The organism is Microbacterium sp. STRO-2N, assembly GCF_057747775.1.
On the sequence record NZ_CM173223.1, the window covers coordinates 1,018,229 to 1,075,899 of the forward strand.

45 protein-coding genes, 2 tRNA genes, 1 other RNA gene and 1 pseudogene (2 of these 49 running past the window's edge) are annotated in these 57,671 nt (G+C 70.1%); 33 read left to right on the forward strand and 16 right to left on the reverse strand.

The features are described 5' to 3' along the window. From AC3ANN_RS04580 to AC3ANN_RS04600, 5 genes are all read left to right on the forward strand, one after another. Nucleotides 1–286, forward strand: partial view of a carbohydrate ABC transporter permease gene (locus AC3ANN_RS04580; protein WP_488339821.1) — the final stretch only. Its footprint begins 530 nt before the window's first position; the window shows 286 of its 816 coding nt (coding positions 531–816); its start codon lies off the left edge, out of view; it ends in the stop codon at nt 284–286. Nucleotides 287–354: 68 nt separating this feature from the next. Next, a complete protein-coding gene (locus tag AC3ANN_RS04585) occupies nt 355–1,602 on the forward strand; it encodes an ABC transporter substrate-binding protein (RefSeq protein WP_488339822.1) in 1,248 nt (415 codons plus the stop codon). A gap of 64 nt (nt 1,603–1,666) precedes the next feature. Then, entirely contained in the window at nt 1,667–2,881 is a 1,215-nt protein-coding gene (locus AC3ANN_RS04590) for a glycoside hydrolase family 15 protein (RefSeq protein ID WP_488339823.1), read from the forward strand. Beyond that, nucleotides 2,878–5,115: a glycoside hydrolase family 31 protein gene (locus tag AC3ANN_RS04595; RefSeq protein WP_488339824.1), complete on the forward strand. Its 2,238-nt coding sequence runs from the start codon at nt 2,878–2,880 to the stop codon at nt 5,113–5,115. Before AC3ANN_RS04590 ends, AC3ANN_RS04595 begins: the two co-directional genes overlap by 4 nt. Nucleotides 5,116–5,185: 70 nt before the next feature. Then, nucleotides 5,186–6,880, forward strand: a complete 1,695-nt coding sequence (locus AC3ANN_RS04600) for a Na+/H+ antiporter (protein ID WP_488339825.1) — start codon at nt 5,186–5,188, stop codon at nt 6,878–6,880. 10 nt (nt 6,881–6,890) lie between these two features. Here the strand turns inward: AC3ANN_RS04600 and AC3ANN_RS04605 are convergent, their stop codons facing one another. Then, nucleotides 6,891–7,919 (reverse strand): LLM class flavin-dependent oxidoreductase, encoded by a 1,029-nt coding sequence (locus tag AC3ANN_RS04605; RefSeq protein WP_488339826.1) that lies wholly within the window; start codon nt 7,917–7,919, stop codon nt 6,891–6,893. A gap of 83 nt (nt 7,920–8,002) precedes the next feature. Here AC3ANN_RS04605 and AC3ANN_RS04610 point away from each other — a divergent pair, with 83 nt between their 5' ends. Further along, nucleotides 8,003–8,482, forward strand: coding sequence for a GNAT family N-acetyltransferase (locus AC3ANN_RS04610; protein WP_488339827.1), 480 nt, complete (start codon nt 8,003–8,005; stop codon nt 8,480–8,482). A gap of 85 nt (nt 8,483–8,567) precedes the next feature. After that, nucleotides 8,568–9,059, forward strand: coding sequence for a bifunctional nuclease family protein (locus AC3ANN_RS04615; RefSeq protein ID WP_488339828.1), 492 nt, complete (start codon nt 8,568–8,570; stop codon nt 9,057–9,059). Between the two features lie 15 nt (nt 9,060–9,074). On the opposite strand, the gene AC3ANN_RS04620 is transcribed toward AC3ANN_RS04615, so the two are convergent. Further along, nucleotides 9,075–9,788 carry an MBL fold metallo-hydrolase gene (locus AC3ANN_RS04620; protein WP_488339829.1) on the reverse strand — a complete coding sequence of 238 codons (714 nt, stop codon included), beginning with the start codon at nt 9,786–9,788 and terminating at the stop codon, nt 9,075–9,077. 85 nt (nt 9,789–9,873) lie between these two features. Here AC3ANN_RS04620 and AC3ANN_RS04625 point away from each other — a divergent pair, with 85 nt between their 5' ends. Continuing rightward, a complete protein-coding gene (locus tag AC3ANN_RS04625; RefSeq protein ID WP_488339830.1) occupies nt 9,874–10,401 on the forward strand; it encodes a TetR/AcrR family transcriptional regulator in 528 nt (175 codons plus the stop codon). A 46-nt stretch (nt 10,402–10,447) separates the two neighbouring features. On the opposite strand, the gene AC3ANN_RS04630 is transcribed toward AC3ANN_RS04625, so the two are convergent. Beyond that, nucleotides 10,448–12,982 (reverse strand): winged helix-turn-helix domain-containing protein, encoded by a 2,535-nt coding sequence (locus tag AC3ANN_RS04630; protein WP_488339831.1) that lies wholly within the window; start codon nt 12,980–12,982, stop codon nt 10,448–10,450. Between the two features lie 201 nt (nt 12,983–13,183). Between AC3ANN_RS04630 and AC3ANN_RS04635 the strand changes: the two genes are divergently transcribed. Further along, the gene (locus AC3ANN_RS04635; RefSeq protein ID WP_488339832.1) at nt 13,184–13,384 is read left to right on the forward strand and encodes a hypothetical protein; all 201 of its coding nucleotides are present in this window, start codon (nt 13,184–13,186) and stop codon (nt 13,382–13,384) included. A 17-nt stretch (nt 13,385–13,401) separates the two neighbouring features. On the opposite strand, the gene AC3ANN_RS04640 is transcribed toward AC3ANN_RS04635, so the two are convergent. Continuing rightward, nucleotides 13,402–14,982 (reverse strand): MFS transporter, encoded by a 1,581-nt coding sequence (locus AC3ANN_RS04640; RefSeq protein ID WP_488339833.1) that lies wholly within the window; start codon nt 14,980–14,982, stop codon nt 13,402–13,404. Between the two features lie 92 nt (nt 14,983–15,074). Here AC3ANN_RS04640 and AC3ANN_RS04645 point away from each other — a divergent pair, with 92 nt between their 5' ends. The 6 genes and pseudogenes from AC3ANN_RS04645 (at nt 15,075) to AC3ANN_RS04670 (ending at nt 22,974) form a co-directional block, all read left to right on the forward strand. After that, nucleotides 15,075–16,181: a DUF998 domain-containing protein gene (locus AC3ANN_RS04645; protein WP_488339834.1), complete on the forward strand. Its 1,107-nt coding sequence runs from the start codon at nt 15,075–15,077 to the stop codon at nt 16,179–16,181. Nucleotides 16,182–16,297: 116 nt separating this feature from the next. After that, nucleotides 16,298–19,009, forward strand: a complete 2,712-nt coding sequence (locus tag AC3ANN_RS04650; protein WP_488339835.1) for a cation-translocating P-type ATPase — start codon at nt 16,298–16,300, stop codon at nt 19,007–19,009. Nucleotides 19,010–19,139: 130 nt separating this feature from the next. Next, nucleotides 19,140–19,277, forward strand: a pseudogene (locus tag AC3ANN_RS04655) (peptidase M24 family protein); the annotation flags it as partial. A gap of 68 nt (nt 19,278–19,345) precedes the next feature. Continuing rightward, the gene (locus AC3ANN_RS04660; RefSeq protein WP_488339836.1) at nt 19,346–20,215 is read left to right on the forward strand and encodes a M24 family metallopeptidase; all 870 of its coding nucleotides are present in this window, start codon (nt 19,346–19,348) and stop codon (nt 20,213–20,215) included. 242 nt (nt 20,216–20,457) lie between these two features. Next, nucleotides 20,458–22,338 carry a glycoside hydrolase family 15 protein gene (locus AC3ANN_RS04665; protein WP_488339837.1) on the forward strand — a complete coding sequence of 627 codons (1,881 nt, stop codon included), beginning with the start codon at nt 20,458–20,460 and terminating at the stop codon, nt 22,336–22,338. Nucleotides 22,339–22,446: 108 nt separating this feature from the next. Next, nucleotides 22,447–22,974: a DUF1269 domain-containing protein gene (locus AC3ANN_RS04670; protein ID WP_488339838.1), complete on the forward strand. Its 528-nt coding sequence runs from the start codon at nt 22,447–22,449 to the stop codon at nt 22,972–22,974. A gap of 55 nt (nt 22,975–23,029) precedes the next feature. Here AC3ANN_RS04670 and AC3ANN_RS04675 read toward each other — a convergent pair. The 4 genes from AC3ANN_RS04675 to AC3ANN_RS04690 form a co-directional block, all read right to left on the reverse strand. Then, a tRNA-Ser gene (locus AC3ANN_RS04675) sits at nt 23,030–23,117 on the reverse strand. Between the two features lie 41 nt (nt 23,118–23,158). Beyond that, nucleotides 23,159–25,429 (reverse strand): transglutaminase TgpA family protein, encoded by a 2,271-nt coding sequence (locus AC3ANN_RS04680; RefSeq protein WP_488339839.1) that lies wholly within the window; start codon nt 25,427–25,429, stop codon nt 23,159–23,161. Beyond that, entirely contained in the window at nt 25,416–26,681 is a 1,266-nt protein-coding gene (locus tag AC3ANN_RS04685; RefSeq protein ID WP_488339840.1) for a DUF58 domain-containing protein, read from the reverse strand. The genes AC3ANN_RS04680 and AC3ANN_RS04685 overlap by 14 nt, the downstream gene beginning before the upstream one ends. Before the next feature lie 18 nt (nt 26,682–26,699). Beyond that, nucleotides 26,700–27,719 (reverse strand): AAA family ATPase, encoded by a 1,020-nt coding sequence (locus AC3ANN_RS04690; RefSeq protein ID WP_488339841.1) that lies wholly within the window; start codon nt 27,717–27,719, stop codon nt 26,700–26,702. A 160-nt stretch (nt 27,720–27,879) separates the two neighbouring features. On the opposite strand from AC3ANN_RS04690, the gene ffs reads away from it, so the two are divergent. Further along, nucleotides 27,880–27,976: signal recognition particle sRNA small type (ffs, locus tag AC3ANN_RS04695), an RNA gene on the forward strand. Here the strand turns inward: ffs and AC3ANN_RS04700 are convergent. Then, nucleotides 27,971–28,642: an NUDIX domain-containing protein gene (locus AC3ANN_RS04700; RefSeq protein WP_488339842.1), complete on the reverse strand. Its 672-nt coding sequence runs from the start codon at nt 28,640–28,642 to the stop codon at nt 27,971–27,973. The two genes, ffs and AC3ANN_RS04700, sit on opposite strands and share 6 nt — an antisense overlap. Before the next feature lie 68 nt (nt 28,643–28,710). Here AC3ANN_RS04700 and pta point away from each other — a divergent pair, with 68 nt between their 5' ends. From pta to AC3ANN_RS04735, 7 genes are all read left to right on the forward strand, one after another. Then, nucleotides 28,711–30,978 carry a phosphate acetyltransferase gene (gene pta / locus AC3ANN_RS04705; RefSeq protein ID WP_488339843.1) on the forward strand — a complete coding sequence of 756 codons (2,268 nt, stop codon included), beginning with the start codon at nt 28,711–28,713 and terminating at the stop codon, nt 30,976–30,978. 5 nt (nt 30,979–30,983) lie between these two features. Further along, nucleotides 30,984–32,225 (forward strand): acetate/propionate family kinase, encoded by a 1,242-nt coding sequence (locus AC3ANN_RS04710; protein WP_488340776.1) that lies wholly within the window; start codon nt 30,984–30,986, stop codon nt 32,223–32,225. A 29-nt stretch (nt 32,226–32,254) separates the two neighbouring features. Beyond that, nucleotides 32,255–32,980 (forward strand): HAD family hydrolase, encoded by a 726-nt coding sequence (locus AC3ANN_RS04715; protein ID WP_488340777.1) that lies wholly within the window; start codon nt 32,255–32,257, stop codon nt 32,978–32,980. After that, on the forward strand, nt 32,977–35,514 hold the full coding sequence (locus AC3ANN_RS04720) for a glycoside hydrolase family 65 protein (protein ID WP_488339844.1): 2,538 nt from the start codon (nt 32,977–32,979) through the stop codon (nt 35,512–35,514). The genes AC3ANN_RS04715 and AC3ANN_RS04720 overlap by 4 nt, the downstream gene beginning before the upstream one ends. Before the next feature lie 103 nt (nt 35,515–35,617). Then, nucleotides 35,618–37,876 (forward strand): DNA polymerase III subunit gamma and tau, encoded by a 2,259-nt coding sequence (locus AC3ANN_RS04725; RefSeq protein ID WP_488339845.1) that lies wholly within the window; start codon nt 35,618–35,620, stop codon nt 37,874–37,876. Between the two features lie 3 nt (nt 37,877–37,879). Further along, on the forward strand, nt 37,880–38,473 hold the full coding sequence (gene recR, locus AC3ANN_RS04730) for a recombination mediator RecR (RefSeq protein ID WP_194410883.1): 594 nt from the start codon (nt 37,880–37,882) through the stop codon (nt 38,471–38,473). Beyond that, nucleotides 38,470–39,423: a DMT family transporter gene (locus AC3ANN_RS04735; protein ID WP_488339846.1), complete on the forward strand. Its 954-nt coding sequence runs from the start codon at nt 38,470–38,472 to the stop codon at nt 39,421–39,423. Before recR ends, AC3ANN_RS04735 begins: the two co-directional genes overlap by 4 nt. Nucleotides 39,424–39,483: 60 nt before the next feature. Here the strand turns inward: AC3ANN_RS04735 and AC3ANN_RS04740 are convergent, their stop codons facing one another. Further along, on the reverse strand, nt 39,484–39,972 hold the full coding sequence (locus tag AC3ANN_RS04740) for a hypothetical protein (protein ID WP_488339847.1): 489 nt from the start codon (nt 39,970–39,972) through the stop codon (nt 39,484–39,486). 117 nt (nt 39,973–40,089) lie between these two features. Between AC3ANN_RS04740 and AC3ANN_RS04745 the strand changes: the two genes are divergently transcribed. From AC3ANN_RS04745 to AC3ANN_RS04770, 6 genes are all read left to right on the forward strand, one after another. Next, entirely contained in the window at nt 40,090–41,376 is a 1,287-nt protein-coding gene (locus tag AC3ANN_RS04745; protein ID WP_488339848.1) for an aspartate kinase, read from the forward strand. A 132-nt stretch (nt 41,377–41,508) separates the two neighbouring features. After that, the gene (locus AC3ANN_RS04750) at nt 41,509–42,579 is read left to right on the forward strand and encodes an aspartate-semialdehyde dehydrogenase (protein ID WP_488339849.1); all 1,071 of its coding nucleotides are present in this window, start codon (nt 41,509–41,511) and stop codon (nt 42,577–42,579) included. Between the two features lie 169 nt (nt 42,580–42,748). Continuing rightward, nucleotides 42,749–44,248 (forward strand): malate:quinone oxidoreductase, encoded by a 1,500-nt coding sequence (locus AC3ANN_RS04755; RefSeq protein ID WP_488340778.1) that lies wholly within the window; start codon nt 42,749–42,751, stop codon nt 44,246–44,248. 19 nt (nt 44,249–44,267) lie between these two features. Continuing rightward, nucleotides 44,268–44,705, forward strand: a complete 438-nt coding sequence (locus tag AC3ANN_RS04760; RefSeq protein WP_488339850.1) for a pyrimidine dimer DNA glycosylase/endonuclease V — start codon at nt 44,268–44,270, stop codon at nt 44,703–44,705. Nucleotides 44,706–44,714: 9 nt separating this feature from the next. Then, nucleotides 44,715–46,742 carry a DUF2207 domain-containing protein gene (locus tag AC3ANN_RS04765; protein ID WP_488339851.1) on the forward strand — a complete coding sequence of 676 codons (2,028 nt, stop codon included), beginning with the start codon at nt 44,715–44,717 and terminating at the stop codon, nt 46,740–46,742. A gap of 43 nt (nt 46,743–46,785) precedes the next feature. After that, nucleotides 46,786–47,433 (forward strand): thymidine kinase, encoded by a 648-nt coding sequence (locus AC3ANN_RS04770; protein ID WP_488339852.1) that lies wholly within the window; start codon nt 46,786–46,788, stop codon nt 47,431–47,433. Between the two features lie 6 nt (nt 47,434–47,439). Here the strand turns inward: AC3ANN_RS04770 and AC3ANN_RS04775 are convergent, their stop codons facing one another. Beyond that, entirely contained in the window at nt 47,440–48,273 is an 834-nt protein-coding gene (locus tag AC3ANN_RS04775; protein WP_488339853.1) for a DUF1295 domain-containing protein, read from the reverse strand. A 118-nt stretch (nt 48,274–48,391) separates the two neighbouring features. Here AC3ANN_RS04775 and AC3ANN_RS04780 point away from each other — a divergent pair, with 118 nt between their 5' ends. Next, complete coding sequence (locus AC3ANN_RS04780; RefSeq protein WP_488339854.1) at nt 48,392–49,135, forward strand: FadR/GntR family transcriptional regulator; 744 nt, start codon at nt 48,392–48,394, stop codon at nt 49,133–49,135. Nucleotides 49,136–49,151: 16 nt separating this feature from the next. After that, complete coding sequence (locus AC3ANN_RS04785) at nt 49,152–50,555, forward strand: alpha-hydroxy acid oxidase (protein ID WP_488339855.1); 1,404 nt, start codon at nt 49,152–49,154, stop codon at nt 50,553–50,555. Between the two features lie 24 nt (nt 50,556–50,579). On the opposite strand, the gene AC3ANN_RS04790 is transcribed toward AC3ANN_RS04785, so the two are convergent. The 5 genes from AC3ANN_RS04790 to AC3ANN_RS04810 form a co-directional block, all read right to left on the reverse strand. Further along, entirely contained in the window at nt 50,580–51,356 is a 777-nt protein-coding gene (locus AC3ANN_RS04790) for an HAD-IIB family hydrolase (RefSeq protein WP_488339856.1), read from the reverse strand. Nucleotides 51,357–51,409: 53 nt separating this feature from the next. Continuing rightward, nucleotides 51,410–51,486 (reverse strand) — tRNA-Pro (locus AC3ANN_RS04795). A gap of 17 nt (nt 51,487–51,503) precedes the next feature. Beyond that, nucleotides 51,504–53,273, reverse strand: a complete 1,770-nt coding sequence (locus tag AC3ANN_RS04800) for a hypothetical protein (RefSeq protein ID WP_488339857.1) — start codon at nt 53,271–53,273, stop codon at nt 51,504–51,506. Nucleotides 53,274–53,523: 250 nt separating this feature from the next. Beyond that, on the reverse strand, nt 53,524–54,468 hold the full coding sequence (locus AC3ANN_RS04805) for a metallophosphoesterase (protein WP_488339858.1): 945 nt from the start codon (nt 54,466–54,468) through the stop codon (nt 53,524–53,526). Further along, a complete protein-coding gene (locus tag AC3ANN_RS04810; protein ID WP_488339859.1) occupies nt 54,468–57,290 on the reverse strand; it encodes a transglycosylase domain-containing protein in 2,823 nt (940 codons plus the stop codon). Before AC3ANN_RS04810 ends, AC3ANN_RS04805 begins: the two co-directional genes overlap by 1 nt. Before the next feature lie 110 nt (nt 57,291–57,400). Here AC3ANN_RS04810 and sp36 point away from each other — a divergent pair, with 110 nt between their 5' ends. Both sp36 and AC3ANN_RS04820 read left to right on the forward strand, forming a co-directional pair. Beyond that, nucleotides 57,401–57,613 carry a Sp36 family protein gene (gene sp36, locus AC3ANN_RS04815; RefSeq protein WP_488339860.1) on the forward strand — a complete coding sequence of 71 codons (213 nt, stop codon included), beginning with the start codon at nt 57,401–57,403 and terminating at the stop codon, nt 57,611–57,613. Between the two features lie 5 nt (nt 57,614–57,618). Then, nucleotides 57,619–57,671: the start of a RidA family protein gene (locus AC3ANN_RS04820; RefSeq protein ID WP_488339861.1), read on the forward strand. It continues 415 nt past the right edge of the window; 53 of the gene's 468 nt are visible here — the first part of the coding sequence; its start codon is at nt 57,619–57,621; its stop codon lies off the right edge, out of view.

Consider the following 57,671-nt stretch of genomic DNA (forward strand, 5'->3'; position numbering starts at 1 on the left):
CATCTTCACGCGCATCGTGCTGCCGCTCGTCCGGCCCGCACTCGCGACGCTCGCGGTCTTCGCGTTCCTCAACACCTGGAACAGCTTCCTGTGGCCGCTCATCATCCTGCGCGACCCGCTCATGCAGACGCTCCCGGTGGCGCTCTCGAGCCTGCAGGGGCAGTACTCCACCCAGTGGGACGTGCTCATGGCCGGCTCGGTCATCAGCATCATCCCGATGTTCGCCCTCTACGTGTTCGCGCAGAAGTACATCGTCCAGGGCGTCGCCGGCACCGGCCTCAAGTAGGTCCGCCGCGCCCGCAGACCCCAGCCCCACACCAACACCACACACAGATCGAAGGAGATTGCACTCACATGAAGAAGAAGCTCATCGCGACGACGACCGTCGCGACCCTCGCAGCGATCGGCCTCGCCGGCTGCACGTCCTCGGGCGGTGACGCCGGAGACGGCGACGCCGTCACCATCACATACTCCAACTTCATCGCCAACGGCGGGAACGAGGAGAACCTTCAGGCGATCGTCGATGCGTTCGAGGCCGAGAACCCCGACATCACGGTCGATGTCACGACGTCGGCGTACGCGGACTACTTCACGAAGCTGCAGACCGACCTCGCGGCCGGAACCGCCGCCGACGTCTTCGACGTCGACGCGGGCAGTTTCGCGAACATCCAGGCCAGCGGCGTGCTCGCCGAGCTGACGGACGTCGATTCCTCCGCCTACCGCACGTCGGTGCTCGATGCGTACAACGTCGACGGCGCGCAGTACGGCCTGCCCACGTCGTTCTCCAACGTCGTGCTGTTCTACAACCAGGAGCTGTTCGACGCCGCCGGCGTCGACTACCCGACGGCCGACTGGACGTGGGCCGACGAGCAGGCGGCGGCCGAGCAGCTGACGGATGTCGCGGCCGGTGTGTGGGGCGACTATCAGCCGATCTCGTACCACGAGTACTACAAGGCGGTGCAGCAGGCAGGCGGCGACTTCCTCTCGGAGGACGGCACCGAGGCCGCGTTCGACTCCGCGGCGGGGATCGCCGCGGCCGATTGGCTCGCTGGCAAGTCGGGCACCGTGATGCCGTCCGCCGCGGATGGGGCCGGCACGCCGGACTTCGACCTGAACCTCTTCAAGGAGGGGAAGCTCGCGATGTGGCACACCGGCATCTGGATGATCGGGCTCGTCGGAGACCTCCCGTTCGAGTGGGACATCGCGGTCGAGCCCGGCGACACGCAGAAGGCGAGCGCGACGTTCTCCAACGCTGTCGTGGTCTCGGCCGACTCGGAGCACCAGGAGGCCGCGCAGAAGTGGGCGGAGTACCTCAGCAGCTCGAAGGAGATGGTCGACGTGCGTCTCGAGGCCGGGTGGGAGCTTCCGGCCGTCAGTGACGAAGCGCTGCTCGCGCCGTACCTCGAGAAGACGCCGCCGGCGAACCGGCAGGCGGTGTTCGACTCGCTCGAGGCCGTCGCCGTGGCCCCCGAGCTCGGGGCGAACGCCCAGCAGATCCAGGACGCCGTCACGAACGCGCTCGGCGAGATCGCGGCAGGCCGCGCCTCCACGGAGGACGCGATCGCCGCCCTGGCCGACGAGGTCGACTCGCTCCTGCAGTAGCACGATCAGTCGCGTCCGCGGCGGCACGCCCGCCGCGGACGCGACGCACTCCCGAAGGACTCCCGTGACCGACGCCCTCCCCGCTCCCGAAGCACCCACCTCGACCCTCTCCACGCACGATGACCTCACCGCTGCCCCGGCGCGCTCCGACGTGATCGGCGAGCTCGCCCGCGGCAGCATCCGTCTCATCGCGGACCTGCAGGCACCGCAGGGGGCGTACCCCGCCAGTCCGACCTTCTCCGCCTACGTGGGGTACAGCTGGCTGCGCGACGGGTCGTTCATCGCCGACGCGGCGTCCGTCGGGGGGCTGGTCGACTCCGCCGACCGCTTCTACGCGTGGTGCGCCGAGGTCATGGTGCGCCGGAGCGAGAAGATCCGCTGGATCGTGCGCGAGACGCGGGAAGGCCGGCCGCCGGCCGCGTCGCATATGCTGCCGGCACGGTTCACCTTCGACGGCGAGGACGGCGCCGACGAGTGGTGGGACTTCCAGCTCGACGGCTACGGCACGTGGCTGTGGGCGCTCGTCGAGCACCTCGACCGTCATGGACTCGACGGGGCGGCGTACCGCGAGGGTGTCGAGCTGACCGTCGACTACCTCGTCGTGTCGTGGGACCGCCCCTGCTACGACTGGTGGGAGGAGCACGCCCAGCATGTGCACGTGTCGACGCTCGCGTGCATCGCGGCGGGCCTCGACGCCGTCGTGCGGGCCGGGCTCGTCGACCGCGACCGTGCAGACCGGGCGCGCGCGGCGGCGGAGTCCATCCGCGGGCTCGTGGCCGAGCGCGGAACCGCGGACGGGCACCTCATCAAGTGGCTCGGAAGCACCGCCGTCGACGGCAGCCTCGCCGCAGCGATCGCGCCACTCGGGTTCGTCGACCCCCGCTCGGACGTCGCGCGCGCGACGATCGAGGTGCTCGAGTCGCACCTCACCGTCGACGGCGGCGTCCACCGGTACCTGGGCGACACGTTCTTCGGCGGCGGCCAGTGGCCGCTGCTCACCTGCTTCCTCGGGCTCGCACACCTGGCCGCAGGCGATCGCGTGCGAGCGGACGAGTGCTTCGAATGGGCGGCCGCGACGGCGACAGCCGACCTCCACCTGCCCGAGCAGGTGACGCACCATCTCATCGCTCCGCGGATGGAGCAGCCGTGGATCGACCGGTGGGGCACGGTTGCGACTCCGCTGCTGTGGAGCCACGCCATGTTCCTGCGGCTCGGCATCGCCCTCGGCCGCATCGACCCGTCCGATCTCACCTCCGCTCCGGAAGGAGACCTCCGATGATCCGTCACCGGCCCGCCGGCTCGGGGCACCCGTACTCGGTCGACACCGAGCAGCGGTGGCCGGTCGTCCCGTCGGCAGAGAGCACCGCCACGCTCGGCATCCGCGCGGACGCCGACGTCGCGGCGGTCACGTGCACGCTGGAATGGCGAGCGGATGCCGAGACCGGCGTGACCGATACCGTCGAGCTCCCGCTGGCTCGCGTGGCGACGACGTCGCGCGGCCGCGTCACCGACGGCGGTCACCTCGCCTCGGCGGCGAGCCGGCTGGCGCGCGCGGTCGGCGGATGGCAGGCGACGACCCCCGAGCTGCGGTTCGGCGGCACCTACCGCTATCGGTTCCACGCGACCCACGGCGACGGACGGGTCGAGCGGACGCGCTGGTTCGAGTTCCGGGCGGCGCGGTGGATGCCCGCACCCGATTCCGTGGTCGAGCACGGCCGCGCGAGGGTGCTCCCGGGCTCGGTCGAGCAGCTGCACGACGGCGTCCGCGCGTGGCGCGTGCGCTTCGCGCTGCCGCTGGACGAGCGCGAGCACGTCACCGGCTTCGGCGAGCGCTTCGACTCGGTCGAGCAGACCGGGGCGGCTCTCGACTCCGTCGTGTTCGAGCAGTACAAGAGCCAGGGGGCCGAGCGGAAGACCTACCTGCCGATGCCCTTCGCCCATGTCGTCGGCGGCGACGGGTGGGGCTTCCACGTCGACACCTCCCGGCGCGTGTGGTTCGACGTCGGCCACTCGGATCCGACGCGGCTCGTGGTCGAAGCCGAGACCGGAGAGGACGGCGTCCTGCCGCTGCGTCTCTTCGACGGCACGCCTGCCGATGTCCTCGGCGCCTTCCTCGACCGTGCCGGGCGCGCGACCGAGCTGCCCTCGTGGGTGTTCCGGCTGTGGGCGAGCGGCAACGAGTGGAACACGCAGGCGGAGGTCATGCGCCAGATGGACCTGCACCGCGAGCACGACATCCCGGTCGGGTCGGTCGTGATCGAGGCGTGGAGCGACGAATCCTCGTTCACCGCCTTCCGTGATGCGCAGTACAGCGTGACCGACGACGGTGCACCGCACCGGCTCGCCGACTTCACATTCCCGGCGGAGGGCGCGTGGCCCGACCCCAAGGGGATGACCGACGAGCTCCACGATCGAGGCATCCGTCTTCATCTGTGGCAGATCCCGCTCATCAAGATGCGCCCGCACCCCTCCGGTCAGGTCGCTGCCGATGCGAAGGCGGCGATCCGCGAGGACGTGCTCATCCGCGAGCCCGATCCCCGCGGCGGGACGCGTCCGTACCGCAACCGCGGGTGGTGGTTCCCGCTCGGGCTCATGCCCGACCTGACCGACGAGCGCGCCGCCCGCTGGTGGACCGACAAGCGCCGGTACCTCGTGGAGGAGATCGGCATCGACGGGTTCAAGACCGACGGCGGCGAGCACGCGTGGGGTGCGGAGCTCGTGTACCTCGACGGCCGACGGGGCGACGAGAAGAACAACACCTTCCCCGTCGCCTATGCCGCCGCGTACGGCCGCCTGCTCGAGTCGGCAGGCAAGGCGCCGGTGACGTTCAGCCGCGCCGGGTTCACGGGATCGCAGGCGCACGGCGCCTTCTGGGCCGGCGACGAGAACTCGACGTGGGAGGCGTTCCGCTGGTCGATGAACGCGGGACTCACCGCGGCCGCATCCGGCATCGTGTACTGGGGATGGGACATCGCCGGCTTCTCGGGTGAGATCCCGACGTCGGAGCTGTACCTCCGGGCGACGCAGGCATCGGTGTTCGTGCCGATCATGCAGTACCACTCCGAGTTCAACCACCACCGCTCGCCGTCGCGCGACCGCACGCCGTGGAACATCGCGGAGCGCACCGGCGACGAGCGGGTGATTCCGCTGGTGCGCCGGTACACGAAGCTGCGCGAGCGGCTCATCCCGTACCTGGAGCGTTCGGCGGCCGCCGCGATCGCGACGGATGCCCCGCTCATGCGGCCGCTGTTCTTCGAATGGCCCGACGACCCGGCGGTCTGGACGGCCGGCACCCAGTGGCTGCTCGGCGACGACCTGCTGGTGGCGCCGGTGCTCGAGCCCGGCGCCGTCGAATGGCCCGTGTACCTGCCCGCCGGCGAGTGGACGGACGCTTGGACGGGTGAGCGGCACACCGGCGGCCGCACGGTCTCGGTGCCGGCACCCATCGACCGCATCCCGGTGTTCGTGCGTGGGCGCGAGGAGGAGCTGCGGGAGCTGTTCCACGAGGTCTGAGACCCGAACGCCGGGAATCGCTTCGCGGTCCGCACGGTTTGGTGCATCATCGCACCGAAGGGAGCCGTGCATGACCGGACTCGAAGTCACCGTCCTCGTGGGCATCACCGTGCTCGTCGGCGCGATCCTCGCGCCGCGGCTGCGCGTGGCTGTACCCCTGCTGCTCGTCGTCGCCGGACTCGCGCTGGGATTCGTCCCCGAGGTGCGTGAGATCGAGCTGCCGCCCGAGACCGTCCTGCTGCTGTTCCTCCCCGTGCTGCTGTTCTGGGAGAGCATGACCACCTCGCTGCGGTCGATACGTCGCGACTTCCGGGGCATCGTCCTCATGAGCACGCTGCTCGTCGTCGCCAGCGCATTCGCGGTGGCAGGCATCGCCTCTGCCTGGGGGCTGCCGTGGGAGGCCGCACTCATCCTCGGTGCGGCGGTCGCGCCGACCGACGCGACCGCCGTCGCCGCGCTCGGTCGGCTGCTTCCGCGACGCAATTTCATGAACCTCAAGGCCGAGAGCCTGACGAACGACGGCACTGCACTCGTCATCTACGGCGTCGCCGTGGGTGTGGCCGTGGGAGGCCGGTACACGCCGCTCGACGTCACCGGACTGGTGCTCGTCGCATACGCCGGCGGTATCGCGGCGGGACTGGCGGTGGCAGGTCTCGCCTACCTGGTGATGCGACGCCTCCGCAACACCCTGAACCTCAACATCGCGCTGCTCCTCGTGCCGTTCACGGCGTTCCTGCTCGCCGAGCTCATCCACGCGTCGGGGGTGCTCGCCGTCGTGGTCGCGGGCCTCATCGTCGCGTACATCAGCCCGCGCATCAGCACGGCCGCATCCCGTCGCCAGGCCGCGTGGACGTGGCCCCTCGGCGCCTTCCTGCTCAACGGCTCGCTCTTCGTGCTCATCGGGTTCGAGGTTCAGGCGGTGGCGCACGAGATCCCCGCGCGCGAGATCGGCTGGCTGGTGCTCGTCACCGTCGCGGTGTGGCTCGTCCTCCTGGTGACGCGCTTCGTCTTCCAGACGGCGGCTGTCATGACGATACGCATGCTCGACCGCCGGCCTTCGCAGCGGCTGCGGCGCACCACGTGGCGGTCGCGCGTGGTGAGTGCGTTCGCAGGCTTCCGCGGGGCCGTGTCTCTCGCGATCGCCCTGTCGGTGCCGTTCACGACGACCGCCGGTGACCTACTGCCGGGGCGGGACGAGATCATCTTCGTGACAGCGGGCGTCATTCTCCTGACGCTCCTCGTGCAGGGACCGCTGCTCCCCGCCCTCGTGCGCTGGGCGCGGTTCCCAGACGACCAGGCGATGCAGCAGGAGCTCGAGCTCGCCGAGCGCGCAATCACGGGCGCAGCGCTCACGGCGGTCGCGGATCTGGCGCGCGACCACGGCATCAGCGCGGAGATCCGCGACCGCCTGACACGCGACTACTACGAGTACCTCGAGCGCAACAACGAGCGCGTACTGGCACGCGAGCGCGCCCGGGCCGACGACGAGATCGCCGATCTCGAGACGACGTTCGAGGGCGCGGATGCCTCGGCCTCGGCATCCGCGACCGCCACCGCGACGCTCGAGAGCCCGGCTCCACTGCCCTCGCCGCGCGAGCGGGACGAGGAATACTCGCGGCTGCGCATCGCCGTCCTGGACCGCAAGCGCGAGGTGCTCTATCGCCTGCGGCGCGAGGGCGTCGTCGACGATGCGGTAGTGACCCAGATCCAGACGCGGCTCGATGTCGAAGAGCTGCGCATCACGGGAGTCGAAGTGCTCGACTGATCGCCGGGCTTCAGCCGCGTGTGCCCTTCCAGCCGAGGCTCGGGGCGACGTGCTTCGCGAACGACTCGACCACGCGGAGGTTGAACGCCACGCCGAGCTGGCTCGGGATCGTGAGCATGAGCGTGTCGGCGCTCGCGATCGCGGCGTCCTCCTTGAGCTGCTCGACCAGCACGTCGGGCTCGGCGGCGTACGTCTTGCCGAACGTGGAGCGCATGCCGTCGATCACGCCGATCTGGTCGCCGTCCTGGCGGCCGCCGAAGTACATCGCGTCCTCGGCGGTGGTGATGGGGAAGATCGAGCGGCTCACCGATACGCGGGGCTCCCCGGCGTGACCGGCGCCGCGCCAGGCCGCGCGGAACGCGTCGATCTGCTGCGCTTGGAGCAGGTCGAAGGGAGTGCCGTCCGCCTCGGTGAGAAGGGTCGACGACATCAGGTTCACGCCGGTGCGCCCTGCCCACTCGGCCGAGTCGCGGTTGCCCGCGCCCCACCACACTCGCGAGCGCAGACCCGGTGAGTGCGGCTCGATGCGCTGCATCCCGGTGCCGCCGCCGAACGGAGACGAGGCATCCCGCTCGGCCAGCCCCTCGCCCTCGATGGCGCGCAGGAACAGGTCGAAGTGCTCGCGCGCGATGTCGGCGCCCCGCGGGTCCTGCGACCCGGTGTAGCCGAACGCCTCGTACCCGCGCACCACGCTCTCGGGTGACCCGCGGCTCACGCCGAGCGCGAGCCGGCCCCCCGAGATGAGATCGACGGATGCCGCCTCCTCGGCCAGATACAGGGGGTTCTCGTAGCGCATGTCGATGACACCGGTGCCCACCTCGATGCGCTCGGTGCGCGCTGCGATCGCCGCGAGCAGCGGCATGGGCGAGGACTGCTGACGCGCGAAATGGTGGACGCGGAAGTACGCTCCGTCGACCCCGAGCTCGTCCATGCCCTGAGCGAGGTCGATCGCCTGCAGCATCGAGTCGGCGGCCGTGAGCTGCCGCCCGCCGCCGAGCGGCCCGTAGTGTCCGAACGAGAGGGTTCCGAAGTGCTGCATGTCGACTGCAACCGTACGCCCGCGGCATCCATTCCGGTGAATGGGTTCATCGGTCCGTCGGAGCCGGTCGCTAGCCTGACGCAGTGACCAGCATCCGTCCTGCCGTTCCTGAAGACGTCCCCCGCATCGCCGAGGTGTGGGAATCGGCGTGGCGCGACGGCCACGTCGGGCACATCGCCGACGAGCTGCTCATGCACCGGCAGTCGGACTCGTTCCGCTCACGCGCGGCCGAGATGGTCGGACGCACGCATGTCGCCGAGGTGGACGGGGTCGTCGTCGGCTTCGTCACCCTCAAGGACGACGAGCTCGAGCAGCTCTTCGTCGATGCCTCCGCCCGTGGCACGGGCGTGGCGCGCGACCTTCTCGCCGACGGTGCGCGCCGCCTCGTCGGGCAGGGACACGCTCGTCCGTGGCTCGCCGTGGTGACCGGCAATGCACGGGCGCGCCACTTCTACGAACGCGAGGGCTGGCGCGACGCCGGGCCGCTCGCCTACGAGGCGCCGATCGAGGGCGGAACGGTCGTCGTCCCGTGCCACCGTTACGAACTGATCCTGGATCGCTGAATTCGGCCGCCTCTGTCCGGGGCCCGCGCGGCGTGCTTACGATGGCAGCGGAGGCCTGAGGAACGACGCGGGTCGAGGAGGCGGGATGATCCAGGTTCGGGTGGCCGGCGTCGCTCTCGACGCCACCGGGCAGCACGTCGTGCTGCTCAAGCCCATCGACGAGATGCCGGGCGACGGCCTCGTGCTGCCCATCTGGATCGGGCAGCTCGAAGCCACGTCGATCCTCGTCGCCGTCGAGAACGCCCCCGTGCCGCGACCGCTCGCCCACGATCTCATGCGCTCGATGCTCGAGACGCTGGGCGCCGAGGTGACGCGCGTGGAGGTGCCCCGCATCGAAGACGGCACGTTCTACGGCGCGATCACGCTGTCGACGGCTCTCGGCGAGCGGGTCGTCGACGCGCGGCCCTCCGATGCCGTCGCGCTGGCGTCGCGGGTGGGGGCGGGCATCTGGGTCGCCGACGAGGTGATGACCGAGGCCGGCGTGCCCGACGTGCTGACCGAGACCGACGCCGCCGAGCGCCTCGACGAGTTCAAGCGCTTCCTCGACGACGTCGAGCCCGAGGACTTCGAAGGCTGATCCGTTCGGCTCGGGTCACCGTGCGCCGGCGCGCACGGCCGCGGCGACATCGGCCGAGGATCCGCGCCAGGGCGCTCCATGACCAGGAAGCACCCACGATGCCTCGAGCCCGGCGAGGCGATCGAGCGACGCGGATGCCTCGGCTGGAGCATCCGTGAAGGGCGCCGGCTGCAGGCCCTCGCGGCCCGTGAGCACATGGCGTGTCGTGAGCGCATCGCCGACGAACACGGCATCGGCGAGCGGGACGTGCACCGCGATGCTGCCGGGGGAGTGACCCGGCATCCCGACGATCACCGGCGCGCCGGGAAGATCCAGCACGTCGCCGTCACGCACCTCGACGACCTCCGAGACGTACGCGGTCGGCACAGCACGCTTGCGCAGCGCATACGCGAAGAACCTCAGCGTGGGCCCGAGCCGCATCGGCCCGGCGGGCGTCTTCGGCTTCTCGCCCGTGCGAGCACGCTCGGCGTCGGCCTCATGCACGTACACGGGCACCCCGTGGTCCCGGCGGAGGCGCTCCGCGAATCCGATGTGGTCGCCGTCGCCGTGCGTGAGGACGACCCCGCGGATGTCGTCGGCGGTCCTGCCGATCTCGCGCAGCTCGCGCGTGAGATCGCGCCAGTGCCCTGGCAGTCCCGCGTCGATGACCGTGATGCCGTCGTCGGCGACGACCAGGTAGGCGGCGACGATGTCGTTGCCGATGCGGTGCAGGTGCGGCCCGAGCTTCATGGGACGGCCTTTCGGTGAGGAGGGTTGGCATGGCTACGTTACGTAGCTATCATGGCTACTGTCAATAGCCATCGAGAGGATGCCGATGCCCACGCCCGAACGCACGTCCTTCGACCAGATCGTCGAGGCCGGCCGCGACCTCCTGGAGCAGCAGGGGCTCACCGGGCTCACGATGCAGAGCGTCGCCGCCCGGGTCGGAGTGCGCGCACCGTCGCTCTACAAGCGCGTGCGCGACCGCGACGCGCTCATCGCGGCCGTAGCCGCCGCCACGGTCGATGACCTGACCGCCCGGCTGGAGGCATCCGATCGATCCATCGAAGGTCTCGCCCGCGCCTACCGGGCATTCGCGCACCAGCGGCCGCAGGCTTTCCGGCTCATCTTCGCATCCGCGGTGCCGCAGCCGAGCCTCGACCGCGCGGGCGCCGTGATCGTGAGCAGTCTGGGTCGGGTCGCAGGAGAAGAGCACGCGCTGGAGGCGGCGCGGCTCGTGACGTCGTGGGCGACGGGGTTCATCCACATGGAGCTGTCCGGCGCCTTCCGCCTCGGCGGCGACACCGACGACGCGTTCGACTTCGGCCTGCGCAGCCTGCAACGAGGGCTCGACACCCGGTGACGCCCGGGGCGCGTCGCCGTCCACCGTGGCGCCGGCGTGTCGGACCTCACACCGACACGGAATCCGCTGCCGCGACCCGCAGCAGACTCAGCTGGCCTGCCCGTTCCACTGCGGCATTGCGGCCGGGCACGCCGAGCTTCCGATAGATATGACCCAGGTGGGTCTTGATGGTGTTCGTCGAGACGAAGCAGCGATCTGCGATATCGGCGATCGTGAGTCGAGTCGGAAGGAACGCCAGAAGCTCGAGCTCGCGCGGCGTGAGCTCGTCGAGCAGGACCCCCCGGGGCGTCGTCCGATGCCGACCCGCACGCACTGCACGACGCGCGAACTCGGAGTGAGCGCAGAACATCTCCTCGACGAGTTCGATGACGTCCTTGCCGGCCCGAACGAAAGGGTGCACCAGCCCCTCGGATTCCGCCTCGCGCAGCGCGGCGCCCAGTGCCTCTCTGGCATTGAGCCGGCGTCCCTCGAGCGACCACATCCATGCCACCGAGATGCCCCGCTCGACCGAGACGACCGGGGAGGACGACTCGTCGGACCGCAGCTCGTCCATCCGGGCGCGGGCGGCGTCGGTCCTGCGAGCCGCGAGAAGACCGGCGATCTCTTCGAAGGAGATCTCTGACCACGACCGCACCGAGATCGGCGGCGGGACGGGGGTCCCGCGGAGGCGAGCCCGGCGCATCTCCAGTGCCATGAGCGATCGCCGCACGACCGGCGGGGGTGGCGCGGGAGGCCCGCTCGAGGTGACCGCATCCGTTCCGTCGGGATCGATCAGCTTCGCGACGAGATGCGCGATCCACATCAGCTGCACGCGCTCGTTCGCGGCGGCTCGCACCCCGGCCTCCGAGAGCGCGAGCGCACCCGCTTCGGATTCGCCGCGCTGGACGGCGACGACCGCCCGCGCGAGGAACGCGTCGGCCGACGCCGGGTGAGCGAGAAGCCGGAACTCTCGGGCGATTCCGAGCGCCTCGTCGGCCCGCTCGGTGGCGTCCGCGAGCCGACCGCTGAACGCGTTCATGAGTGCGAGGAAACCCAACGCGTCCACGAGGTGAGGCGTCGGGACGAGCTCGCCGGAGCGCACGACGTCGGCCACCGCCGCCCGCGCCGCGTGCACGTCCCCCAGCAGGAAGCAGCCACGCCCGAGGGAGAGCGCGCAGATCAGGCGGAGAAGAGAGCCATCGATCCCGAGCATCGCGGGGCGTGGAGCGTCCGGCTGACGTTCCAGCGATCGGAGCCCGCGTCTCGCCGCCTCGACGAAGGAATCGGAGTGGGGGAGGAACTGGACCCCTGCCGCGAGGTATGCGAGAGCGATCTGCAGCTCACCCGCGCTGAGTCGATCACCGGTCGACAGGGCGTAGAGCCTCTCCACGGCGGCGGCACCGTGTCCGTTCATCATCTCGGCGACGCCCAGGAGCAGTTCGGCGTGCGGGTGACGAGCGCGGGCTTCGTCCGGTATGCGAGCGAGCCACCGTGCGATCGCCGAGGTGTGCTCCACGGTCGCCGTCGACGAGGCATCCGCGACCACGAGCTCCAAGGCGGAGTCCCAACGGCGCGCCCGGCAGAGGTAGTCGAGACCGTTGTCGAGGTCGCCCGAGTCGAGGAACCACGTCGCCGTGGCCTCCAAGAGGGATTCCTCGCGGCCCGGATCGAGGGCGCGGAGCTTCAGCCGAAGGAGGTCGCGGAAGAGCGGATGGAACCGATACCAGCCGCCTTCTCCGGGCACGGCGACGGTGAAGAGCGAGTCCCGCTCGAGCTCGGCGATGAATGTCGCGCCGTCCTCGCCGGTGAGGGACTGAACAAGCCCCTCGCAGAACTCGTCCGTAACGGCCAGCTTCTGAAGGGCGTCCCGTCGAGCGGGCTGAAGGGCATCCAGGACTTCTTCGCTCATGTACTCCACGACGAGCCGGTCCGACTGGGCGAGCGAATCGGCGACCCGATCCGGATCGGTGGCGAAGCGGAACCCGAGTGCGGTCAGCTGCACACCGGCCGCCCAGCCTTCGGTGCGCGAGACGACCGCCGCGAGCGTGGCGGGCGATGGGGCGAGGCGGGTGATCCGCTCGAGCACTCGTGCGGTGGTCTCGTCGTCGAAGGCCAGTTGACTCTGCCGGATCTCGACCAGGCCGTGACGAAGCCGGTGCCGGCTCCAGCCCAGGTGCAGGTCCGCCCGCGAGGAGAAGATCGCATGCACATTGGGAGGGAGTATTTCGACGAGCTGCCAGAGATCGGTCAGGATCGGCGTCCCCGACAGGCGGTCGAGGTCTTCGAAGATGAGGACGATCCGCTCCAGCTCGGCGAGGCTCGCCGCGAATTCCTCGAGGAAAGGCCCGCCGAGGCGTCCTTCAGCGGTGCGCAGCGGGGCCGATGGCCGCTCGAAGCGCGGCGACAAGGCCGCGACTGCGTCGACCAGCCGCGAAGAGAGGACGGCGGGTGATGCGTCTTCCGCGGTGATATCCAGCCAGGCCGTCAGATGGTCCTGCCGGGAGGCGACCCATTGCGCGAGCAGGACGCTCTTGCCGGCGCCGGCCGGTGCCACGATGAGCGACAGTGGCGCGTCGACACCGCTGTCGAGAACGTGTCGCAACGAAGGTCTGTCGACGGCGTGCGACGGTGGTTTGCGAGAGTTGTCCACGGATGCCGTTCCGGCCCTGTAAGGGGCTCTCGAGCGAAATCATCCCACACGGGTGACGCGGCCACCATGCCCGCTCCCGCACAATGGCCGAACCCCACCACCCTCGTTGGTGCAGGCTTCGGACGCCGAGGGAGACTGCCGTTGACCGCTCGCATGATCGAAATCGTCGTCCGCGGACCCCTCGGGCCCGATCTCACAGCGGCGCTGGGGGACTATGCCGTGGAGACCGGCCGAACCGCCACCCGCATCGTCGGGCCGATCCCGGATCAATCGAAGCTGTTCGGGCTGCTCGAGATGCTCGACACGATGCACATCGAGGTGCTCTCGATGAACACCATCGACGACAGCGCGTGATCCATGCGGTCGACTCCTCAGAGGCCGACCGCGCCGCTCGGGTCGGCGCTCGGAGCGGGATCGGGGAGGCGCCGCATCCTCAGCGCGTTGACCGCCCCGAGCACCGCGGCGGTGATCGGCACCAGCAGGGCGACTTGAAGCGCCAACGGCCCCGCGAGGGAGTTGATGCGCACGATCTCCTCGGCGACTTCCGGAGGCTCGTCCGAGAGGAGCTCTGACAGGCCGGAGTTCGACATCAGCTCCGCATCCTCTTCCAGCACCTCCGCCACCTGCGACTTCTCTCCGGGCGACAGCACGGTGCTGGACGCGGCGAGTGCGGTGAATCCGGACGCCAGGGCTGCGAGGAGGACGGCGCCCGCGACAGCCAGGCCGAACGAGAGGCCGAAGGAGCCGGCTGCGGAGTTCACTCCCGCCGCCTCGCTCACCCGCTGTTCCTCGATCGGCGACAGGGTGTAGTTGTTCAACTGTGACACGAGGAGGCCGAAGCCACACCCCGCGGCCATGAGTGGCGCTGCGAGATACCAGCCGCTCGTCGCGATCGGCACGATCGGCACCAGTGCCACCAACCCGAGCAGCGCGAGCGCGAAGCCCAGGAGGATCATGTTCGCGGGCCGGCCGCGCCGCCTGCGGCCCGCGAGGACCGCGATGACGAACATGCTCAACGACAGCGGTGCGATGGTCAGCCCGGCGAGGAACGCGGTGTACTCCAGGACCATCTGGAGGTAGAGCGGGACCACGATCATCGTTCCCCCCAGGGCGATCTGCTGCATGAGCTGCCCGGTGACGCCCGTCCGGAACACCGTCGAGCGGAACAGGTCGGGGTCGATGAGGGCGGGCCGGCCGCGCCGCTTGCGAGCGAGGAGCCAGAACCCGAGGCTCGCGAGCGCGGCGATGCCGCTCGCGATCGCCAGCGCGACGTACGCCTCGCCCTCCTGCCACAGCAGCACACCGAGGACGACACCGCCCATTCCGATGATCGAGAGGGTGGCTCCGACGAGATCGATCGAGCGCTCGCCGGTGTAGCGGACGTCCTTAACCAGGCGCGAGCCGATCAGCACGATGCCGATGACGACCGCTTCGAGCAGGAAGCCCACCCGCCATGACAGGAACGTCGTGATCGCCCCTCCCAGCAGGGGGCCGATGGCTGCGGCGATCGCCGCAGAAGCGCCGACCAGTGCGTACACGCGTTTCCGATGCTGCGGACGGAAGTTGCCATGGATGAGCGATTGCATCGCGGGGAGAAGGAGGGAGGCGCCGAGACCGCCGACGAGCGCCCAGAAGATGACCACCGCCGTCAGGGTCTGCGCGAACGTCATCGCGAGCGCGCCGACCGCGTATGCGACGAGGCCGAGGATGTAGGCGCGCTTGCGGCCGATCAGGTCGCCGGTCTTGCCGCCCACGATGATGAAGGCCGCCGACACCAGCGCCTCCAGTGCGATCGTCCCCTGCACGCCGCTCGCCGTGGCTCCCAAGTCGTGCACCACCGCGGAGATCGAGACGTTCATCAGGGAGGTGTCGACGACGAGGACGAACATCGCCATCGCCAGCAGTAACGCCAGACGCCCGTTGAACGCGGGCGCGTCGTCCTCGCCGCTCATGCGAGAAGCAAACCACACGCCGTCCTTGAGCGAACCGGCTCACATCGAGAATCACCCACCTCAGGTGATACGGCCGTTCGTACACTGACGCCATGGCCTCGCACGATGCGACGCGACAGCCGGTAGCGCTCGGCGCGCCGCCGGTGCCGCGCACGGAGTCCGAAGCGATCTATCTGGCACTCGCAGCGGGCTCGATCGGCGCGGTGTACGGCCTGATCGTGTCGCTCCTCGCACCGGCGCTCACGCTGGCGGGAGAAGGACGATTCGGGCTCTGGGCGGCATGGGGTTCCGCGGCGGTTGCCGCCACGGCGTCGGGCATCGGCTACTGGCGGTCTCGGAGCAGAGCCGACCAGGCCTGGCGGCGAAGCCTGCCCGCGTGGGAGTTCACCGTCAACACGCTCTCGGTGGTCATCGTCCACGCGGCGCTGGCGTTCCTCGCCGCCTATGCCCTGTACCTGGTCCTCGCGCTGGGATTCATCGGCCTCCCCGTCGTGATCTTCTGGAGCGTCGTCCTCATGGCCGTGACGCTCGGCCTCGCGGCGTACATCGTCTATCTCTCGTCGTCGAGCATGACGACCAGGCGGATGTCGTCACTGCTGATGGCCTTCATCGGGATCGGGACCCTGACGGCGATGGTCACCAGTCCTGACCCCGAGTGGTGGTCGGTGCACTTCAGCCAGCTCGGCACGTCCGACTCGCTGTCGAGCTGGGTCTTCAACGGAACGCTCATCGCCGGAGGGCTGCTGGTCACGACGTTCGCCGTGTATCTGGCCAACGACCTCACGGCGCTGGCCGACGCTCACGTTCTGCAATACCGGCGCGCACCGCGCGTCGTGTCGGTGCTGTTCGTGGTCATGGGAACCATGCTCGCGTGCGTCGGCATCTTTCCCGTCGACGTGCACCTCACGCTCCACAACCTCTCTGCGTCGGGCATGGCGCTGGTGTTCCTCGGGCTCCTCTTCAGCGGGCCGCGGCTCCTTCGAGGTCTCCCGCGCACCTATTTCCTCGCATCGTGGGCGTTCTTGGCGGCGACGCTCGGATCCCTCGTGCTCTTCGTCGTGCAGTACTTCACGCTGACGGCGTTCGAGATCATCGTCTTCGCGCTCATCTTCGGCTGGATCGCAGTGTTCATCCGCTTTCTGTCCGCAGCGCAGCGGCCCCTCGACGACGTCGCGCCCCCACCGAGCGCCGCACTGTGACGATGGCCCCTGCGCACGGCCGCCACCGGCGCCACGGCCTCCTCGCTCTCTGAGCGACCCGATCGCACGCAGAAATCACCCGATTCGGGCGACGACCGCGAAGCTATCGTGCCCACATGACCACAGTGGACGACACCATCGACGCGCCCTGGTTCGCCCGCGACGGCGGGGCTGTCGTCCAGGCGCTCTCGAGCGACCAGGAGCATGGTCTGACCGCGGGCGAGGCGCATCGGAGACTGGAGGCGAACGGGCCCAACTCGATCGCCGCGGAGCCTTCTCCCTCCGTCTGGGAGGTCAGCCTCCGGCAGCTGGCGGACCCGATGAACGTGATGCTCGTCGTCGTCGCCGTCGTCAGCTGCTTCATCAATCAGGTGAGCGTCGGCATTCTGGTCGGTGCACTCGTCGTGCTGAACGTCGTTCTCGGCGCCCGGCAAGAGCTGCGGGCCAAGGCATCCGTCGACGCTCTCGCGCACATGCAGATCCCGCAGGCCAGGGTGATGCGCGACGGCGTGCTCGCGCGCGTGGACGCGACCGGCCTGGTGACCGGCGACATCGTGCTCCTCGAAGCCGGCGACGTGGTCCCCGCCGACGGACGCATCCTGCGGTCGGCGACGCTCGAGACGCAAGAGGCGGCGCTGACAGGGGAGAGCACGCCGATCGCGAAGGACAGCGCCACGATCGACGACCCCGGGACCGGTGTCGGCGATCGCGTCAACATGGTCTTCCAGAACACTCAGGTCACCCGGGGTACGGCGACCGTCGTCATCACCGAGACCGGCATGAGGACGCAGATGGGTCGCATCGCCTCGATGCTCTCCAGCGTCAAGCCGGCGAAGTCGCCGCTTCAGCGAGAGCTCGACTCGCTGACCGGTGTTCTCGGATGGATCGCGTGGGGCGCCGTCGCGATCATCGTGGTGACGGGACTGCTGCGTGGGCAGGAGATCGCCTCGGTGCTTCTGGTCGGCATCTCGATGGCCATCTCGGCCATCCCCACCGGCATGCCGTCGTTCGTGCAGGCGATGCTGTCGCACGGCTCGCGGCAGCTCGCCGCGCATAACGCCGTGGTGAAGAACCTGACCGACGTCGAGACGCTCGGGGCGACGAGCGCGATCAACTCGGACAAGACCGGCACGCTCACCATGAACGAGATGACGGTCGAGACCCTGTATTACGCGGGCGAGTGGTTCAGTGTTGAGGGGTCGGGGTACGACAAGGCCGGTGAGATCCGTGGCGATGCCAGCAGGCCCGCGCCCGATTTCAGCAGGCTGGCCCTCGGACTCACCCTGTGCAGCGACGCCACCGTGTCGGACGACGGTGCCGTCATCGGCGATCCGACCGAGGCGGCTCTCGTCGTGCTCGCGGCGAAGATGGGGGCGGATGCCGATCTCACGCGCGCGAGCGTGCCCCGGGTCGCCGAGGTGCCGTTCGATTCGGCTTACAAGTTCATGGCGACGTTCCACCGCCTGCCCCTCGACGGCGATGAGCAGCTCGTCGTGCTCGTCAAGGGCGGACCTGACGTCGTCATCGAGCGGTGCGCGTACGCACAGACCGCGGACGGCGAGGTGTCGATCTCAGAGGCGAGTGAAGCGATCCTCGAGGCCAACCGCTCGCTGTCGGAGCGCGGGCTGCGCGTGCTCGCGTTCGCGATCCGCCGGCTGGGGGTATCGGTGGAAGCGCCGAGCGATCCGATGAGCGAGGTCGCGAACCTGACCTTCGTCGGACTCGTCGGAATCATCGACCCGCTGCGGCCGTCGTCGAAGGAAGCCGTGCGCATCACGCGAGAGGCGGGTATCGAGGTCCGCATGATCACCGGCGATCACTCGATCACGGCGGCGGCGATCGGGAAGAAGCTCGGACTCGCGTCCGGTGCCGCAAGCGGCGCGGAAATCCAGGCGATGAGCGACGCGGAGCTCTCGGCTGCGCTCCCGGGCCTTCACGTCTTCGGGCGTGTGACCCCGGAAGACAAGCTGCGGCTCGCGCGCCTCATGCAGGAGCAGGGAGCAGTCGTCGCGATGACGGGTGATGCGGTCAACGACGCGGCCGCGCTCAAGCAGGCCGACATCGGCGTCGCGATGGGCTCGGGCAGCGAAGTGACCAAGCAGGCCGGCAAGCTGATCCTCGTCGACGACAACTTCGGCACCCTCGTCACGGCAGTGCGGCTCGGGCGCTCGATCTACGACAAGATCGTCAGCTACGTCCGGTACCAGATGGCGCAGCTGTTCTCCCTCGTGCTGCTCTTTCTCGTCACGAGCCTCTTCGCCATCAACGATGGCGTGCCGCTCACGCCGATCATGGTGCTGTTCCTCAACTTCTTCATCACGATCTTCCCGGTCGTCGTCATCATGCTCGATCCCATCCCCGATGAGATCATGCGCAAGCCCCCGCGCGACCCTCGCAAGGTGATCGCGAACCGGGCCGCTGTGCTGCAGTGGCTCGCCTACGGCGCGGTGATCTTCCTCGCGTCGCTCGTTCCGCTTCTCGCGTTTCCCGGTGAATCGAGCTCGACCGAACCGAACGCACCAGTGACGATGACGTTCGTCGTCGCCGCGCTGGGGTCGATCTTCTGCGGCCTCGTGGTGCGGAGGGATCCCGAGTCGGGCTTGATGCCGCCGATCCTGGTGGCCGTGAAGTGGCTCTCCATCCCGCTCGTCCTGACCGTGGCGGCCGTCGAGCTCGGCTTCATGCAGCGTCTCATCGGCACGACCAGCCTGGACGGCCGGCAGTGGCTCATCTGCCTGGGGCTCGCGCTCTTCATCCCCGTCTTCATCGAACTCGAGAAATGGGCTCGGCGCCGGCTCGCGGCGCGTCGGCGCCGCGAGTCGAGATGAGCGCCCCGTCGTCGCTCGCCGCGACGTAGGGTGTGAGATCACCACCGGAGAACTGGAGGTCGATACGGAAGGACTCCGCGCCATGGACGACGCCCCCGCTCCCTTCGGTCCGGACGACTTCCGCGCCCGGATGCGCCGCGCGGCGCACGATTCGGCGACGGAGAGACTCGCCGGGTTGCTCGTGACCCCGGGACCCGACCTGTTGTGGCTCACGGGTTACCGCCCCACCGCGATCACCGAGCGGCTCACCCTGCTGATCCTCAGCGACGACGAAACGCCGCAGCTGCTCGTTCCGACGCTCGAACGGCCGGACGCCGAAGCGGCGGGGGCGTTCCCGTGCTCGCGATCCACGAATGGCGTGACGGCGAAGACCCGTACGTGGCGGCAGCCTCGCTGCTGCAGCCGGGCGGACACTACGCCGTCTCCGATTCGGCCTGGGCGATGCACCTCCTCGGACTCCAGCGGGAGCTCCCGAACGCGCGATTCTTCTCGGTGACCGAGCGTCTCCCGATGCTGCGAGCGGTCAAGGATGCGAACGAGGTGGCGCGTATGGCGGCCGCGGGTGCGGCGGCGGACGCCGCTTTCGACGAGATCGTCAAGACCCGGTTCGCTGGTCGCCGTGAGACGGACGTGGCGGCGGACCTCGCCAGGCTGCTGCGCGAGTTCGGGCACGAGCAGGTGGATTTCACCGTCGTCGGGTCGGGCCCGAACGGCGCGAACCCGCATCACGAAGCAGGTGAGCGTGCGATCGTCGAGGGCGACATGGTGGTCCTGGACTTCGGAGGGCTCAAGCGCGGATACGGCTCCGACACGTCACGCACGGTCTGCGTGGGCGAGCCGACCTCGCAGATGCGTGCCGTGCACGATATCGTCCGCCTGGCGCAGCAAGCCGCCTTCGACGCGGTTCGTCCCGGGGTCCCGTGCCAGGAGATCGATCGCACCGCCCGGCGGCTGATCGAGGAGGCCGGTTTCGGCGAGCGCTTCGTCCACCGCACCGGTCACGGAATCGGCATGACGACCCATGAACCTCCGTACATGGTGGAGGGCGAGGAGCGGCTCATCGTGGAGGGGATGTGCTTCTCCATCGAACCGGGGATCTATATTCCCGGCTCTTTCGGCGTCCGGATCGAAGACATCGTGACCGTCACTGCGGAGGCCGGCCGGCGCCTGAACAACACCGAGCGCGGACTCATCATCGTCGAGTGACTCGTCAGGGCTTTGCTCCCGCGGTCATCCAGCGGAGCACAGCCATCACCCACGCCCGATCGTCGAGGTCGGAGGATTCACCCGTAGCGGGTGACGCCTCTCCTTCGCGCGGAGCCTACCGTCGATGCGCGAGCGGGCTGCTCGCCGTGGGGATCGGCGGAGGCCATGAATCTGTGGGTGGACGGCATGGTTCTCGATCTTGACACGATCGTGAAACCTCGCCATGGAGCTGGGAGAACGGGATGAACGAGTACCCGCGGATCGCCGATCACGGTCTCATCGGCGATCTGCAGACCTCCGCGCTCGTCGCGAGCGACGGGACCATCGACTGGTTCTGCAGCCCTCGGTTCGACTCCCCGAGCATCTTCGGCGCGTTGCTCGATCACGCGCGGGGCGGGCACTTCAGCGCACGTCCGAGCGGCGGCGTCTTCGAGGCGAAGCAGCTCTATCTTCCGGATACGGCGATCCTCATCACGCGGTTCCTCACCGAGGAAGGCGTGGGAGAGGTGCTCGACTTCATGCCTGTCACATCCGATGCACCGAGCGGCAGGCACCGCCTGGTGCGGGCCCTTCGCTGCGTGCGCGGCTCGATCGAGTTCGACGTGGAGATCGCCCCGCGCTTCGACTACGGGCGGCAACCGCATCGGACTGCGCTGAGCGAGGACGGGGCGACCTGCACCACCGCCGACGTCGTGCTGACCTTGAGCCTCATCCGCGATTCCGACACGGAACGGCTGGCCGAGCCGGAGGTGACGGTCAACGGCGATCTGCGATTCTCCCTCAGGCTGACCGCGGGTCAGATGCGCGGCGTGGTCCTCGAAACCGGCGGCGAGCCGACAGCCCGCGCCGTTCCGGTGGCGGAGGCACAGCGGATGTTCGATGCGACCGCCCGGTTCTGGCGTGCCTGGATCGCGCGATCCACGTACGTCGGCAGGTGGCGCGAGGAGGTGGAGCGCTCCGCGATCACTCTCAAGCTGCTCACCTACGCACCGACGGGAGGGCTCGTGGCGGCGCCGACCGCCGGCCTGCCCGAGCAGATCGGCGGTGAGCGCAACTGGGACTATCGCTACACCTGGGTGCGTGACGCCTCGTTCTCGGTGACGACCCTCCTCCGGATGGGCTTCCACGACGAGGCGACGGCATTCGGACGCTGGCTTCTCGAACGCGGGATCGCGCAGGCCGGGGATACGGCCGCACCGGTGAACGCCGGCAGCTCCGCCGGACCGCTGAACATCATGTACCGCGTCGACGGCGACCCTCTCATGCCCGAGGAGACGCTGGACGGATGGGAGGGCTACCGCGGATCGTTTCCGGTCCGCATCGGGAACGACGCGGCCGGTCAGCTGCAGCTCGACATCTACGGAGAGGCACTGGACGCCGTCTGGAGCGCGTATCGCGGGGGTGTCGACATCGGCCAGCGAGGCTGGGTCGCGATCTGCAGAATCCTGGACTGGCTCGCCGAGAACTGGGATCAGCCGGAGGAGGGCATATGGGAGACCCGGGGCGGGCGCAAGGACTTCACGTACGGGCGACTCATGTGCTGGGTCGCATTCGACCGGGCGATCCGCCTCGCCGGCGCCTACGGCAGGCCCGCTCCGTTGGACCATTGGACGACGCAGCGGGACGCCATCTACAACCAGATCATGGAGCGCGGGTGGAGTCCGCAGCGAGAAGCCTTCGTGCAGCAGTACGGGGAGACCGTACTCGACGCGTCATTGCTCAAGATGACGCAGGTCGGGTTCATCGCGCCGCATGACCCGATGTGGACGTCCACTCTCGCCGCGATCGACGAGGAGCTCGTCTCCGACAGTCTCGTGTTCCGCTACGACCCGGGCGCGTCACCGGATGGGCTACGCGGCTCGGAGGGGACGTTCTCGCTCTGCACCTTCCTCTACGTCGACGCCCTCGCGCGCGCAGACCGGCTCGACGACGCGCGCCTCATCTTCGAGAAGATGCTCTCCTACGCCAACCACCTCGGGCTGTACTCCGAAGAGATCGGTCCGACGGGCGAGCAGATCGGCAATTTTCCGCAGGCGTTCACCCACCTGGCGCTGATCGACGCGGCGATCACGCTGAACGAGCGTCTCGACGCGTTCGGAGCGGGTCGCGCCCGATCGGGGTGAGGGGCATGGTCGCGCTCCATCTCACCCGTCGCGGGTGACGACCCGGCCACGCAAGGTGCGGAGAATCGCACCGTTCAGGTGAACGCGACCGAGTCGAAGGAGAAGACGATGGGAACGAAGAACCTCGCGCTGGTGGTCGGCTCGTACGACGACACGGCGGCGGCGTCGCACGACTACCAGGCGCTCCGAAGCGGCCAGGATGCCGGTGGCTATGAGGTCATCGGCGCAGTGGTGCTGGATCGCGACAAGGACGGGAAGGTCCAGGTCAAGGAGCATGGCGACAAGTCCGTCGGTCACGGCGCAGCCTGGGGCGCCGGTGCGGGCGTGGTCGTGGGCCTGTTCGCACCGCCGCTGCTGGCGGCGACGGCGGTCGGCGCCGGCATCGGCGCAGTCCTCGGAAAGATCAAGAAGGGTCGCGAGGAGAAGAAGTTCGGCGAGGACGTCGACGAGCTCCTCGCGCCCGGTACGTCGGCGGTCGTAGCGGTCGTCGACGACAAGTGGTCCGACAAGGTGCAGCAGAGCCTTGTGCGAGCGGACAAGCGCATCAGCAGAGCGATCGACTCCGACGACTTCGACAAGCTCCGGGAGGCCATCGAGGCGTCAGCCGATGATGTCGTGGAGCAGATCAACTCCTGACCGACCTCTCACGGACGGTGCAGGCCCACGGGCACCGGATTCTTCCCGGTGGGAGTGGCGGAGGATAGGGGATTCGAACCCCTGAGGGCTTGCACCCAACACGCTTTCCAAGCGTGCGCCATAGGCCACTAGGCGAATCCTCCAGGCGACCCCGGAGGGCCGCCGACCATCCTACCCTGCCGCGCTATCGCACCCGAACCGGCGCTGCGCCGGCGTAGACGCTGCCGGGGCGGATGACGAGCGAGCGCGGTGCGACCACCGCGAGGATGCGGCGGGCGGGCGGAGCTGCGGCGAGGAGCGCCGCGCGCACGGCGGCGGCGGCGTTCGCGGCGTCGTCGCCCATCCAGTACGACCGTGTTCCCGCGCGCGAGTAGCTGACGCGCTCGATCGCGATGAGCACCGTGTTCATATCGCTCGCGGGCACGGCGTGGTCGGCGACGAGGCGCCGGGCGAAGGCGCGCGGCGACTCGCTGGCCGGGACCGGGATGCCGACGTCGATCGCGGCATCCTGAACCATCTGCCACGCCGCGGCGGCGTCGCCCCGGCGCGCCGCCGCGTCCTGCTGGCGACGACGCAGCTCGCGGGCGAGGAACGGCAGCGCGCACAGCACCACGATCAGCAGCACGACCCCGAACAGCGGCACCGGGTCGACGGCTCCGTTCGACGACGCCGCGGCGCCGGCGCCGCGCTCCTCGATCCGCTCGGCCGCGTCCGACCCCGCCGGCGCGGTCGGGGTCGGCGTCGACAGCGGCGAGGCCGGGTCGCTCTGGCCCGGCTGCCCGAGATCCGTCGAGGCGGGGGAGAAGGATGTCGGCACGCCGAGTCCCGATGTCGGCTCGAACGAGATCCACCCGATGCCCGAGAAGTACACCTCGGGCCATGCGTGCAGCTGCGAGCTCGACACCGAGTACACCGGCTGACCGTCGACGGAATCCGTCGTCGGCTCGCCCGGCAGGTATCCGACGACGATGCGCGACGGCATGTGGAGGGTGCGCGCCATGAGCGCGAAGGCCGATGCGAAGTGCACGCAATAGCCCTCGCGCACCTCGAGGAACTGGGCGACCGCCTCGGCACCGCTGCCGTCGAAGCCGTCCTCGACCGGCGCGTCGAGCGAGTACTGGAAGTCGCCGCCGCGGAACCACCGCTGCAGCGCCACGAGCCGGTCGTAGTCGTTCGTGGCCTCCGCCGTCACCTGGGCGGCGAGCTCGGCGATGATCGGCGGGGTGTCGGGAGGCAGCTCCGTCGTCTCGTCGAGCACCTGCCCGCCGCTCGCGGACGAGGCGCGGGCCTGTTCGAGCGACGGACGCGGGACCGCGTAGCGGACATCGTAGGTCTGGCCCTGCGTCGAGCCCGACCGTGACATCACCGTGCGGTTGTACGGCACGGCGCCCCATGTGCCGTCGAGGCCCGTCACCTCGATCGCCGAGTAGGGGACGGGCGCCCACGGAGAGGCGAGGTTGACGACCTCGAGGTTCGAGAGGTACTCGGTCAGCCGGATGTCGGGATCGACCGCGATCGTTCCGAGCGCCCGCTCGCTGTCGAGCGACACCGACTGGCCGCGGTCCGGCTCCCACACGCCGCCCTCGAAGCGCGAGAGCGTCGTGGCACGCAGGTAGGGAACGGTCGGCGAGTCGGTGCGCAGCCTCATGACCTCGATCTCCTGGGGCCGGCGCAGGTCGTCGCCCAGCTGCAGCGTCGCATCGATGCCCGGTCCGGGCCCGACGCCCGTCCCCGCACGCGCGATGGGCTGGGGGAGCATCGGAGCCGCGACCACGGCCACCACCACGGCGATCGCACCGATGCCGATCGCGGTCGCCGGCACCCCCGCGGTGCGCTCGGCCTCCTGCTCGAGCGGCTTCTCGCGCGACCGCGTCTCGGCACGGAGCAGGAACAGGATCGTCACCGCGAGGAACACGAAGCCGACGACGTCGACCTCCCTCGGCACCGCGATCGCCGGGATGAGCGAGACGGCGACGATCCCGACCGCGGCGAGCAGCGGCATCCGCGCCGTCACGACCACGTGATCGACGATGATCGTGAGCAGCCCCATCGCGCCGACCACCACGAAGGTGAGTGCCGTCGTCGCCTCCAGCGGAGCCGCCCCGAGCGTGATCTCCTCCATCGCCGTGTCGAGCAGGAGGGGCACGGTGCGGGCCGAGTCGAGGGTCGGGACCACCCACAGCAGCGCGGTGTCGCGGAAGAAGACGACCGTCATGAAGACGAGCCACACCGCCGCCTCGATGAGTGTCACCGCGATCGCGGGGAGGCGGAAGCGGCGCGCGTTGTAGCCCGCAGCGAGGATCAGCACCGACAGCACGAGAGCGCCGACGAGCCACACCCCCGACTCGATGACGCGGGCCACCGGCAGCAGCGCCGCGAGCAGGGCCGCGAGGATGGCCGCGACGAGCAGCCACCCGCCGCGGCGGGGTGCCCGCGCAGCCTCAGCGGAGGACATGCTGCACCCCACGACCGACGGCGTTCACCCAGGTGAGTCCGAGGTCCCGATCGGGATCGATCGTCGCGACGTTCCAGCCGTGGTCGGCCGCGCGCTCCAGCGCATCGCCGACCGGGACCGCCGCGAGGATCAGCGGAAGCGTGCTGTGATGCGCGACAGGACCGATCGCGTCGGCGTCCGCGGGATCCAGGCGCCCGACGATCACGACGACCGGCCCGGTGGAGACCCCGGTGAAGAGCCGGCCCAGCCGCGGCAGGCTGTCGTCTCGGCGCGCGGTCACGGTGGCGAACTGGACCAGCATGGCCTCGACCTCGGTCATGTCCCCGCCGTCGATCCGCTCGGCGAGGCCTCCCGCGCCGTACAGGGCGGTGCCGTCGCTGTCGAGCACCTCGACCGCGTAGCCGTCGTGCACGAGCCGCGCGACGACCGACACGCACGCCGACACACCCGCCTCGAAGCCGGGATCCGCTCCCGGCGCCTGCAGCGCATCGGCCGACCATCGCAGCGCCGCGCGGTCGAGCACGACGGTCGCCTCGGGCGTCGACTCCTGCTCCTCCTGCCGGACCATGAGGGCGTCGCGATGCGCCGTCGCGCGCCAGTGGATGCGGCGCATCGAATCGCCGGGCGCGTACGGGCGGGCCACGAGGTTGTCGGCGCCCTGACCGAGCTGGTTCGTGGTGGTGTGGAGCGTGCCGCCGGCGGCGCCGGCGTAGTCCACGAGCGGGGAGAGGTCGACCACGGCGGGCGCGACCGTGACGGGGGTGCGCTCGGCGAACACGATCGTGCGTCGTGCGAGGCCGAACGGATCGGAGGTGCGCACCGACAGCGGCCCGAGCGGATGAACGCCGCGCCGCACTCCGGTGACGGTGTACCTGAGGTCGACCACGCGCACATCGCCGCGGAATCCGGATCCCAGCGCCGGGAAGATCCCCGCCGCCTTTCCGCGGAGTCCCTTGGGCAGGGCGTCGTGCCACGTGCCGGGCGGCGTAGGCAGCGCCGCCCGCACTCCGACCTGCACCGAGACATGGGACTCGCGCCCCACCGATGCCACGTCGGGAGTGAGCGAGCGGGTGACGGCGTCCCTGCGTCGTCCCACGTACAGGGACGCGACGCTGGCGGCGACGACGGCGATCAGCAGGATGCCGAAATACATGAGCTCGGCGATGCCGGCCTCGTTCGCCACGACGAAGCACGCGACCGCGAGGATCAGCGCGCCGGTGCCCCGGATGGTCAGCGGCCACAGGCGTCTCATCGCGCGCTCACCGTCTGCTCACTGACGAGACGCGATCGGGACCCGCACGCTCGCGGCGATGCGCTCCAGGATCGTCGTGATGGCCTCGGCCGTGGTGCGGGCACGCGCTCCGCCGGCCGAGCGTGTGGGGATGATGCGGTGGGCGAAGACCGGGACCAGCAGCGCGGTGATGTCGTCGGGGATGACGAACCCGCGGCCGTCGAGAGCCGCCCACACCTTCGCGGCCCGCACCAGCTGCAGCGTCGCGCGCGGGCTCGCGCCCAGCCGCAGGTCGGTGTGCGTGCGCGTCGCCTGCGACAGCGCGACGGCGTAGTCCTCGATCGCGGGGGCGACGTGCACCGCGCGCGCCCACGCGATGAGCCCCGCGACCTGCTCGCCGGTGACCACGGGCGCGAGCCGGTCGAGCGGGTTCACGGTGTCGCGCTGGCGGAGCATGACCGCCTCGGACCGCGCGTCGGGGTACCCCATCGAGATGCGCATCATGAAGCGGTCGCGCTGCGCCTCGGGCAGCGCGTACGTGCCCTCCATCTCGAGCGGGTTCTGCGTCGCGACGACGAGGAAAGGCTCGGGCACGTAGTGCGTGTGCCCGTCGACGGTGACCTGGCGCTCCTCCATCGCCTCGAGCAGCGCCGACTGGGTCTTCGGCGACGAGCGGTTGATCTCGTCGGCGATCACGATGTTCGCGAAGATCGCGCCCGGCTTGAACTCGAACTCGCGCTCGACCGGGTTGAACACGCTCACGCCTGTCACGTCGCCGGGGAGGAGATCGGGCGTGAACTGGATGCGGCGGACCGTAGCATCGACCGAGGTCGCGAGCGCCCGCGCCAGCATGGTCTTGCCGACGCCGGGCACGTCCTCGATGAGCAGGTGCCCCTCGGCGAGCAGGCACACGAGCGCGCTGCGCACGGCCTCCGGCTTGCCGTCGATGACATTGCCGACCGACTCGAGGATCGCGTCGGTCACGCGGGCGAACCCATCGGCCGTGAGTGTCCCGGACTCGCCCTCGTGCACGGCATCCGTCATCGCGGTATCGACCATCGCGGCCTCCTGGTCCGCCCGATCGGGCAGGTCGGCGGGTGAGCGCGGGCTCCCTCGCCCACGGCTCGATCCTAGCCGCGCGCCGTGCGGGGTGGCGCTGGGAGATCGCTGGACGGGGAGATCACTGGACAGGTGCGCTCCGCGGTCGGGTTAGACTGGGGGCAGCTCTCCGCGAGGCGGCATCCAGGCCAACTCCCCCAGGACGGAAACGTAGCAAGGGTAACCGGGCTCTGCCGGGTTCGCGGAGAGTCTTACTTTTCCCGGGCGAACGGACCGTCGAGGACCGCCCACTGCAGCAGCATGATGGTCTTCGCGTCCTGGATGCGCCCGTCGCGCACCATCGCGAGCGCCTCGTCGATGCCGGGCTCGAGCAGCTCGATGTGCTCGCCCTCGTCGGCGAGGCCGCCGCGCTCGCCGGTTCTGGCCCGGCCGTCGTACGGCGCGGCGAAGAAGTGGATGCGCTCGGTCACCGAGCCGGGACTCATGTACACGTCCCACACGTGCTCGAGCTCGCCGACCTCCACGCCGGTCTCCTCGGCCGCCTCGCGCCGGATCGCGGTCGCCGGGTCGTCTTCGTCGAGGAGACCGGCGGCGGTCTCGATCAGCATGCCGTCCGGGTGGTCGTTGACGTACACGGGGTAGCGGAACTGGCGCGTCAGCAGCACCGTGCGCCGGGCCGGGTCGTACAGCAGGATGGTCGCTCCGTTGCCGCGGTCGTAGGTCTCGCGCTGCTGCGTCTCCCACTCGCCGGACGGACCGCGGTATTCGAGCGTGGTCCGGCGCAGCACGTGCCAGCCGGCGGCGAGGAGCTCGACATCCGTCACCCGCACGTCGGGATTGCGGTCGAGATCCCGCCCGGTGCGGTCGAGTCCCGTCCGTCCGCGATGGTCGGGGGTGTCGATGCCGGGCCGGGGGATCGTCATGCTGCGAGAGTATCCGGGATCGGGGGCCCGCCTGGCCGCGCTGTCGGTCGCGCTCCTAGGGTGGAGGGGTGGCGCGCAGCATCTACATCACGTCGGCCGAAGGTCACTCCGGAAAGTCGACGGTCGCACTCGGCGTCCTGGACGCCCTCAGTCACGCGACACCGCGGGTCGGCGTCTTCCGGGCCATCGCCCGCTCGACGATCGAGCGCGACTACGTCCTCGAGATGCTCCTGGATCACGACGGCGTCGACCTCGCCTACGACGAGTGCATCGGCGTCACCTACGACGACGTGCGGCAGGATCCGGATGCCGCGCTCGCGACGATCGTCGAGCGCTACAAGGCCGTCGAGGCCCGGTGCGACGCCGTCGTGGTGGTCGGCAGCGACTACACCGACGTCGGCAGCCCGGCCGAGCTCGCCTACAACGCGCGCATCGCGGCGAACCTGGGCGCGCCGGTGCTGCTCGTGCTCGGCGGACGGTCGGCGCAGCAGCAGACACAGCCGGAGGCGCTCGGGTCGTCGCTCGCCCGGACGCCGGCCGAGATGGGGCAGATCGCCGATCTCGCCCTCGCCGAGCTGGAGCACGGACGGGCCCAGCTGTTCGCCGTCGTGGCCAACCGGGCCGACCCGGTGCGCACCGACGAGACGATCGCCGCCATCCGCCGCTCGGTCGACGTGCACCGCGGTCGGGCCGACGCACCCGGCCCGTCCGGCGCCGCAGACCCGGTGCGCGCCTCCGGGGCGCGGCCCTCGGTTCCGGCCTCCGGGGCGCAGCCCTCGGTTCCGGCCTCCGGGGCGCGACCCTCGGTTCCGGCCTCCGGGGCGCAGCCCTCGGTTCCGGTATGGGCGATCCCCGAGGACCGCTACCTCGTCGCCCCGTCGATCCGCGGAATCATGCGCTCGGTGGACGGCGAGCTGCTCTCGGGCGACCCCGAGCGGCTCACGCGCGAGGCGCTCGCGGTCGTCGTCGCCGGCATGTCGATGGTGAACGTGCTGCCGCGGCTGCTCGAGGGCGCGGTCGTGATCATCCCGGCCGACCGGTCCGAGGTGCTCCTGGCCACCCTGCTCGCCGATGCCTCCGGCACGTTTCCCTCGATCGCGGGCATCGTCCTCAACGGCGGGTTCGAGCTGCCGGAGTCCGTGACCCGGCTCCTGGACGGCCTCGCTTCGAAGGTGCCGATCATCACGACCGACCTCGGCACCTACGAGACCGCTGTGCGCATCATGGGCGCGCGCGGACGCCTCGCCGCCGACTCCCGCCGCCGCTACGACACCGCGCTGGCGCTGTTCGAGCAGAGCGTCGACACCGACGAGCTGCTCGCGGCGTTCGGCGTCGCTCGGGCGACCGTCGTGACGCCGCTGATGTTCGAGTTCCAGCTCATCGAGCGGGCGCGGGCGGAGCGCAAGCGCATCGTGCTGCCCGAGGGCGACGACGACCGCGTCCTCCGGGCCGCGGCGACCGTCCTCAAGCGCGGCATCGCCGACCTGGTGATCCTCGGGGAGCCGTTCGAGGTGCGTGCGCGCGCGATCGAGCTCGGCATCGACATCCAGGCGGCCGACGTGCTGTCGCCGTTCGACGCGGTGCACGTCAGCAGGTTCGCCGAGGAGTATGCGCGGCTTCGCGCGCACAAGGGCGTGACGCTCGCGCAGGCCGCCGACACCGTCACCGACGTGTCGTACTTCGGCACGCTCATGGTGCACACCGGCCTCGCCGACGGCATGGTGTCGGGCGCCGCGCACACCACGGCCCACACCATCCGCCCGGCTTTCGAGATCATCAAGACCAAGCCCGGCGTCTCGGTCGTCTCGAGCGTGTTCCTCATGGCGCTCGCCGACCGCGTGCTCGTCTACGGCGACTGCGCCGTCATCCCGGATCCCACCAGCGAGCAGCTCGCCGACATCGCGATCTCGTCGGCGGCGACCGCCGCGCAGTTCGGCATCGACCCGCGCGTCGCGATGCTCTCGTACTCGACGGGCGAGTCCGGCACCGGAGCCGACGTCGAGAAGGTGCGGGATGCCACGGCCCTCGTCCGCGCGCGGGCGCCCGAGCTGCTCGTGGACGGGCCGATCCAGTACGACGCCGCCGCGGACGCCGCCGTCGCGGCGGCGAAGATGCCGGGCTCGGACGTCGCGGGACGGGCGACCGTGTTCGTCTTCCCCGACCTCAACACGGGCAACAACACCTACAAGGCGGTGCAGCGCTCGGCGGGCGCGGTCGCGATCGGACCGGTGCTGCAGGGCCTCAACAAGCCGATCAACGACCTCTCGCGCGGAGCGCTCGTCGACGACATCGTGAACACGATCGCGATCACCGCGATCCAGGCGCAGGAGGCGTGACCGCCATGACCCCGGTCCTCGTCATCAACAGCGGGTCGTCGTCGTTCAAGTACCAGCTGATCGACATGGAGACCGAGTCCACGCTCGCGTCGGGCCTGGTGGAGCGGATCGGCGAAGCAACGGGCTCCGGCGTCGCCTCGCACACCGTGCACGCGGCCGCGCTCGCGTCGCCGGACGGCCCGGCGCCGACCGTGGTCGACGCGACCCGCACACGCGAGCTGCCCATCCCCGACCACACCGCGGGGTTCGCCGCGATGCTCGACGCGTTCGCGTCGGACGGCCCTTCACTCGAGGAACACCCGCCCATCGCGATCGGGCACCGGGTCGTGCACGGCGGCGCGCGGTTCTTCGAGCCGACGCTCATCACGCCGCTCGTCGAGATCAACATCGACGAGCTCGGCGTGCTCGCGCCGTTGCACAACCCCGCGAACCTGGAGGGGATCCGCGCCGCGAAGCACGCCTTCCCCGACGTGCCGCACGTCGCCGTGTTCGACACCGCGTTCCATCAGACCCTCGCCCCCGAGGCCTACACGTACGCGATCGACGCCGAGGTCGCGGCATCCCATCGCATCCGCCGCTACGGGTTCCACGGCACGTCGCACAAGTTCGTCAGCGAGGCGGCCGCGGCCTTCCTCGGGCGACCGCTGGAATCGCTCAGGCAGATCGTGTTCCACCTCGGCAACGGGGCGTCCGTCACCGCGATCGACGGCGGGCGCTCCGTCGAGACGTCGATGGGCTTCACGCCGCTCGAGGGCCTCATGATGGGCACCCGCTCGGGCGACATCGACCCGGCGGTGCTCATCCACCTCGGCCGCCGCGCCGGCATGACGATCGACGACCTCGACGACCTCCTGAACAAGCGCAGCGGGTTCCTCGGCATGGCCGGGTCGAACGACCTGCGCGACATCCGCGCGGCGATCGCGCGCGGCGACGAGCGGGCGATCCTCGCCTACGAGGTGTACGTGCACCGGCTGCGCGCCTACGCCGGCGCGTACCTCGCGCAGCTGGGAGGGGCGGACGTCATCTCCTTCACCGCGGGCGTCGGCGAGAACGCGCCGCTCGTTCGCCTGCACGCCCTGCAGACGCTCGGCTTCGCCGGTGTGGAGATCGACCAGGAGCGCAATCTGGCGCCCGAGCGCGGCATCCGGATCATCTCGACGGATGCCTCGGCCGTGACGGTCCTCGTCGTCCCCACCGACGAGGAGCTGGAGATCGCCCGGCAAGCCCTGAGCGTCGCCTGCCCGTAACATGCCCGTCGTACCCTGGGGGAATGCCCATGGAGACCCTGCCCGATCTCACCGCCTTCGATGCGGTGCTGTTCGATCTGGACGGCGTGCTGACCCCCACCGCCGAGGTGCACATGCACGCGTGGCAGACGATGTTCGACGAGCTCTTCGACGCGTGGGACATCGCACCGCCTTACAGCGAGCGGGACTACTTCGACCACCTCGACGGGAAGAAGAGGTACGACGGGGTGGCCGCCCTGCTGCGGTCGCGTGACGTCGAGGTGCCGTGGGGCGACCCGTCCGACCCTCCGACGGCCGACACCGTGTGCGGAATCGGCAACCGCAAGAACGCTGTCTTCGAGCGCGTGCTGCGCGCCGAGGGCATCGACCCGTTCCCCGGCACGATGCGCGTGCTCGACGAGCTCGCGGCCGCGGGGACGCCGGTGGCGGTCGTGTCGAGCTCCAAGAACGCCGAGGAGGTGCTCGCGGCAGCCGGCATCCGCGACCGCTTCGCGGTCGTCATGGACGGCGTCATCGCCGAACGCGACCACCTCGCCTCCAAGCCCGCGCCCGACGTGTTCGTCGAAGCGGCACGGATGCTGGGGGTCGACCCCGCCCGCAGCGCCGCCGTCGAAGACGCGCTGAGCGGAGTGGAGTCCGCTGCCGCCGGCGGGTTCGGCCTCGTGGTCGGCGTCGACCGGGGAGCGGGGGAGCAGGCGCTGCGCGATGCGGGCGCCCATGTCGTCGTCAAGGATCTGGAGGAGTTCGCACGATGATGGATCGCGACCGGTTCCCCGTCGACCCGTGGCGTCTGATCGAGACGTCGTTCGCGCTCGAGGACGCCGGCGTCACCGAGACGCTGTTCTCCGTCGGGAACGGCTACCTAGGCATGCGCGGCAACCACTCCGAAGGTCGCTTCGCCTACGAGCACGGCACCTTCATCAACGGCTTCCACGAGACGTTCCCGATCCGCCACGCCGAGCAGGCGTACGGCTTCGCCGAAGTCGGGCAGACGATCATCAACGCGCCGGACGCCAAGGTCATGCGCGTCTACGTCGACGACGAGCCGCTGTCGCTCGACGTCGCCGACATCCGCGAGTACGAGCGCGTGCTCGACATGCGCGACGGCGTGCTGCGTCGTCACATCCGATGGATGACGCCCTCCGGCAAGGACGTGCGCATCGACGCCGAGCGGATGGTGTCGTTCGAAGAGAAGCACCTCGCCGTCATGAGCGTCGAGGTCACCGTCCTCAACGCCGACGCACCGGTGACGGTGTCGTGCCAGATCATCAACCGGCAGGACGGCGAGGACGTCTACGGCGGCACGCCGGTGGCGGCCACGCGCGCGGCCGCCAAGGCGGCGTTCGACCCGCGCAAGACGGAGCGGCTCCACGAGCGGGTGCTGCAGCCGCAGGAGTACTGGCAGGACAAGCTGCGCACCGCGCTGTCGTACCGTGTCAACGACTCGGGCATGTCGGTCGCGGTCGTCGCCGACCACCTGGTCGAGACCGACAACGAGTACAGCGCGCGCACGCTCATCGAGCCCGACATCGCCAAGAACGTGTTCCGCGTGCAGGCGAAGGCCGGCGTGCCGATCCGGGTCACCAAGCTCGTCAGCTACCACACGTCGCGCGGCGTGCCCGCGCGCGAGCTCGTCGACCGCGGCAGGCGCACGCTCGACCGGGCCCTCACGGTCGGCGTCGACGCGATCCGCGCGCGGCAGCGCGCGTGGCTCGATGACTTCTGGGCGCGCTCGGACGTCCGCATCGGCGGCCATGACGACCTGCAGCAGGCGACGCGCTGGTGCCTCTTCCAGCTCGCGCAGGCGGCCGCGCGCGCCGACGGGCTGGGCGTGCCGGCGAAGGGCATGACCGGTTCGGGGTACTCCGGCCACTACTTCTGGGACACCGAGATCTACGTCCTGCCCTTCCTCGCGTACACGACGCCGCTGTGGGCCCGCAACGCGCTGCGCATGCGATACCTCATGCTGCCCGCTGCGCGGCGCCGCGCGTTCCAGCTCAACGAGGCCGGCGCGCTCTTCCCGTGGCGGACGATCAACGGGGAAGAGGCATCCGCGTACTACGCCGCCGGCACGGCGCAGTACCACATCAACGCCGACGTCAGCTATGCGCTCGCGAAGTACGTGCGGGCGACCGGCGACGACGAGTTCCTCTTCCGGGAGGGCGTCGACATCGCCGTCGAGACGGCGCGGCTGTGGGCGACCCTCGGCTTCTGGCGGTCGAGCGACGGTGCCATCGACGGCGAAGGCGACACGTTCCACATCCACGGCGTGACCGGGCCCGACGAGTACACGACGGTCGTCAACGACAACCTGTTCACGAACGTCATGGCGCGCTTCAACCTCCGCTTCGCCGCGAGGACGATCCGCGAGATGGCCGAGGTCGACGGCGAGGTCTACCGACAGATGGTCGACCGTCTCGCACTCGAGCCCGGCGAGCCGGAGTCGTGGGACCGTGCCGCGGAGGCGATGCACATCCCGTTCAGTCCGGGTCTCGGCATCCATCCGCAGGATCACGTCTTCCTCGAGCGCGAGATCTGGGATCTCGAGAACACGCCGCCCGACAAGCGGCCGCTGCTGCTGCACTTCCACCCGCTGGTCATCTACCGCTACCAGGTGCTCAAGCAGGCCGACGTCGTGCTCGCCCTGTTCCTCCAGGGCAACCACTTCTCGGACGAGGACAAGCTCGCCGACTTCGAGTACTACGATCCGCTGACCACGGGCGACTCGACCCTCTCGGCCGTCGTGCAGTCGATCCTCGCCGCGGAGGTCGGGTACCAGGACCTCGCCCTGGAGTACTTCCGGCAGTCGATCTTCGTCGACCTCGCGGACCTCCACCACAACGCCGCCGACGGCGTGCACGTCGCATCGGCGGGCGGAGTGTGGACGGCGCTGGTATCGGGCTTCGGGGGCATGCGCGACCACTTCGGCGAGCTGTCGTTCGATCCGCGGCTGCCCGTGAGCTGGCCGTCGCTCGAGTACGTGCTCCACTGGCACGGCACGCGCCTGACCGTCACGCTCACGCGCGACGAGCTGCGCGTGCGCGCCGGCGAAGGAGACCCGGTCGGCTTCAGCGTGCGCGGCGTCGGCTACGTCGTCGGCGAGGGCGAAGAGGTCGTCGTGCCGATCGACGGCCAGGGACCCGTCATCGCGGGCCGCCCGACGCTGCGCGAGCTCGGCGACGCGCGCCGCGAGGACGGATCGCTGCTGTCGGCGTCGGTTCCGACCGTGACCTCGTCGATCCCGATCATCGTCGGGGCGGCGGATGTCGAGCACGGCGCGGATGCGTAGCCGTCCGCGGTTGCCGAGCCGTCCCCGGCTGCCGAGCCGTCCCCGGCTGCCGAGCCTGTCGGAGCACGGGTGCGATGTCGCGGGCACGCCGTAGGCTGGGCGGGTGACCACCGCTCTCTACCGCCGCTACCGACCCGAGTCGTTCGGCGAGATGATCGGCCAGTCGCAGGTCACCGAGCCGCTCATGACGGCGCTGCGCAGCGACCGCGTCGGGCACGCGTACCTCTTCTCGGGCCCGCGCGGGTGCGGCAAGACGACGTCCGCGCGCATCCTGGCGCGCTGCCTCAACTGCGCGCAGGGACCGACCGACACCCCGTGCGGCACGTGCGAGAGCTGCATCGAGCTCGGCCGGGGCGGGGGCGGATCCCTCGACGTCGTCGAGATCGACGCGGCCAGTCACAACGGCGTCGACGACGCGCGCGATCTGCGCGAGCGCGCGGTGTTCGCACCGGCGCGCGACCGCTTCAAGATCTTCATCCTCGACGAGGCGCACATGGTGACGCCGCAGGGCTTCAACGCGCTGCTGAAGCTCGTCGAAGAGCCGCCCGACCACGTCAAGTTCATCTTCGCCACCACCGAGCCCGAGAAGGTCATCGGCACGATCCGCTCGCGCACGCACCACTACCCGTTCCGGCTCGTGCCGCCTGCCGCGATGCTCGAGTACGTCGAGGAGCTGTGCACGCAGGAAGGCGTCGAGGTCGAGCCGGGCGTGCTGCCGCTGGTGGTGCGCGCGGGCGGCGGGTCGCCGCGAGACACGCTGTCTCTCCTCGACCAGCTGATCGCCGGGTCCGACGAAGCCCGCGTGACCTACGCGCGCGCGGTCGCGCTCCTCGGCTACACGCACGGCGAGCTCCTCGACGAGGTCGTCGACGCGTTCGCCGCGACCGACGCCGCGGCCGCGTTCGCCGCCGTCGACCGGGTCGTGCAGACGGGGCAGGACCCGCGGCGCTTCGTCGACGACCTCCTCGAGCGTCTGCGCGACCTCATCGTCGTGGCCGCGACGGGGCAGGGCGCGGCCGCGGTGCTGCGCGGCGTCTCGGCCGAGGACCTCGAGCGCATGAAGGGCCAGGCCGCGGCGTTCGGGCCGACACGGCTCTCGCGCGTCGCCGACCTCGTGATCGCGACGCTCGACGACATGACCGGCGCGACCTCGCCTCGCCTGCAGCTCGAGCTCATGGTCGCGCGGGTGCTCGCGCGGGGGACGGTCCTCGCATCCCCTCCAGACGCCGTCCCCGCTGCCCCTCCTATCGCCGCTGGAGCGTCGAGCGGAGCCTCCGGCGGCGGGGGCCCAGCCTCGGCCCCAGCCGCAGTGCCGGGCACCGTCGCGACGACCCCCGTGCCCGCGGCAGCAGCCGCTGCCGCTCCGGCGGCACCGGCTCCGGTGGCACAGGCTCCTGCGCCTGCACCCGCGGTGCGCGACCTCACGTTCGACGGGCTCGTGGAGGCGTGGCCGGACGTGCTCCGCCGTCTCGAAGAGATCAGCCGATCGTCGTGGATGGTCGCCTCGGCCTCGAGGCCCGTGGCGGTCGCGTCCAAGGACGGCGATCCCGTCGTCACCCTCGAGTTCGCCTCCGCGGCAGACCTCACGAAGTTCAAGCCCAAGCCACAGGGCTCGGGCGCGTTCCTCGATGTGCGGCGTGCGATCGAGGAGCTCTTCGGCAGCCAGGTGAAGTTCCTCACCCGCCTGGCCGGGCCCGGAGCCGACGGTCCCGAACCCGGATCCTCCGGTGCTGGAGCACCTTCCGGACGCGCATCCGGACCCACCTCACCCACCGCGGAGAGTGGGGGAGCGGCGGCGGACGCATCCGCCGCCCCAGGCCCGACCGGCGGAAGCGCGGGGAACGTCCCGACGCGACCAGCCGGCACGACTCAGCGCGCTGCCGATCCCGCTCCTCGCGCCGCAGCCCCGGCAGCGGCACCGCGAGCGGCGGCGGCCGCGCCGGTCACCGACTGGGCCGTCGCGCCGATCCCGTCGGACGCCGACGCCCCTCCGCCCGATCCCGGTCCCGCCGAGATGCCGTCCGGTGCGACCTCGGCCCAGTTCGCGGTCGACGACGAGCCCGAGGACGCGGTCGCCGGCGCCCGGCTGCGCACGGCGACGCTCGCGCCTCCGCGCGAGGGCGACGTCCTGCCCCGCGAAGACGTCGAGGCTCCGGTCGAGAGCGACGACGCGGACGATCCCGGTGTTCCGCTGGACGTCGTCGATGCGCCGGTGCCCCCCACGGTCGCGCCGCCGCTCATGCCCAAGGTGACGACCCGCAACGACGGCGTGCAGCGCTACGGCGAGGCCGTGGTCCGCCAGGTGCTCGGCGCGACCTTCGTCCGCGAGGAGCCCTACGAGCCGCCCACGAGGTTCAACTAGCCCATGTACGACGGCATCGTCCAAGACCTCATCGACGAGTTCGGCCGCCTTCCCGGCATCGGCCCCAAGTCGGCGCAGCGCATCGCGTTCCACATCCTGCAGACGCCGAACTTCGACGTGTCGCACCTCGCCGAGCTGCTGAGCGTCGTGCGCGAGCGGGTCCGCTTCTGCGAGGTGTGCGGCAACGTCTCGGAGCAGGACCGCTGCTCGATCTGCCGCGATCCGCGGCGCAACCAGACGCTCATCTGCGTCGTCGAGGACGCCAAGGACGTCGCGGCGATCGAGCGCACGCGGGAGTTCCGCGGGCTCTACCACGTGCTCGGCGGCGCGATCAGCCCCATCGCGGGTGTCGGCCCCGACGACCTGCGCATCGCGCAGCTCATGCAGCGGCTCGCCGACGGCACCGTGCAGGAAGTCATCCTCGCCACGAACCCCAACCTCGAGGGCGAGGCGACGGCGACCTACCTCAGCCGTCTGCTGCACACGCTCGAGATCCGCGTGACCCGCCTGGCGTCGGGGCTGCCCGTGGGCGGAGACCTCGAATACGCCGACGAGGTCACGCTCGGACGGGCGTTCGAGGGCCGGAGGTCGGTGTGACGACCATCCAGCGCTTCGACGCGCGCGCATGGCTTCTCTTCGGCGCGATGGCGCTGCTGTGGGGCATCCCGTACCTGTTCATCAGCATCGCGGTCGAGACCTATTCACCGGCGGCCGTGGTTGCGGGCCGCACCCTTCTCGGGGCCGTGCTGCTGCTGCCGTTCGCCCTGAGGCAGAAGGCGCTGCGTCCTGCGTTCTCGAAGATCGGCTGGGTGCTGGCGTTCGGCGCGATCGAGATGGCGGGACCCTTCCTGCTGCTCGGTCATGCCGAGCAGACACTGCCGTCGGGCCTCACCGGGCTGCTCGTGGCCACGGTCCCGCTCTTCGCGGCGATCATCGCCTTCGGGGGCGGCGACCGGTCGATGCTCAGCCCCGCGCGGCTGATCGGCCTCCTCGTGGGCTTCGCGGGAGTGTTCGTGATCGTGGCGGGCCCGGGCCTCGCGGTCGAGGGGGGCGGCGGTCTCGTGGCGGTCAGCGAGGTGCTCCTCGTGGCCGTGCTCTATGCGATCGCCCCGTTCGTCATCGCCACCAAGCTGCGCGACGTGCCTGCCCTCGGCACCATCACGCTGGCGCTGTTCGCCGTCGGGATCTTCTACACGCCGATCGCGTTCCTCACCCAGGACCAGATGCCTTCGATCGAGAGCACCCTCTCGCTCGGCGCGCTCGGCGTGCTGTGCACCGCGGTCGCGTTCATCGCCTTCTTCGCCCTGATCGCCCGCGTGGGACCCGTGCGGGCACCGCTGTTCACCTACGTGAACCCGGTGGTGGCGATCCTGCTCGGCACCGTCATCCTGGCCGAGCCGCTCACCCCCGGACTGCTCATCGGGTTCCCGCTCGTCATCGTGGGCTGCTGGCTGGCCGCGACAGGAGGCCGGCTGCGCGCGATCAAGCAGCCGGACGCCCCCCTCGCCGAGCGCGCGCCCGAGCTCCCTCCGATCGCACCGAGCTGACGTCGCTGCGGCGCCACCGTTCCGCAGCCGGTCGTGGGCCAGGACCCGGCGGGAATCACCTCAGCGCAGCACCTCGACGAGCACGATCCACGACACCAGCAGAGCTGCGATCACGGCGATGATCGACCCGATCGCGATCCAGGCGAGGCCCTGCGGCTCGCCGAGCGCCACGAACACCCCGCCCACGGCGTACGCGAGGGGCGCCAGGAAACCGACGCCCGACTTCGCCCACCGCAGGCGGTTCTCGGGATCCCGGTTCTCCACGATGCGTCGTGTCGCCTGCACCTGGAAGACCGCGGCCCCCGCTGCGAGCACGATCACGGCGATGCCGTACGGCAGGGCATCGATGCCGGGGAAGAGGCCGATCGCGGATCCGGCCAGCGCGAGCACGAGGCCGGCGATCCCGGCGGCGAGACGCGCCGTGAGAGACGGCGACTTGATGATGTCCCCGATGTTGACGCTCGCGGCGACGATCACGAGGCCCGCGAGGGCCGCGGTCGCGCCGACCATGGCGACGTTGAACTCCGACCACGCGTCGAGCTGCTCCATGCTCGGATGCTAGCGGCGCCACCGTCACATGGCCGAGGGCGCATGGGGGCGTCCGTAAGATTGACGTTCGGGCGCGGCATCCGTTCCCGCCCCTCGAGACACGCGTGGAGTTTCATCGTGGCGCTGATCGTCCAGAAGTACGGCGGATCGTCGGTCGCGGATGCCGAGAGCATCAAGCGGGTCGCGAAGCGCATCGTCGACACGCGCCGCGCCGGGCACGACGTCGTCGTCGCCGTGAGCGCGATGGGCGACACCACCGACGAGCTCCTCGACCTCGCGGCCCAGGTCGCTCCGATCCCGGCACCGCGCGAGCTCGACATGTTGCTCTCGAGCGGCGAGCGCATCTCGATGGCGCTGCTGGCGATGGCGATCCACTCCATGGGCTTCGAAGCCCGCTCGTTCACGGGCAGCCAGGCGGGCATGATCACGACCGCCGATCACGGCTCGGCCCGCATCGTCGATGTTACGCCGATCCGGCTGCGCGAGGCTCTCGACGAGGGCGCGATCGTCATCGTCGCCGGATTCCAGGGCTTCAACCGCGACACGCGCGACATCACGACGCTCGGCCGCGGCGGCTCCGACACGACCGCCGTCGCTCTCGCCGCGGCGCTCGATGCCGATGTGTGCGAGATCTACAGCGACGTCGACGGTATCTTCACCGCCGACCCGCGCGTGGTGCCGAGGGCCCGCAAGCTGGGCGTCGTCTCGGCCGAAGAGATGCTCGAGCTCGCCGCCAACGGCGCGAAGGTGCTGTACATCCGCGCCGTCGAGTACGCGCGCCGTCACGGCGTGCTGATCCACGCCCGCTCCACGTTCAGTTCGAGCGTGGGTACCTACGTGCTCGGCCCCGGGATGAGGATTCCCGACGGCCACGAGGGAGAAGAGATGGAAGAGCCCATCGTCGCCGGAGTCGCCACCGACCTCGGCCAGGCCAAGATCACCGTGACCGGCGTGCCCGACGTGCCCGGCAAGGCCGCCGAGATCTTCAAGGTCGTCGCGAAGTCGGGCGCCAACGTCGACATGATCGTGCAGAACGTGTCGGCGGCGACGACCGGGCGCACCGACATCTCGTTCACGCTGCCGAAGACCGACGCCGCGACGGCGCTGCGCGCGCTCGCGGGCGACCAGAGCGAGATCGGCTTCGAGAACCTGGTGCACGACGACCAGATCGGCAAGCTCTCGGTCGTCGGGGCGGGGATGCGCACGCACTCCGGCGTCTCGGCGACGCTGTTCGAGGCGCTCTCGGTCGCCGGCATCAACATCGAGATGATCTCGACCTCCGAGATCCGCATCTCGGTGGTCGTGCGCGGCGACGACCTCGCCGAGGCCGCCCGTGTCGTCCACACCGCGTACGGCCTGGACGGCGACGGCGAGGCCACCGTCTACGCCGGCACCGGCCGCTGACCGCGTTCTGGCAGATATCACCGCACGCGTGGCGGTGTCACACGGGCCGGGCGCGTTCGGCCCGGCGGTAGAATCGGCAGATCCCGCGCGTCCGACGGTGCCCGCGCGTCCGCTCCACGCTGAGGAATCCCTATGACCCGCATCTCCGATTCAGGACTCTCCGTCGCCGTCGTCGGCGCGACCGGCCAGGTCGGCACGGTCATGCGCGAGATTCTCGCGGAGCGCAACTTCCCGATCCGCGAGCTGCGCCTGTTCGCGACGGCGCGTTCGGCGGGCACATCGGTGGAGTTCGCCGGCCACGACATCGTGATCGAGGATGTCGCCACCGCCGACCCGTCGGGCATCGACGTCGCCCTGTTCTCGGCCGGCGCCACCGGCAGCCGCGCCCACGCCCCGCGCTTCGCCGAGGCCGGCGCGATCGTGATCGACAACTCCAGCGCGTGGCGCATGGACCCCGACGTGCCGCTCGTGGTGAGCGAGGTGAACCCGCACGCGATCGCACAGGCGAAGAAGGGGATCATCGCCAACCCCAACTGCACGACGATGGCGGCGATGCCGGTGCTCAAGGTGCTCGATGCCGAGGCGGGCCTCGAACGGCTCATCGTGTCGACGTACCAGGCGGTGTCGGGTTCGGGCCTCGCGGGCGCGCAGGAGCTGCTCGGCCAGGTCGAGGGCGTCCTCGCGCAGGGCCGCACTCTCGAGCTCGTCCACGACGGCTCCGCCGTCGACTTCCCGGAGCCCGAGAAGTACATCGCTCCGATCGCGTTCGACGTCATCCCGTTCGCCGGCAACCTCGTCGACGACGGGCTGAACGAGACCGACGAAGAGAAGAAGCTCCGCAACGAGAGCCGCAAGATCCTGGAGCTCCCCGACCTGCGTGTCGCGGGCACCTGCGTGCGTGTCCCGGTCTTCACGGGTCACTCGCTCTCGATCAACGCCGAGTTCGCTCGTGAGATCACCCCCGAGCGCGCGCGCGACCTGCTCGCCTCGGCGCCGGGCGTCTCGCTCGAGGAGGTGCCGACGCCCCTGCAGGCCGCGGGCAACGACCCGAGCTATGTCGGCCGCATCCGCGCCGACCAGTCGGCGCCCGAGGGCAAGGGCCTCGTGCTCTTCATCTCGAACGACAACCTGCGCAAGGGAGCCGCGCTCAATGCCGTGCAGATCGCGGAGGTCGTGGCCGCGAACCTCGGCGTGAGCGTCTGACGCGTCCTCGCGCGACACCGGACGGCGACGGATGCCTCGACCCGAGGCATCCGTCGGCTTGCCGCCTGCGCAAGAATCGCTGGACTTTCGGTCCCCCGAGAGGCCCCCGGTCCGGGGCGCTTTCGGGCACGAATAGAATTGTCTGGTGACCGAAACGCCCGACGCGAGCCTGCCCGATCCCGACGACAGCACCCTTCCCGGTGGCACGGTCGATGTGCTGCTGATCGGCGGCGGGATCATGAGCGCGACCCTCGGGACCCTGCTGCACGAGGTGCAGCCCGACCTGAAGATCGCTGTCTTCGAGCGGCTGAGCGACGTGGCGCTCGAGAGCTCGAACGCGTGGAACAATGCCGGTACCGGCCACGCGGCACTCTGCGAGCTGAACTACATGCCCGAGGGCAAGGATGGCTCGGTCGATCCCGCGAAGGCGGTGTCGATCAACGAGCAGTTCCAGCAGAGTCGTCAGCTGTGGTCCTCGCTCGTCGAGGAGGGCGTGCTCGATGGGCCGTCGACGTTCATCAACTCGACGCCGCACATGACGTTCGTGCGCGGCGAGAAGGATGTCGCGTACCTCAAGAAGCGGTACGAGGCGCTGAAGGACCAGCCCCTTTTCGCCGGCATCCAGTACAGCGAGGACTCGCGCGTCATCAACCAGTGGGCGCCGCTGCTGATGCAGAAGCGCCGCAAGGGCGAGCCGTTCGCGGCCACGCGGGTGCCCGCGGGCACGGACGTGGACTTCGGCGCTCTCACGCGTCAGATGTTCGAGCACCTCGCCGAGAACGGCGCGGACGTGCGCACGAACACCGAGGTGCGCCGCCTCAAGCGCCTCGCCGACGGCACGTGGCGCGTCAAGTACCGCCGCACGATCGGGCGGACGCCCGGCGAGATCCGGGCGAGGTTCGTGTTCGTCGGCGCGGGCGGCTGGGCGCTGAAGCTGCTGCAGCGCTCGGGGATTCCTGAGATCAAGGGCTACGGCGTGTTCCCGATCGGCGGGCAGTTCCTGAAGACCTCCAACCCTGCGGTCGTCGCCCAGCACAAGGCCAAGGTGTACTCGCAGGCGTCGGTCGGCGCGCCGCCGATGTCGGTGCCGCACCTCGACACCCGCGTCGTGGACGGTGAGGCGTCGCTGCTCTTCGGACCGTTCGCGACGTTCAGCCCGAAGTTCCTCAAGACCGGCTCGTGGTTCGACATCGTCGGCCAGGTGCGCGCCCACAACCTCGGGCCGATGCTGAAGGTCGCGTGGGACAACCCCAGCCTCATCACCTACCTCGTCGGCGAGCTGCTGAAGAACCACCGGAAGAAGGTCGACAGCCTCCGCGTCTTCATGCCCACCGCGAAGGACGAGGACTGGGAGATCATCCAGGCCGGCCAGCGTGCGCAGGTGATGAAGAAGGACCCCGAGAAGGGCGGCATCCTGCAGTTCGGCACCGAGGTCGTCACCGGCGCCGACGGCACGATCGCGGGCCTTCTCGGCGCCTCGCCGGGAGCGTCCACGGCGGCGTCGATCATGCTGGGCCTCATGAAGACGTGCTTCCCCGACCGCATCGGCGAGTGGGAGCCGCGGCTGCGCGAGCTGATCCCCAGCTACGGCGAGACGCTGAACACGCGCCCCGAGATCGCGGAGGAGACCGTCACCGAGACCGCGAAGACGCTCGCGCTCACGGCATAGACGGCGTACGCCCGACGCCATGAGGCTGTGGTCGCTGCATCCGTCGATCCTCGACAGGATGGCCCTCGTGTCCTGCTGGCGCGAGGGACTGCTGGCTCAGCGCGTGCTCACCGGAGGGACGCGCGGCTACACGCGCCACCCTCAGCTCGAGCGCTTCCGCGCGACCGACGATCCTCTCGACGCGATCGGGCACTACCTGGCCTCGGTGCGCGCCGCGGCCACCGCCAGGGGCTACCGGTTCGACGACACGCGTGTGCTGCGACCGGATGCCGCCAATCCCGGCATCCCCGTCACGACAGGCCAGCTCGCGTTCGAGCTGGAGCACCTGCGACGCAAGGTGGTCGTCCGCGATCCGGCGTGGCTGCCGCACCTGCCCGCGGTCGCCGCCCCGTCGCCCAGCCTCACCGAGGTGCCGGGCGACATCGAGCCGTGGGAGCGCGGCGTCCTCGAGCCCTAGGGTGGGGGCATGGTGCGACGACCCGTCTGGCGTGCGTGGACGATCGGCGCCCTCCTGGTCGCGATCCTGGTCACGGCCGGGGCGCTGGCGCTCGCCCGTCCCACCGGACAACCCGCCGCGTTCGCCGCTCGCGGCGGTGCGTCCGACGCGACAGCTGCACTGCAGGCTCGGGGCGCGGGGACCGTCGACGATTTCACGTTCGACTCGTTCGACGCCGACTACTGGCTCGTGCGCGGGGCGGGAGGAGTGAGCCGTCTCCTGACCGCCGAGACGATCGTGGCGCGCTTCCCGGAGTTCGATCAGAACCGCGGAATCGTCCGGGCGCTCCCGGTCGTCGACTCGGGCATCGATCTCGGCACCGAGGTGCTGGATGTCACCGGTGCCGACGGCACGCCGATCCCGTGGTGGACCGAGACAGACGGCGACTGGCTCTACGTGCTCACCGGCGACGATTCGTACGTCCACGGCGCGCAGACCTACGTCATCACATACGCGATGCGCGACGTCGTGCTGCGCTACGAAGACACCGACGCCGATGAGTTCTTCTGGGACACCGTCGGCACCGACCACGCGCAGCCCTTCGATGCGGTCGCGGCCCGCATCCACGTCGCGACGGATGCCGCCGCCGGCCTCCTGCCGGAGCGCGCGTTCTGCTACCACGGGCCGCAGGGTGCGACCGATCGGTGCGCGATCGAGCGGGCCACAGGATCCGAGCCGGTTCCCGCGGAGATCGCCGCGTGGGCGGACGCGGTCGGGTCGGACGCGACGAGCGCCGTCACGTTCACCGCGGGCGCGGAATCCGTCGGACCCTACGAGGACGTGACGGTCGCGATCGGGTTCGCGCAGGGCACGTTCGCGGCGCCGAGTCCGCCGCCGCCTCCGCCGTACCCGTGGTGGCTCTGGATCCTTCCGGCTCTCGCGCTGCTGTCAGGCGTCGGCGGCCTGGCGTTCGTGCTCGTCGCCCGTGCGGCAGCCCGCCGCAATCCCGACCGTGGGCCCGTCATCGTTCAGTACTCCCCGCCCGACGACGAGTCGCTCACACTGTCAGCGGGCGTGCTCGACGTCCCGGAGCGCGCGCTCGCCGCCCATGTCGTCGATCTCGCGGTCAAGGACGCCGTCGAGATCAGGGCCGCGGGCGACCGGCGCGACGCCGACGACTTCGAGGTCGTACTGCGAGACCGCTCAGGCCTCGACCACGACGAACAGCGCGTCGTCGACGCACTGTTCGGCCGCAAGGCGCAGCCGGGCGTCGACATCGATCTCGGCGCGTTCGCGCGCACGCCGCCGTCCCGCGCCGTCACGTACGTGCGCCGCATCGACAACTCCACCGTGCAGCGCGGATACCGCAGCCCGCTGCCGGACTGGATCACGCTCCTGCGCGGCGTGATCCAGATGGCGGGCCTTCCCCTCGCGCTGCTGCTGATCTTCTTCGCCGACGGCGCCTTCGTCGTGCTCGGACCGCTCGGCGCCGTCGGCAACGTGCTCTACTTCCTCGCCGTCGGCAGCGCCTTCTTCGCCTTCCTCGTGCTGCCGTTCTTCTCGTTGCCGAAGTCCGTGCTCACTGTCTCCGGTGGTCGGCACCGGACCTATCTGGAGGGCATCCGCGAGTACCTGCACCTCGCCGAAGAGGACCGCCTGCGCGCCGCGCAGGCTCCGCAGACCGCTGATCTCGTGAGCGCGGGGCGTCGGCCGTTCGGCGATGCGCCCAACGCGCCAGGAGCCGACGTGGTGAACCTGTACGAGCGCCTCCTGCCGTATGCCGTGCTCTTCGGCCTGGAGCGGGAGTGGGCGAAGGTCATCCGCTCCGCCTCCGGGCCCGACCCGGCGATCGCGCGAGCGGCGCTGTTCGACGCCGTCACGTCGCGGTCGCTCGGCGACGCATCGGCGTCGATCGGGCGCCTCGCCGCCACTCCGGTGTCACGCCCCGGCTCGTCGTCGAGCTCCTCGTCCGGGTCGAGCTGGTCGTTCTCGGGCGGATCGTCGGGCGGCGGGTTCTCGGGTGGAGGCGGCGGAGGCGGTGGCTTCGGAGGCCGCTGAGCCCCCTGAACCCCCGGCATCCGCCCTCGGCTACGCTCGGTTCGTGGCCAAGCTCTACTTCCGATACGGCGCGATGAACTCCGGCAAGTCGACCTCGCTCCTCCAGGCCGCGTACAACTACGAGGAGCGCGGACAGCACGTGCTGCTGGCGAAGCCGGTGATCGACACCAAGGGCGCCGATCAGATCGACAGCCGCCTCGGCGTCAGGCGCACGGTCGACTTCCTGATCGGTCCCGACGACGATGTGCGCACGCTGTTCGCCGAGCATCGGGCGCGCGTGAAGCGGGATGCCGCCGCCGCGCTCGTGCCGGAATCCGAGGAGCACGACGTCGATGTCGCGTGCCTGCTCATCGACGAGGCGCAGTTCCTCACGCGCGAGCAGGTCGACGACCTGCTGCGCATCGTCGTGTTCGACCGCGTGCCGGTGCTCGCGTATGGCATCCGCACCGACTTCCAGACGCAGGCGTTCCCGGGATCCGCGCGGCTGCTCGAGCTGTCGCACAGCCTCGAGGAGCTGAAGACGATCTGCCGCTGCGGCCGCAAGGCGCTCTTCAACGCGCGGCTGGTCGGCGGGCGCTTCGTCTTCGAGGGCGATCAGGTGGCGATCGACGAGCTCAGCGCCGATCGGGTGACGTACGAGTCGCTGTGCGCCGAGGACTACCTGCGGGCCTCGGGTGGCCGGCTGCGCTGACGCGCGTCACGCCGTCTCGGGCGCCTTCGCGCGTCGACGCCGGGGGAGCGGGACGAGCATCGACGTGGTGCGCTGATACTCCGTGTACGCGGGGTACTTCGACGCCGTGATCGACTCGGTGAAGATCGTCGAGCCGATGAACAGCACCGTCAGCAGCGCCGCCCCCACGATCGTCCAGTTCAGCCAGCTGCCGCCGTCCGCGACGAGCGCGACGGCGCCGATCGCGTAGAACACCCACCACTGCGCCTGCTCGAAGAAGAAGTTCGGGTGGCGACTGGTCGCGAACAGGCCCGTCGTGAGAAAGCCGGGCTCGAGCGTTCCGCCGGCCGCCTTCTTGGCCTGGTGGAAGTTCCACTGCTGCTGGTCGGCCATCGTCTCGCCCAGGAGGAACGCGGCGAACAGCACCGCGAACGCGGCATCCCACCCCGTGAAGGGCACCGGATGCTGCCACGCGATGTAGGCCGGAAGCGAGATGAGCACAAGCAGCGCGTTCTGGAAGAGCACGATGAACAGGAGGTTGAACACCTGGAACTGCCAGCGCTTCATGCGCCCGCGGAGGATCGCCCAGCGGTAATCCTCCATGCCGGTGTAGCCGCCCTTGCGCGCGAAGTTGAACGTCAGGCGCGCGCCCCACGCGGTGACGAGCACGGCCATCACGACGAGCCGCGTCGCGTCGGCACCGGCGATGAGCGCGGCGATCGCGAAGATCCACACGTAGACGACAGGCACGATCGACCAGAGCCGGTCGACCCACGACGTCTCGTTGGTCACGAGCGAGGTGATCCAGCAGAAGGCGCTCGCGGCGCCCGCGACGATGAGGACGAGGACGAGGGGATCCATGTCGCCAGGGTAGCGCGCTCAGGGGTCGCCGCCGCATGACGGCGCGGACGTCATCTGCTTGAGTGTGGTCGGACCACAGGGTATCGTGGTCCGACCACACAACACGACGAGGAGACCCGTGGAATCCACCACCCCGACGACGGCGTCGGTCGCGGCACCATCCGCCCGTGCCTGGCAGATCGTGCTCGAGAGGATCGAGACGGATCTGCTCGACGGCACGCTCCGGCCCGGCGACCGGCTCTCGCCCGAGCGCGAGCTGGCCGCCACGCTCGGCGTCGGCCGCTCGAGCGTGCGCGAAGCGCTGCGCGTGCTCGAGGTGATGGGTCTCATCCGCACCGGCACGGGATCGGGCCCGACCTCGGGCGCGATCATCATCGCGACGCCGCAGGGCGGGATGTCGGCGCTGCTGCGCCTGCAGGTCGCCGCGCAGGGTTTCCCGCTCGACGACGTCGTGTCGACGCGCCTCGTGCTCGAGTCGGCGGTCGTGCACGCCCTGGCCGGCGACCCGGCGCGCTCGACGGATGCCGCTCGCGCCGTGGTCGACGCGATGGACGCCGACGACCTGACGCCCACCGAGTTCCTCGCTCTCGACGCGCAGCTGCACCTCGCCCTCGCCGAGGCATCGGGCAACGTCGTCATCGCCGCGATGATGGCGGGCCTGCGCACCGCCATCGAATCGTACGTTCAGCAGGGTGCCGCGGGCATCCGCGATTGGGATGCCACGGCCGCGCGTCTCCGCCGCGAGCACCACGCCATCCTCGACGCGGTGGAGTCTGGCGACGCCGACCTCGCCCGCACGCTCGTCCACGAACACATCACCGGGTACTACGCCCAGGCGGGCCTCGCCCGCTCCACCGACTGAGAACCGAGAAGGACCCATGGTCACCCGCCAGCTGCCCAAGCCCGCCGAGCTGCTCGAGCTCATGCAGTTCAAGAAGCCGGAGCTCAACGCCAAGAAGCGTCGCCTCGAGGCCGCGCTCACGATCTACGACCTCCGCGCGATCGCGAAGCGGCGCACGCCGAAGGCCGCGTTCGACTACACCGACGGCGCCGCCGAGGGCGAGCTGTCGCTGGCACGCGCACGCCAGGCTTTCGAGGATGTCGAGTTCCATCCGAGCATCCTGCGACCTGCCGAGAGGGTCGACATGTCGACCGAGATCCTGGGCGGTCCGAGTTCGATGCCGTTCGGGATCGCCCCCACCGGGTTCACGCGGCTCATGCAGACCGAGGGCGAGAGCGCCGGAGCGTCCGCGGCCGGTGCCGCGGGCATCCCGTTCACGCTCTCGACCCTCGGCACCACGTCGATCGAGGACGTCAAGAAGGCCAATCCGAACGGGCGCAACTGGTTCCAGCTGTATGTCATGCGTGACCGCGAGATCTCGTACGGCCTCGCCCGCCGCGCCGCGGAAGCGGGCTTCGACACGCTGCAGTTCACGGTCGACACGCCCGTCGCCGGGGCCCGCCTGCGCGACAAGCGCAACGGCTTCTCGATCCCGCCGCAGTTGACGCTCGGCACCATCATCAACGCGATCCCGCGCCCGTGGTGGTGGTACGACTTCCTCACGACGCCGAAGCTCGAGTTCGCGTCCCTGTCGACCACGGGCGGCACAGTGGGGGAGCTGCTCAACGCCGCGATGGACCCGACGATCAGCTACGACGACCTCGCCATCATCCGCGACATCTGGCCCGGCAAGATCGTCGTCAAGGGCGTGCAGAACGTCGAGGACTCCAAGCGCCTCATCGACGCCGGCGTGGACGGCATCATCCTCTCCAACCACGGCGGGCGGCAGCTCGACCGCGCTCCGATCCCGTTCCGGCTGCTGCCGGAGGTCGTGCGCGAAGTCGGCAAGGACGCCACTGTCATGATCGACACCGGGATCATGAACGGCGCCGATATCGTGGCCTCGATCGCACTGGGCGCGAAGTTCACGCTCATCGGCCGTGCGTATCTCTACGGGCTCATGGCCGGCGGCCGCGAGGGCGTCGACCGCACGATCGCGATCCTCCGCAGCGAGATCGAACGCACCATGCAGCTGCTGGGTGTGTCGACGATCGCCGAGCTCGAGCCGAAGCACGTCACGCAGCTGACACGGCTCATGCCGCTCGCCGGGGCTCCCGCCGATGCGGAGGGCGGCGGTGCACCTCGTGTGCGCGTGGCGTCGGGCGCGACGGCTCGCGCTCCGAAGGCATCGGCGATCGCGAACGGAAACGCGGATTCCGCGGCCTCCCGGCCCGCGAAGGCGGGGGCTGCGAAGACGTCGGGGTCGCGCGCGAGGAGCTGAGGGTCTGTTCGGCGGCCGGCCCGGTCAGACCCGGACGGGGAGCGTGGGGATGAGCTGCTCGAGGTAGTGGGCGGTGTCTGCCCAGCCCTCGACGGCGTGGCAGGGGACGCCCATCGCCAGGACCGGGTAGTCGTTGCCGTCGGGGTCGAGGCGGTCGCCGACGAAGAGCATGTCGTCGAGGGCGATGCCGGTCTGCTCGGCGAGCCTGCGCATGCCGTAGGCCTTGTCGATGCCGCGCTCGGTGATGTCGACGGAGGTCGACCCGCCGGAGCGGACCTCGAGGTCGGGGAGGAGCGCGGCGACCGCGGCGCGGAGGGTGTTCTTCTTCTCACCCGTGGGGTCCCACGTGCTCTTGGCCGAGACCGGCGCCTGCTGGCCGAGCGCCGAGAAGGTGATCTGCGAACCGCGGTCTTCGAGGATCTCGCCCCAGGTCTCGGACTCCCAGAGGCCCAGGCGGCGGGCTTCGGTCTCGACGGCGGCGAGCGCGCGCGACTTCTGGTCTTCGGTGAGCGAACGCTGGTAGATCGTGACGATGCCGTCGGGCGACAGGCGGTAGTACTGAGTGCCGCAGGTCGGAAGCAGGTGGATCCGCTCGAGGACGGCGGCCGAGGCATCCGGAAGCCGGTCGACGACCTGCGTCGTGAACTGCGCGAGCTGGCCGCCGGAGATGATGGCGACCTCGACGCGCTCGGCGAGCGCGACCAGCAGATCCCCGATGCGCGGGTCGATCGGACTCTTCGACGGGGCGAGCGTGTCGTCGAGGTCGAACGCGACGAGGCGGGGAGGGGTGCTGTCGGCCATGCGTGTGATTCCTTCCAAAACGAGGGGCCCCGCCTTGCGGCGGGGCCCCTCTGTGGTCGGGGTGACAGGATTTGAACCTGCGGCCTCTTCGTCCCGAACGAAGCGCGCTACCAAGCTGCGCCACACCCCGTTGACAACCCCACGAGTCTACCTGATCTTCGCACGTGGTCCGAACCGCGATGATCGCGCTGCCAGGAGGGTCGCACCGGCGGTGAAGAGGCAGACGGCGAGGGCTGCCGACGGTCGCAGGGCGTCGAACGACGTGCCGGTCACCGCGAGTGCGGGGACGTCGTCGTGCTCCGTCGTCGGGGGAGCGGCGGCCGCCGTCACTCTGCTCGTCTCGTTCTCGATCCCGCATTCGCCGGTATGGATGACGGCGCCGTCGGCGTCCACGGCGCGCTCCTGCCAGTAGTACGTACCGGGTTCGTCGATCGCCGGTGACGTCACCACGTGATCGCCGGGTGCGGTGACATGGACGGCGTCGCTGCGCCACACCAGATGCTCCGGCACGCATGAGTCCGCCGGCGAGACGCCTTCGACGGCCCGGTACACCGCCGACTCGACGTGCATGCCGCCGTCGGGAACGGGGCCGGTGATGCGGATGGTGTCGCTGATCGTTCCCCCGGTCGTCGCCGAGGGCTGCGCCGCGGTCGCGATCGCCGGAACCATGGCGACTTGGCTGCGCTCGCCGAACACCTCGCTCCAGGTGAAGTCCGCGCCCAGGTGCACGGCGACCGCCTCGGTCTGCTCGGCTCCGCGGATCGTCCACGCCGCCGTGTAGAACCCGGGCTCGGTCAGGTCCCACGTCGAGGCGACGCGGTAGGGCGAGGTCGGCCCCGTAGCGGGGTCGGTCGTCAGCTCGAGTGTTCCGACGACCTCGGCATCGGCCGGTACCTGCTCGCCCGGAGCGGGCTCGGCATCCGTCCGGTGCACGACCGCGGTGGCGGAGACCGGGAGGTACGAGCCGTCGGCTGCGCGAGGCCACTCGCCGGTGCCGGCTCCGAACATCACCTGATCGATGTACGGACCACCGGTGACATAGCGCGCCGCCACCTGCGTCGTGATCGTCGGGGTGAACGGTGGCACGCGAGGTGCGGCATCCGCGCCCGCCACGTCGAACGGGACGGCACCCCCGGGCCCTGCGGTGTCCTGCCCGCCGGGCGTCGTGTAATGCCGGACGGCTGCGGCGAACCCGCCCGAGAAGCGACCGGTGGCGCTGACGGCATACGCGCGGCCTTCTGCGGGCGGCGACGTGATGATGGGGTACTCGACGCCGGGAGTCACGCCCTCGCGCGTCGCCGTGCCGGTATCGGCGAAAGTGGCGTTCGTGAGCGTGAGCGTTCCCGTCGCACCGTGCACGGGGGAGTCGACCCGCACGGTGCCGGCGCGGTGATCGGCGGGATCGGTCGTGAACACGACGCTGCCGCTCGATGGTCCTCCGGCGTCGGTGCGCGCCGCCTCGTCGTAGTACGAGACCGCGAGCCGCTGCACCTCCGCGACATGCTCGGGCGCGACCGCCGAAAGGGTCCACTGGATCGCGCTCGCGAGCGTGTCGCCGCGGTGCCCGAACGCGCGGATGGTGTCGTCCCAGTTCGCGATCGCCTTGACAGCCCATCCGACGGCGGCGGCCTGCACCGGATCGTCTGTCTGCCCGTATTTCGTCACGAGCAGGTTGATGCCGGTGAGCTGCTGGGGCGTCAGTCCGCGCGCGCTCGCGCTGATGCCGTGGTCCGTGCTCTGGCCGGTCGGCAGGGGTGCGCCCGGGCTGATGCAGTAGGTGTGGACGCCGTCGACGATCATCGAGCCGTGCCAGCCCTGCGCCGACGTCGGCGCCCACGCGCCGAAGCCGCTTCCGCGGGACGCTGCGTCGGCCGAAGCGGGTGCGAGCATGCTGACGAGCAGGTTCGCGATGATCACGCCGACCAGGAGAAACGCGTAGACAGCGGGCGACAGCCCGCGGCGGCCTCCGTGGATCGCATGTGTGACGAGCAGTTTCAGGGAGCTCGCGTCGTCGAGTCGTGGGCGTCGTGTTCGCGTCGTGTTCGGCACTCTCCGAGCGTGACGCCGCGGACGGTCGCCCGAGTGTCGAAACCGTGCATCTGTGGATGCTGTGCGATCGAGCGCCGTTGGGGAGGAGTCGATGCGTCCCGGGCGAACGTGGCTCGATTCAGCCCTTCGGCAGCAGCGTCAGCAGCGACGCCTCTGGGCGGCACGCGAAGCGGACCGGCGCGTAGATCGAGTGGCCGAGGCCGGCGCTGACGTTGAGCGGCACCGCGGGGCCATCCGGCGGCCAGGAGCTGAGGCCGCGGGCCTGCTTGAGGGGGATGTCGCAGTTCGCGACGAGCGCACCGAACCCCGGCACGCGCACCTGGCCGCCATGCGTGTGGCCGGCGAAGAGGGCGTCGGCGCCGAGGGCCACGAACTCGTCGAGGACGCGGCGGTACGGGGCGTGCGTGACGCCGATCGTGAGCGCCGCCGGCGTGGCATCGGCGCGGAGCGCGGCCAGTGCGCCCGGGAGCACGTCGAGGTGATCCCACCTGCGGTGGGCGTCGCTGACTCCGAACGCGTCGATGCGGAGGCCGCCGGCATCCACCGATCCCGCCGCGTTGTTGAGGTTCAGCCAGCCGAGCTCGTCGGTGAAGTAGTCGTCGAGGGCGTCCGTGTCGAGCGGCTCCGCGGTATGCGTGACATTCGAGGGCCCCATGAAGTACTTGAGCGGGTTCCGCGGCGAGGGCGCGACGTGGTCGTTGGAACCGTGGACGAAGACGCCGGGGATGCCGCGCAGCGGGTCGAAAGCCGCACGCAGTCCGCGCAGCCCGTCGACGTGCCCCAGGTTGTCGCCGGTGTTGACCACGAGGTCGGGCTGGAGCTCGGCGAGAGCCGCGATCCACTGCTGCTTGCGGTGCTGCCACGGCGCCATGTGCGCGTCCGACAGGTGCAGGATCCGGAGGGGCGTCGCCCCCGGGGGAAGTACAGCGACCTCATGGAATCGGACGGTGAAGAGGTAGCGCTCGATACCGACGCCCCACACCGCCGCGGCAGCACCCACCGCCCCCACCACGCCGAGCGTGGTGAGGGCGGGAGCGATGCTGCGAGATGCTCGCGAGGGCACTAGCTATCGTCGCCGGAGTTGCCGGCACCGCCGCCGCACTTCTCAGCCGCGAAGTTCACGCGGATCCCCGCGTTCCGGTTGACGACGCTGCCGGCGGCCGGATCGGTGCCGGTCGCGCGCTGCTCCTTGGCGGACGCATCAGCGGTGCACGTGCCGTTGGTGACATTGCCGAATCCGGCGCTGCGCAGGGCGCGCTTGGCGTCGTCGAGCGAGCGGCCGGACACGTCGGGCACGGCGATGCCCTGACCGTTACTCGGACTGATGGTGACGGTCGTGCCGCCGGCGACCTTGCCCGCACCGGGGTTCTGCGCCGCGACGACGCCCTGGGGCTGGTCGGAGTCCACCGCGTCGCCGACGGTGACGTCGAAGCCCGCTTCGCGCAGCTTCGCCGTCGCTTCGTCGACGGAGAGGCCGACGACGTCGGGCAGGTCCGCCAGGATCTGCTTGGAGAGCTCGGCATCGGGACCCGGGAAGCGGTCGCCGCCGTACGCGGCGTCCGCCGCGCGCTGCACGTCCTTCGTGATGCTGTACCGGAGGTCGGCGAGGCGCTTTCCGTTGTGATAGCTCTTGTAGAGGTCGCCGCCACCCTCGGCGTTGCCGACCCAGGTCGCCGTCGCGACCTTCGTGCTCGACTCGACGAGCCACGTCTGGATCTCTTCGTGCGTGCCCGTCTTGCCGAGGAGGGGAGTGCCGTCATAGGGGTTCCCGCCGCTGCCCGTGCCGCCGCGCATGACGCCTTCCAGCGCATAGGCGGCCGTGGCGGCCACCTTCGGCTCGATCACCTGCGTGCAGGTGCGCTCGGGCTTCGGAAGGTCGTTGCCGTCGGAGTCGGTCACGCGCGCGATCGCCTGCGGCTGGCAGTAGATCCCGTTGTTCGCGACGGTCGCGTAGGCGCCCGCCATCGCCAGCGGCGAGACAGGGTTGCTGCCGATGACCGAGAAGAGGTCGTCCATCTTCACGGGCTGACCGTCCGTCAGCGTCACGCCCATCTTGGTGGCGACGTTCTTGATGTCGCACAGGTCGAGCTTCTCGGCCATCGCGAAGAAGCCGGTGTTGAGCGACGTCGCCGTGAACTGCATCGGGGTGCCGACACGACCGCCCTGCTTGCCGAAGTTGTTCACGATGGTGTTGCCCTGGTTGACCCAGTCGCCCGGCTGGCCGGTCTCGCTGTTGCAGCTGTTCTTCAGCCGCTTGAAGACCCTCACCGTGCCGTTGAGGGTCTCGTTGACGGAGTGCCCCTTCTCGAGCCAGTCGATGAGCGTGAACAGCTTGAACGTCGACCCGGCGTTGAACCCGCCGGAATTGCCGAACTGCTTGGTGCCGGCCCACACCTCGGCGGAGTAGTTCGGATCGGCGGCGAGCGCAGCGTCCTCGCTGAAGAGCGTGTTCTGCGCGATCGAGAGGATGTTGCCGTTCGTGGCGTCCACGCTGGTCGTCGTCGAGCCGAATCGACCGGGTGACGGCTGCGTGGTGCCGATGGGCATGTCCGGCTTCGCCGTGGGCGCGTAGGTCGTCATCGCGGCCTCCGCGGCCGTCTGCACGCGCGGGTCGAGGGTCGTGTAGACGTTCAGCCCGCCACGCTGGAGCGCGTCCTGGCGCTCTTCGGCCGTCTCGCCGAACGCGGGGTCGTTGAGCATGACGTATTTGACGTACTGGCAGAAGTACGCCATCCCGCCCGCCGCGGCGCACCCGGTCTTCGGATTCGTGATCGCCGGCGTGATCGGCCAGACGACGGCTTCGACGTACTGCTCGCGGGTGATCTTGCCGTCGTCGAGCATGCGGCCGAGCACGTACAGCTGCCGCACCTTGGTCGAGGTGTAGCCGTCAGCGGCGGCGAGGTGCTGCTCGGGCGTGATCTCGCCGTCGGCGAGCAGCTTGTCGAGCGATCCGATGTTGGCACCCTCGTCGATGACGCCGTCGGGCTCTTTGTTGAAGGCCGTGCCGTCGGCGCTGAAGATCGAGCCTTGGGGTCGGTCGATCCGGTAGTTGTTGGGGTTCTGCACCATGCCGGCGAGCGTCGCGGCCTGTGCGAGCGTCAGGTTCGCGGCGGTGGTGCTGAAGTAGTGCCGAGCGGCGGCCTCGATGCCGTACGTGATGCCGCCGAAGTTCGCGATGTTGAGGTACCCGAGCAGGATGTCGTTCTTCGAGTACTTCTGTTCGAGTGCGATCGCGTAACGCATCTCCTGCAGCTTGCGGGCGTAGCCCTCGGTGCCCTCCGCGGTCGTCGCATCGGTCCAGCAGTTGCGCAGCACCTGGTCGCGCGACAGCTTGACCTTGGGCTGGCCGGCCTCGTCGATGACCGGCTCGCCGGCCTCGTCGGTCTCGTAGACCGTCTCGGCGTTCTGCTCGCACTTCTGGATGAGCACGTTCTTGACGTACTGCTGGCTGATCGTCGAGCCGCCCTGGGTCTCGCCGCCGCCCTGCGCGTTGGAGAGGATGGCGCGCGTGGTGCCGATGAGGTCGACGCCGCCGTGCTGGAAGTAGCGCGGGTCCTCGCTCGACAGCAGCGCGTCGTACATCACCTGCGAGACCTGATCGAATCCGACCGGCGTGCGGTCCTGCTCGAGGAACTGCGTCATGAGCACGGGCTCACCGGTGGCCGGGTCGGTGTAGTAGAAGTTGCTCGGCAGCATGAGCTTGTCGATCTCGAGGACGCTCGGGAGATTGTCGAACATCGTGATCGCGCGCTCTGCCGCGGTGCTCGTGAGGGCGACCGCCGGGGTCACGGTCGCCGCGATGAGGACACCGGCTGCGGCACTCAGGCCGACGAGCCCGGCGATCCCGCCGAGCACGCCAGTGGCCGTGCGTTTGGTCTCAGGCATAGGGTTGATCGTAGGGGAGATACCTGGGCGATTCCCTCACGGACCCGCGCCCACCAAGGTGTTTCCCAGCCTTCACCAGCCCCATCCATGCGCCTATTAGAGGAGTCGCGATGACGACGTGGGAGTACCTCACCACGCCCCTTCTGATCCACAACACCGCCGCGATCCTCAACAACTGGGGCAAGCAGGGCTGGGAGCTCGTGCAGGTCGTCCCCGGTCCCGAGGGGGGCCTGGTGGCGTACTTCAAGCGTCCGTCCGGCGGCGGACAGCAGAACGCCGGTCTGGATGCCGCGGCCGAGGCCGCGAAGCAGTTCGAGGCGTGATCCCGATGAGTGTGAGTGAGCGTCTCGCCGAGCTCGGCATCCAGCTTCCCGACGTGGT

What these genes read in the sequence shown, in the direction of transcription:
- AC3ANN_RS04585 (WP_488339822.1), top strand. Translation starts at nt 355, where the DNA reads ATGAAGAAGAAGCTCATCGCGACGACGACCGTCGCGACCCTCGCAGCG.
- AC3ANN_RS04595 (WP_488339824.1), top strand. Translation starts at nt 2,878, where the DNA reads ATGATCCGTCACCGGCCCGCCGGCTCGGGGCACCCGTACTCGGTCGAC.
- AC3ANN_RS04600 (WP_488339825.1), top strand. Translation starts at nt 5,186, where the DNA reads ATGACCGGACTCGAAGTCACCGTCCTCGTGGGCATCACCGTGCTCGTC.
- AC3ANN_RS04605 (WP_488339826.1), bottom strand. Translation starts at nt 7,919, where the DNA reads ATGCAGCACTTCGGAACCCTCTCGTTCGGACACTACGGGCCGCTCGGC.
- AC3ANN_RS04615 (WP_488339828.1), top strand. Translation starts at nt 8,568, where the DNA reads ATGATCCAGGTTCGGGTGGCCGGCGTCGCTCTCGACGCCACCGGGCAG.
- AC3ANN_RS04620 (WP_488339829.1), bottom strand. Translation starts at nt 9,788, where the DNA reads ATGAAGCTCGGGCCGCACCTGCACCGCATCGGCAACGACATCGTCGCC.
- AC3ANN_RS04625 (WP_488339830.1), top strand. Translation starts at nt 9,874, where the DNA reads ATGCCCACGCCCGAACGCACGTCCTTCGACCAGATCGTCGAGGCCGGC.
- AC3ANN_RS04635 (WP_488339832.1), top strand. Translation starts at nt 13,184, where the DNA reads ATGATCGAAATCGTCGTCCGCGGACCCCTCGGGCCCGATCTCACAGCG.
- AC3ANN_RS04640 (WP_488339833.1), bottom strand. Translation starts at nt 14,982, where the DNA reads ATGAGCGGCGAGGACGACGCGCCCGCGTTCAACGGGCGTCTGGCGTTA.
- AC3ANN_RS04645 (WP_488339834.1), top strand. Translation starts at nt 15,075, where the DNA reads ATGGCCTCGCACGATGCGACGCGACAGCCGGTAGCGCTCGGCGCGCCG.
- AC3ANN_RS04650 (WP_488339835.1), top strand. Translation starts at nt 16,298, where the DNA reads ATGACCACAGTGGACGACACCATCGACGCGCCCTGGTTCGCCCGCGAC.
- AC3ANN_RS04665 (WP_488339837.1), top strand. Translation starts at nt 20,458, where the DNA reads ATGAACGAGTACCCGCGGATCGCCGATCACGGTCTCATCGGCGATCTG.
- AC3ANN_RS04670 (WP_488339838.1), top strand. Translation starts at nt 22,447, where the DNA reads ATGGGAACGAAGAACCTCGCGCTGGTGGTCGGCTCGTACGACGACACG.
- AC3ANN_RS04680 (WP_488339839.1), bottom strand. Translation starts at nt 25,429, where the DNA reads ATGTCCTCCGCTGAGGCTGCGCGGGCACCCCGCCGCGGCGGGTGGCTG.
- AC3ANN_RS04685 (WP_488339840.1), bottom strand. Translation starts at nt 26,681, where the DNA reads ATGAGACGCCTGTGGCCGCTGACCATCCGGGGCACCGGCGCGCTGATC.
- AC3ANN_RS04690 (WP_488339841.1), bottom strand. Translation starts at nt 27,719, where the DNA reads ATGGTCGATACCGCGATGACGGATGCCGTGCACGAGGGCGAGTCCGGG.
- AC3ANN_RS04700 (WP_488339842.1), bottom strand. Translation starts at nt 28,642, where the DNA reads ATGACGATCCCCCGGCCCGGCATCGACACCCCCGACCATCGCGGACGG.
- AC3ANN_RS04710 (WP_488340776.1), top strand. Translation starts at nt 30,984, where the DNA reads ATGACCCCGGTCCTCGTCATCAACAGCGGGTCGTCGTCGTTCAAGTAC.
- AC3ANN_RS04715 (WP_488340777.1), top strand. Translation starts at nt 32,255, where the DNA reads ATGGAGACCCTGCCCGATCTCACCGCCTTCGATGCGGTGCTGTTCGAT.
- AC3ANN_RS04720 (WP_488339844.1), top strand. Translation starts at nt 32,977, where the DNA reads ATGATGGATCGCGACCGGTTCCCCGTCGACCCGTGGCGTCTGATCGAG.
- recR (WP_194410883.1), top strand. Translation starts at nt 37,880, where the DNA reads ATGTACGACGGCATCGTCCAAGACCTCATCGACGAGTTCGGCCGCCTT.
- AC3ANN_RS04740 (WP_488339847.1), bottom strand. Translation starts at nt 39,972, where the DNA reads ATGGAGCAGCTCGACGCGTGGTCGGAGTTCAACGTCGCCATGGTCGGC.
- AC3ANN_RS04750 (WP_488339849.1), top strand. Translation starts at nt 41,509, where the DNA reads ATGACCCGCATCTCCGATTCAGGACTCTCCGTCGCCGTCGTCGGCGCG.
- AC3ANN_RS04760 (WP_488339850.1), top strand. Translation starts at nt 44,268, where the DNA reads ATGAGGCTGTGGTCGCTGCATCCGTCGATCCTCGACAGGATGGCCCTC.
- AC3ANN_RS04765 (WP_488339851.1), top strand. Translation starts at nt 44,715, where the DNA reads ATGGTGCGACGACCCGTCTGGCGTGCGTGGACGATCGGCGCCCTCCTG.
- AC3ANN_RS04775 (WP_488339853.1), bottom strand. Translation starts at nt 48,273, where the DNA reads ATGGATCCCCTCGTCCTCGTCCTCATCGTCGCGGGCGCCGCGAGCGCC.
- AC3ANN_RS04785 (WP_488339855.1), top strand. Translation starts at nt 49,152, where the DNA reads ATGGTCACCCGCCAGCTGCCCAAGCCCGCCGAGCTGCTCGAGCTCATG.
- AC3ANN_RS04790 (WP_488339856.1), bottom strand. Translation starts at nt 51,356, where the DNA reads ATGGCCGACAGCACCCCTCCCCGCCTCGTCGCGTTCGACCTCGACGAC.
- AC3ANN_RS04810 (WP_488339859.1), bottom strand. Translation starts at nt 57,290, where the DNA reads ATGCCTGAGACCAAACGCACGGCCACTGGCGTGCTCGGCGGGATCGCC.
- sp36 (WP_488339860.1), top strand. Translation starts at nt 57,401, where the DNA reads ATGACGACGTGGGAGTACCTCACCACGCCCCTTCTGATCCACAACACC.